The organism is Shinella sp. JR1-6 (assembly GCF_004284735.1).
Classification (GTDB): domain Bacteria; phylum Pseudomonadota; class Alphaproteobacteria; order Rhizobiales; family Rhizobiaceae; genus Shinella.
The window spans coordinates 342,710-397,870 of sequence record NZ_SHMI01000006.1; the positions used below are offsets into that span (position 1 = coordinate 342,710).

Genomic DNA, 55,161 nt, shown 5'->3' on the forward strand with positions numbered 1-55,161 from the left:
GGTCGCTCGACGCTGAAGCGCGTCTATGTGCTGATCGACAGCCGCCACGGTATCAAGAAGAACGACGAGGAGGTTTTCGCCCTGCTCGACAAGGCGGCCGTCTCCTACCAGATCGTGCTGACCAAGACCGACAAGATCAAGGATGCCGGCGTGCCGCGCCTCGTTGAAGAAACGCTGCAGAAGATCGCCAAGCGTCCGGCCGCCTATCCGGAGGTGCTGGCCACCTCCTCGGAAAAGGGTCGAGGGCTGGACGAATTGCGCAGCGCCATCATCACGGCGATCACGCGATAAAAGAGCCGCCGGCAGAACCGGCGGCCCAGGGCTGACGAAGGCTGATCCGAGCCGAAAGAACGCGGGCCCGGATTTTCGAGGTCAGGCCTTCGGCAGCAGAACCTTGTCGATGACGTGGATGACGCCGTTCGACTGCTTGACGTCGGCGATGGTCACGGACGCCGTGCCGCCTGTCTCATCCGTCAACGTGATCTTGTCGCCGTCCATCTTGGCGGAAAGCATGCAACCGCCGACGGTCTTCACGGGGTGATTGCCGCCATCATCGGCGATCATCTTGCCGATTGCTTCCGACAGCGCATTTGCCGCCACCACATGGCAGGTCAACACCTTGACCAGCTGATCCTTGTTTTCCGGCTTCAGCAGCGTGTCGACCGTACCGGCCGGCAACGCCGCGAAGGCCTCGTTGGTCGGCGCGAAGACGGTGAAGGGGCCGGCACCCGACAGGGTCTCGACGAGCCCGGCGGCTTTCACGGCAGCCACCAGCGTCGTATGGTCCTTCGAATTGACGGCGTTTTCGACGATGGTCTTGTTGTCGTACATCGGCGCGCCGCCAACCATCGGGTTTTCCGCGCGAGCCGCAAAGGCACCAAGCGCGAAAACCGTGACGAGGGCAGCGGTGCGAAGCGTGAAACGGGTCATGGATAGGGTCCTTTTTTCCGGCCCCGCGGCATGCGGGTCCTCCCGGTTGTGATGCCCGAGGGGCGATCACTGGGAGCAACGGGCGCCTTGAAAAAAGAGTTTCAGGACAGGCGAACTTTCTTACAAACCATTGTCCGGAAAACGAAAAAGCCGCGAAACGCGCGGCCCTCTTCGTTTTCTTCGTTCCATCAATCGAAGCGGGCTGCACCTGATGCGATGACCGGACCAGTCACGCTACCGCTCATCGATCCGCCAAAGGGCTCGACGCTGACAGCAAGGACCGAACCCTGCACGATGCGGCTACGCATGACCGCCGGCACAGCCAGCTCACCTTCGCCGGTTTGCGGCAGGACGCCAAGCGAGACCGGCGATTTTCCGTCCTCGACGAGCCAAAGCTCCAGCGATTTTTCCTTTTCCTTTCCGGCTGCGACGGGCGTGACGCGCAACGCACCGTTCGCCTCGTCGTAGCGCGCAACGAGATTGATCGCAGCTCCCTCGCCGGCAAGATCAGCGACCAGCCGGCCGCCGCTCTGCGGGCGGGGCGCCAGAAGCGTGCTCATCGAGAAGGCAAGCCCGGCAGCAACGGCAAGCGAGGCGAGTGCAAGCGAACGCCAGAGGGCCAGCGAATTCCAGAAGCCGCCGGAGACCTTGCCGGAAAAGGCGGCGTCCGGCGGTGAGGTGCCAAGGATGCGCTGCTCGATGGCGGAGAAGGTGCGGGGCGGTGGTTGCAGCACCTCGTAATCGTCATTGAAGGTGGAGAGGTTTTCTTCCCAACGGTTCACCATGGCGGCGAACTGGCGATCCTCGGCAAGCCGCTCCTCCACCTTGCGGCGGTCTTCGGCGGAAAGCACCCCGAGCACGTATTCGCCCGCGATCACCTCGTCGCGGCGGGGGTCTCTCATGTCTTTGTCGGGCGCCGTCATCGGCTCATGCACTCTCTCAGTTTCAGAAGGCTTCGGCGAAGCCAGGTTCTCATCGTGTTCAGTGGCACATTGTGGATTTCGGCAAGCTCTTCATAGCTCAGACCCTCTATATAGGCACGCCGGACGGCCGATGCCCGTCCGGGCTCCAGCTCCTCCATGCATGTATCGATCCGACGGCCCTCCGACTGCAACACGACGGCCTCCTCCGGCGTCATGAGCGGGTCGGCAATATCATAGGCCTCATCGATGTCCGTTGCCACCGGTCTTCGCGCACGAATGACGTCAATGGCGTGGTTGCGTGCGATCGCGGCGAGCCAGGCCATCGGGTGCACATTGCCGGCCACGTAGCGATCGGCACGCTGCCAGATCTTGACATAGACCTCCTGCAACGCCTCCTCCGCTTCGCTCCTGTCGCGCAGGATACGGAGGCAGATGGCAAAAAGTTTCGGGGCACTCGCCTCGTAGAGCACGGCGAAGGCCTTGCGGTCCTTCAGTGAAACGCGGCCGATGAGGTAGGAGATGTCATTGCCGGTCACGCGCCGCTCCCTGCCTGTCGCGCCGCAACCCTAGTCTTTTTCCCCGACCATACGCAATCTCGTATCCAAATCATTCCATCGTCACGAAACATGCGTTAAACAGGCGCCCACCCGTTCCCAAGAGGCCGCCATGTCCCTATCCGAAAGCGAAACCCAAGCCCGCCTTCTCGCGCAAGCCCTGCCCTTCATGCAGCGCTACGAGAACAAGACCATCGTGGTGAAATATGGCGGCCACGCCATGGGCAATGCGGAACTGGGCAAGGCTTTCGCCAGCGACATCGCACTGCTCAAGCAGTCGGGCGTCAACCCGATCGTCGTGCATGGCGGCGGCCCGCAGATCGGCGCGATGCTGAGCAAGATGGGCATCGAATCGAAATTCGAAGGGGGCCTGCGCGTCACCGACCAGAAGACGGTCGAGATCGTCGAGATGGTGCTCGCCGGCTCGATCAACAAGGAGATCGTCGCGCTGATCAACCAGACCGGCGAATGGGCGATCGGCCTTTGCGGCAAGGACGGCAACATGGTCTTCGCCGAAAAGGCCAAGAAGACCGTCATCGATCCGGACAGCAATATCGAGCGCATTCTCGATCTCGGCTTTGTCGGCGAGGTGGTGGAGGTCGATCGCACCCTGATCGACCTGCTTGCGAAATCCGAGATGATCCCGGTCATCGCTCCCGTCGCGCCAGGCCGCGACGGCCATACCTACAACATCAATGCCGACACCTTCGCCGGCGCCATCGCGGGCGCACTGAACGCGACGCGCCTGCTCTTCCTGACGGACGTACCCGGCGTGCTCGACAAGAACGGCCAGCTCATCAAGGAACTTTCCGTGGCCGAAGCCCGCGCCCTCATCAAGGACGGCACGATTTCCGGCGGCATGATCCCGAAGGTAGAAACCTGTATCGACGCCATCAAGGCCGGCGTGCAGGGCGTCGTCATTCTGAACGGCAAGACCGCCCATTCCGTGCTGCTCGAAATCTTCACCGAGCATGGCGCCGGCACGCTCCTCGTGCCCTGATCCGGCTTCGGCGCTGCTTCAGCCGTAGGCGAGCAGCGCCAGCACCCCGACGACGATGAGCGCGCAACCGGCGATTTCCAGACGGTTGATGCGCTCCTTGAAGATGAAGACGGTGGAGGCGAAGGTGAACAGCATCTCCACCTGCGCGAGCGCCTTCACGACGGCAGCCTGCTGCAACGTCATCGCCATGAACCAGCCGAACGAGGCGGTGGCGCCGACAAACCCGACGAGAAGCGCCGGGCGCCACGCGGCCGCGATGCGCGGCAGTTCGTTCCTTTCACGCAGCAGGATCCAGCCGAGCATCAGCACGGTCTGCAACACGATCACAAAGACCAGCGTATAGCTTGCCTGCATCATGTAGTCCGGCACCGGCAGTGTCGGTGCAAGCGCCAGCGAGGCGGAGCGGTAGGCGACGGCGGAGATGCCGAAGAACGTGCCCGACAACAGACCGATCGCAGCCGTCCGCGAAAAGACCGACGTCACGAGCGTGCGCAGCGACACCACGCTGCGGGCCACCGAGATGATCATCACGCCGGCAACGGAGATGGCGATGGCGACGAGTGTTCCGGCCGAAGCCCGCTCGCCGAGGAAGACCAGCGCGAAGACGGCCGCTTGCGCCGGCTCCGTGCGCGAATAGGCCGTTCCGACCGCGAAATTGCGGAACGAGAAGAGGTGGACGAGGAGGAAGGTCGCTGCGATCTGGCCGATCCCGCCGAGAACGGCCCAGAGGAAGAAGGCCGCCCCCGGCACCGGCAGCGGCCTTGCCAGCACCACGGCGAGGATGCCCATGTAGAGGAGCGCAAAGGGCACGCCGAAGCCGAAGCGCACAAAGGTCGCACCCGTCGTCCCCATTCTGCCTTTGAGATGTTTCTGCATGGCGGAACGGACGTTCTGGAGGAAGGCCGCCGCGACTGTGATGAGAACCCAGATTTCCATATCCTGCCGCTAACACGCGGGCCTTGCCGAATCCATCACCGGATCCGAACGGCATGGAAAATTCCATTTCCCTCGGCGCGGGCCCATGCCATAAGACGCCCATGAGCGATCTTCCGAACAAAGCCGATTTCAGCCATGTGCGTGACTGGGTCTTCGACCTCGACAACACGCTGTACCCGCATCATGTCGATCTCTTCGCCCAGATCGACAAGAACATGACGGCTTACGTCTCGGCCCTGCTCGGCCTGTCGCGCGAGGACGCGCGCACCCTGCAGAAGCAGTATTATTTCGATCATGGCACGACGCTGAAAGGCCTGATGATCCATCACGCCATCGATCCGGCGGACTTCCTCGAAAAGGCGCATGCGATCAATTACGACGTGCTGTCGCCCGACCTGCCGCTCGGCGAGGCGATCCAGGCGCTGCCGGGCCGCAAGTTCATCTTCACGAACGGCAGCGTCAAGCATGCCGAGATGGCGGCAAGGGCCCTCGGTATCTTCCACCATTTCGACGACGTCTTCGATATCGTGGCTGCGGAGTACGTGCCGAAGCCGGCGGGCGCGACCTACGACAAGTTCATGGCGCTGCACCGGGTCGACACGAAACAGGCCGTGATGTTCGAGGATCTGCCGCGCAATCTCATCGTGCCGAAGACGCTCGGCATGAAGACCGTTCTGCTGACCCCGCGCGACGAGAATCATGAATTCGTCGATGCCTGGGAGAAGCGGACGGACGGCGACAAGCATATCGACTATGCGACTTCAAACCTGACGGCCTTCCTCAACGCGCTGCTCTAGGCAAGAGCCCGACATATTACCGACACGGAAAAAACCCTTTTCCGTCAAAAGCTTGAATTACCAATTTGTAACTGGTGCCGGCCGGCATTCCCCCTATCCTGCCTCCCCAAGGGACGCTGATGGATGGAAAGGAATGACCATGACCAAAAAGGAACTTCTTCTCGGCGCCGTCGCTGCCGGCCTTCTTCTTTCGGGCGTCGCCGCCCCCGCATTTGCCGCCAAGGGCGAGGGCCGGCACGGACCGCGTCATGCCGCGATGGTCGAGCGTCTCGACACCAACAAGGACGGCAAGGTCTCGCTCGACGAGTTCAAGGCCAACATCTCCGCCACTTTCAAGACCTTCGATGCCGACGGCAACGGCCAAGTGACGAAGGACGAGATCAAGACCCGCCACGACGCGTTCCGCGAGGCCCGCAAGGTCGTGCGCGATGCGGCCGATGCCGACAAGGACAAGGCCCGCGAGGCGCTGCGGGCTGCCGGTCCCTTCATGCTGCCCGGTGCCGGCCGCATGTTCGACCGCGCCGACACCGACAAGAACGGCACGCTCTCCGAAGCCGAGGTGCTCGCCTCTGCCGAGACGATCTTCGAACGCCGCGACAGCAACAAGGACGGCGCGATCGACACGGCGGATGCGCGCCCCCACAAGGGTAAAGGCTGGGGCAAGGGCCACCACGGCAAGGGCGGCGAGGAGCGTGCCGAGCGCATGCTGAAGCGCCTCGATGCCAACAGCGACGGCAAGGTCTCGCAGGACGAATTGCTACAGCGCGCCGCAGAAACCTTCCAGCGTTTCGACGCCGACAAGAACGGCGAGGTGACGAAGGCCGAGGTCGATGCCAAGCGCGAAGCCTTTCGTGATGCCCGCAAGGCCTACCGCGCCGTGAAGGCGACCGATGGGGAGGCCAAGGAAGCCGCGCTCAAGGCGCTGAGCGAAGCCCGGTTCGACCGCATGGGCGGCCGCATGTTCGAACGTGCCGATGCCGACAAGAACGGCGCGCTGACCAAGACGGAGATGGAAACCGCCGCAGCGGCGATGTTCAAGCAGCGCGACCGCAACGGCGACGGCTTCATCACCGCCGACGAGATGGGCAAGCGCCACAAGTAATCAGCCCGTCGGATACAAAACGCCCCGGTCGATGCCGGGGCGTTTCCGTCGGTGAAGCCACTCCCTCGCCTCGATACGGGGCGGGAAAGACAGAGGAGCAGCCTCGCGGCGTGTCAGCCTTGAGCGGCAACCGCCTGCTCGGCTTCCAGATTCTCGTAAAACTTCACGATGATGTCCCAGGCCTCGTCGGCCGTCTCGACGAACTGCATCAGCTCCACATCACCCGGCGCGATCGTGCCAAAGGCCGCGAGCGCTTCGAAATCGATGATCTTGTGCCAGAACGCCTTGCCGAACAGGATGAGCGGCACCAGCGCCATGCGGCCCGTCTGCATCAGCGTCACCGTCTCGAACAGTTCGTCCAGCGTGCCGAAGCCGCCCGGAAACACCGTCACGGCCTTGGCGCGCAGCAGGAAGTGCATCTTGCGGATCGCGAAATAGTGGAAGTTGAAGCTGAGCTCCGGCGTGACATAGGGGTTCGGCGCCTGCTCGTGCGGCAGCACGATGTTGAGGCCGATCGACGGCGCGCCGATATCGGCCGCCCCGCGATTGCCCGCCTCCATGACGCCAGGCCCACCACCGGTGACGACGACATACTCCTTGAAGTCGAGCTCGGCCGATTTTTCCGAGCACATGCGCGCGAACTTGCGCGCCTCCTCGTAATAGACCGAAGCGGCTTCGAGGTTGATACGCTGGGTCTCGTTGCGCGCTGCCCAGGCCTCCTGGCCGGGCGCGGGAATGCGCGCGCCGCCGAACATCACGACCGTCGACTTGATGCCGCGTTCGGCAAGCATCATCTCGACCTTCAGGAGTTCCAGCTGGAGGCGGACCGGGCGTAGCTCCTCGCGGCAGAGGAAATCGTCATCCACATAGGCAAGCCGATAGGCCGGATGGGCCGACTGCGGCGTCTGCGGCACCACCGCAGCGCGGTGCTTGTCCTGCGCGCTGTCGGCCAACGGATCCCACACGCCATCCTTGCGACGCAGATTCTTCTTCTTCAGTCTTGCCATGTCACTTTCCTGCTTGCTGGCCTGCTTTCCGGCCCCACGGGATTACCATTGCGCCCGTGCGACAGTATCTGCCGGAAAGGGGCTTCATCTTTTCCGGCACTTGCTCTAGAGCATTTTGCAGATCGATGAAATCAACCTTCCGGCATCCCGACAATCGAAAATAAGCCTCGAAGTTTAAGGAATTCCGATGAGCCTGTCCGACCTCGCCACCCTTTCCGCCACCATCGAGCGCGCCTTCGAGGAACGCGACGGCATAAACACCGGCACGCGCGGTGAAGTGCGCGATGCCGTGGAGACGTCCCTCAACCTTCTCGACGCCGGCAAGGTGCGCGTTGCCCAGCGCGGCGAGGATGGCACCTGGACCGTCAACCAGTGGCTCAAGAAGGCCGTTCTGCTCTCCTTCCGCCTCAACCCGATGGAGATCGTCAAGGGTGGCCCGGGCGATTCGTCCTGGTGGGACAAGGTGCCCTCCAAGTTCGACGGCTGGAGCGTCAACGAATTCGAGAAGGCCGGCTTCCGTGCCGTGCCGAACTGCGTGGTGCGCCGCTCGGCCTATATCGCGCCGAACGCCATCCTGATGCCTTCCTTCGTCAATCTCGGCGCCTATGTCGGCGAGGGCACGATGGTCGATACCTGGGCGACGGTGGGCTCCTGCGCACAGATCGGCAAGCACGTGCACCTCTCGGGCGGCGTCGGCATCGGCGGCGTTCTGGAGCCGATGCAGGCCGGCCCGACGATCATCGAGGACAATTGCTTCATCGGCGCCCGTTCGGAAGTCGTCGAGGGCTGCATCGTGCGCGAGGGCTCCGTGCTCGGCATGGGCGTCTTCATCGGCAAGTCGACCAAGATCGTCGACCGCGCGACGGGCGAAGTGACCTATGGCGAGGTGCCGCCCTATTCCGTCGTCGTCGCCGGTTCCATGCCGTCAGACAAGACCATGCCGAACGGCCTGCCCGCGCCAAGCCTCTACTGCGCCGTCATCGTCAAGCGTGTCGATGCGCAGACCCGCTCGAAGACCGGCATCAACGAACTGCTCCGGGACTAAGTCATGGCGGTCGTGGAAGAGCAGAGGCCGAGCCTCGCCTGGCTCTTCTTCGGCTGGTCCGGCCGGGTCAGCCGGGTGCCCTTCGCGCTCGGCTGGGCGTTCTGGCTCATGCTGCTTTCGGCGGCGCTCGCCCGCATCATCATCGTGCCGAAGGAGGATCCCTCCTTCCTCCTCTGGTCCTTCGTCTTCGTCGGCATGGCGCTCGTCTCCACGGTCTCCTCCGTTCTCCTGACGGTCAAGCGGCTGCACGACATGAACCTGCCGCTGCCGCTGATCATCTGCCTGTTCATCCCGGCCATCTCCTTCTTCGCGCTCTTCGCCTTCATGGTCTGGCCGGGAACGAACGGGCCGAACGACTATGGCAGCCTGCCCAATCGGCCGAAAGACTGACAGGCCCTCTTCTGGCGCGCGTGACAGCGCACGGGCGATCGGCTAAATCTCGATTCTCACTCCTCCCTTTCGTGCCGTGACCGCATGTCCATGACCCCCGCCGATCCGATCGCCAATCTCGCAACGCTCATCCGCTGCCCCTCCGTCACCCCTGCCGAAGGCGGAGCGCTGTCGGCGCTCGCCGCCATGCTGGAGCCGCTCGGCTTCACGGTGGAGCGCATGACGGCGCGCGAGCCCGGCATGCCCGACATCGAGAACCTCTATGCCCGCATCGGCACCGAGGAACCGCACCTGATGTTCGCCGGCCACACGGATGTCGTACCCGTCGGCAACGCGGCGGCCTGGACGCATGCGCCCTTCGGCGCCGAGATCGCCGACGGCGAGATGTTCGGCCGCGGTGCGGTAGACATGAAGGGCGGCATCGCCTGCTTCGTCGCCGCCGTCGCGCGCCAGATCGCAAAGAACGGCCCGCCGAAGGGTTCGCTCTCCTTCCTCATCACCGGTGACGAGGAAGGCCCGGCCGTCAACGGCACGATCAAGCTGCTGCAATGGGCCGCGGAGCGTGGCGAACGCTGGGATGCCTGCCTCGTCGGCGAGCCGACGAATCCGGACCAGCTCGGCGACATGATCAAGATCGGCCGGCGTGGCTCCGTCTCCGGCACGATCACGGTGCATGGCGTGCAGGGCCATGCCGCCTATCCGCATCTTGCCGACAACGCCGTGCGCGGCGTGATCGCGCTCACCGACGCCCTGATGCACCCGCCCTTCGACGCCGGCACGGAGAACTTCCAGCCGTCGAACCTCGAGGTGACGACGATCGACGTCGGCAACCCCGCGACCAATGTCGTACCGGCACAGGCGATCGCCCGCTTCAACATCCGCTTCAACGACAGCTGGACGGCCGAGACCGTGATGGCCGAGATCGTGCGCCGGCTTGATGCCGCAGCGCGCGACGAAAGGCTGCGGCCGGGCCGCCCGCCACTCCGCTACGACATCGCCTGGGCCGAACGCCCGAGCCACGTCTTCCTTACCCGCAACGACCGGCTGGTCGCCTCGCTGTCGGGTGCCGTGGAGACCGTGGTCGGCCGTGCGCCGAAACTGTCGACGACGGGGGGCACCTCCGATGCCCGCTTCATCAAGGACTATTGCCCGGTCGTGGAGTTCGGCCTCGTCGGACAGACCATGCACATGGTCGACGAGCGCGTGGCCGTCGCCGATCTCGAGACACTGACCGTGATCTACGAGACCTTCATCCAGCGCTGGTTCGGCGATGCCCAGGCTTGACGAGGTCCTGTATTATCTCACCGGCGTCTTCCTGCTCGTGCGGCAGAAGCAGGAAGGCTTCGGCTGGCTGGACCTGACGGTGCGCGGGCTTGCCCGTTCCTTCTGGGCCTTCGCCTGGTGCCTTCCCGCCTTTGCCGTCATCTGGGCGTCCTGGCGGCTCTATTTTCTCGGCAGCATGCCGGCGGGAACACCTGCCGGCCTCCCCTTCTTCGTCAAGCTCCTGGTGATCGACGTGGCGGGCTGGCTGCTGCCCCTGGTGCTGCTTCTGGCGCTTGCGCGCCCGCTCGGCTACGGCAGGCATCTGGCAACCGTCGTGACGGCGGGCAACTGGATCGCCGTGCCCTTCGCCTATGCGGCGGCGATCCCCTTCGCGCTGACGCTGGTTCTGCCGGGGAGCGCGCCCTTTGCCGGCCTGCTGCTCTATGCGGTCTTCGGCGCCAGCGTCGTGCTGCAATTCCGCCTCGTCTGGATGTGTGTCGGCAAGCAGACGCTGCTCGCCTCCGCCATCACGGCGATCTACGTGCTGCCGCCGATGATTGCCGGGCAGCAATTGCAACAGGCTCTCGGCACGCTGCCGGGCTGACCGGCATTCCTGCGTCCGGAAACGGTTAGTAGTCGACAGCCATGAAGTAGAGCCCGTCCGGCGGCGCAACGGGGCCGCAGGCCTTGCGGTCACGCGCCTCAAGCGCGCTGCGCACATCCTCCGGCGTCCACTTGCCCTCCCCCGCCAGCTTCAGCGTGCCGGCGAAGGAGCGGATCTGGTTGTGCAGAAAGCTCTGCGCCGAAACGCGCATCTCGATCAGGTCGCCGCTGCGCGTCACGTCCAGCCGGTCGATGGTGCGCACCGGGCTGTTCGCCTGGCATTGGGCAGCCCGGAAGGTCGTGAAATCATGCCTGCCGACCAGCATCTGCCCGGCGGCATGCATCATCTGGTGGTCGAGCGTCCTGGTCACAAACCAGGCCCGGTTCGCCTCCAGCGCCAACGGCGCCGGGCGTGAGATGATGCGGTAGAGATAGTGCCGCTTCACCGCCGAGAAGCGGGCGTCGAAATCATCGGGCACCTCAGCGGCATCGAGGATCACGACCCGCTCGCGGGCCATGCCGAGATGGGCGTTGAGCGCGTTGCGCAGCGTGTGGTCCTTCCATACCCGTGAAAGATCCGCATGGGCCACCTGCCCCATGGCATGCACGCCGGAATCCGTGCGCCCCGCGCCGCGGATCGAGACGGCCTCGCCCGTCAGCGACAGGATGGCCGCCTCGATGGCCCCCTGCACGGAGTGCCCGTTGTCCTGCCTCTGCCAGCCGACATAGGGCGTGCCGTCATACTCGATGCGGAGGCGGTAGCGCGGCATCAGCCGATGACCTGGCCGGCCGCGACCGGCGTGCCGCGAAGGAAATCCGCTGCGTCGAGCGGCTTGCCGCCCGCCTTCTGCAGGCGCACGAGCCGCACGGCTTCGCCATCACCGCAGGCGACCGTGAGCCGGTCGTCGAGAACCGTGCCGGCAGCCTTCGCCGTGGTTTCACTCGCCCGCGCACTCGCCAGCACCTTCACCCGCTCCGACTTGCCGCCGACCGGCAGCTCGAACCAGGCGCCGGGTAAGGGCGAGAGACCGCGGATATGGTTGTGCACATCGCCGGCCGGGCGGGAAAAATCGATGCGGGTCTCGGTCTTGTCGATCTTGGCGGCGTAGAGCACGCCCGTCTCGGCTTGCGGGGTCAACGGCAGGTCGCCGGCCTCCAGCTTTGCCATGGCCTCCGTCATCAGGGCGCCACCTGCCTGCATCAGGGCGTCATGCAGCTCGCCGGCCGTCATGCCGTCGCCGATCGCCACCCGGCGGGTGAGCGCGACCGGGCCGGTATCAAGCCCCTTTTCCATCTGCATGACCATCATGCCGGTTTCCGCATCACCCGCCATGATCGCCCGCTGGATGGGTGCCGCGCCGCGCCAGCGGGGCAGCAGCGAGGCATGGCCGTTGTAGCAGCCGAGCCGGGTACCGGTCAGGATCGCCTCCGGCAGCAGGAGACCATAGGCGACGACGACGGCGACGTCCGCCTTCAGCGCGTGAAAGGCCGCGCGATCGGCCTCCTCGCGGAAATTGAGCGGCGTGAAGACCGGAAGCCCAAGCTTTTCCGCCGCCTGGTGCACCGGCGACTTCACCAGTTCGAGGCCACGGCGGCCGGCCGGGCGGGGCGGCTGCGAATAGACGGCGACGATCTCGTGGCCGGCTTTCACCAACGCCTCCAGCGTCGGCACGGAGAAATCCGGCGTGCCCATGAAGATGATGCGAAGGGCCATCGGTCAGCCTCCATGAAAGCAATACCGGCAAAGGCGCGAAGCGTTTTGCCTCGGCATTGCGGGAAAACGGAAACCTGGGCGGTTGTCGCCTCAGAGCGCCTTGCTGCCACGCAGCTTCGCCGCCTTGGTGAATTTGCGGATCACCATCTCGCGCTTCAGCTTCGAAATATGGTCGATGAACAGCACGCCGTTGAGGTGATCGATCTCGTGCTGAAGACAGGTCGCCAGCAGCCCGTCGGCCTCCGTCAGCTGCTCCTTGCCGTCCCGGTCGAGGTGCTTGACGGTGATGACGGCAGGACGCTCGACCTCGGCATAATAGTCCGGGATCGACAGGCAACCCTCCTCGTAGACCGAGCGGGTATCCGAAGCGGAGACGACTTCCGGATTGATGAAGACGAGTGGCTTCTTGTCCTCGCCCTCCTTCGAGACGTCGAGCACCAGCATGCGGCGCGCCACACCGATCTGGATGGCGGCAAGGCCGATGCCCGGCGCATCGTACATGGTTTCCAGCATGTCGTCGGCGAGCTTCTTCACCTCGCTGTCGATGGTCTCGATGGGCTTCGAAACCTGGCGGAGGATCGGATCGGGAAGGATAATCAGCGGCTTGATGGTCATGCGCCTCCTTAGCGCGGTTTTTTGACGCTTTCAATCGGCTTCGACTGCCGCCGGCGCTGCAGTGCGCGCACCTCTGTTCACGTTATGATCTGGTTTCCGCCGCAATCCGTGTTATGGTCGCGGCATGATCGATCCGACCTTTGACATGTTGCTTGCCTCCTTCCTCACTCGACTTGGCGGCCCCGGCCCGGCACTCATGCTGCTCGCAGCCGCGCTGATCGCCGTTTTCGGCCTCCTTTCGGCCCGCCGCAGCCAGGCGCGCCAGCGCGAGGCTGCGGGCATAGCGGAGTTGCGCTTTGCCGAACTCCTGAAGGCGCAGACGGAAATGCAGGGACGCGTCGCCGCCATGGCCGAGGTCTTCGGCTCCAAGCAGTCGGAAACAAACCAGGCGATCAATGCCAGGCTCGACGGCCTGACGCAGCGGCTCGGCCAGTCGATCTCAGAACAGACCCGCTCGACGCACGAAAACCTGCGCCGCCTGCAGGAACGGCTTGCCGTCATCGACAATGCGCAGAGCAACATCCAGTCACTGGCGAAAGACGTGGTCGGCCTCCAGGCGATCCTGTCGAACAAGCAGACGCGCGGCGCCTTCGGCCAGTCGCGCATGGAGACGATCATCGCCGATGCCATGCCATCGGGCGCCTACCAGTTCCAGGCGCAGCTTTCCAACGGCGTCAGACCGGATTGCACGATCCGCATGCCGAACGGCCAGCCGCCCCTCGTCATCGATGCGAAATTTCCGCTCGAGGCATGGAATGCCCTGTCGGACGGACGCTCTCCCGAGGCCGCCAAGCTCGCCGCGCAACAATTCCGCCGCGACATGGAGACCCATATCCGCGATATCGCCGAAAAGTACCTGCTGGCCGGCGAGACGCAGGACACCGCCTTCCTCTTCGTGCCCTCGGAATCGATCTTCGCCAGCATCCACGAGAATTTCGAGGCTATCGTGCAGCGGGCACACCGGGCACGCATCGTCATCGTCTCGCCATCGCTGCTGATGCTCTCCGTGCAGGTATTGCAGGCGCTTCTGAAGGATCAGCGCATGCGCGAGCAGGCCCATGTCATCCAGGGCGAGGTCGCCAGGCTGATGGACGATTTGACGCGGCTCGACGACCGGGTGCGCAAGCTTTCCGGTCATTTCACCGCAGCCCAGAAGGATGTCGACCTCATCCTGACCTCGACAGAGAAGCTCACGCGGCGCGGCGCGCGCATCGGGGACATGGATTTCGAGGCAACCGCACCGCTTTCTCCACCGGCGGAGGCGGCTGTCGAGACCCGAACGGGACAGCTTCGCCTGAGGGTGGTTGACGAAGACTGACCGCCTCGGGCAGTGTCCGGCGGAAACCATAAGGGGCACCTCTCATGATCACCGTCTTCGGCTCCATCAACATGGACCTCATCGCCACGCCAGAACGCCTGCCGAAGCCGGGCGAGACGGTGATGGGCAGCAGCTTCACCACCGCCGCTGGCGGCAAGGGCGCCAACCAGGCGCTCGCCGCCCGTCGCGCCGGCGCGATCGTACGCATGGCCGGCGCCGTGGGCGACGACCGGCTCGGCAGCCAGGCGCTGGCCCTGCTCGCCGACGCCGCCGTGGACCTCAACGGCGTACGCTCCGCCGCCGAGGCGACCGGGACGGCCCATATCCTTGTGGACGACGAGGGTGAGAACGTCATCGTCGTCGTACCGGGCGCCAACGGCACCGTCAGCGAGGAGGACGCCAAGCGCACCGTCGGCGGCATGACGCGTGGCGACTATCTGATGCTGCAGTTCGAAATTCCCAATGCCGCCATCGAAGCCGCGCTCGTCAGCGCCAAGCAGAAGGGCGCCATCTCGGTCGTCAACATCGCGCCGTTCAGCGCCGATGCCCGCCGCCTCGGCGCGATGGCCGATATCCTCGTCGCCAATGAAACGGAATTCGACCTCTTCGTCGGCAAGGGCGAGCTCTCCGACGAGGCGCGCGAGACGACGATGCGCGCACTGCATGCCGACAGCGGCCAGACGATCATCGTAACGCTTGGCGCCGATGGCGTCGTCGCGATCCGCAAGAACGAGATCTTCCGCGCCGCCGGCCTCAAGATCGAGCCTGTCGATACGGTGGGGGCGGGCGATACGTTCTGCGGCTATCTTGCCGCCTCGCTCGATGCCGGCCTCGGCTTCAAGGAGGCGCTGCGCCGTGCAGCCGTCGCCGGATCGCTCGCCTGCCTGAAGCCCGGCGCCCAGCCCTCCATCCCCTTCGCTCCCGCCGTCGACGCCGAAATCTGACGTCGATGCGGCGGCTCCGCCCGCCGGATTTCGCAATTGGCACATCGGGCGTCGCATTGGCTGCGGCGCCTGAAAAATCAGCTGGTTGCGCCGAGAAGTGGTGGCGATATTTGGCTATTTATTAATATTTTATAGGTTACTGAAGTCCTCAGGCGCGGCCCTTCCGGTCGGCTGCCGTCGGCGCTGGTCGCGCGCCCCGACCTCCATGATGGAGACCCCCTGCAAACGAATGTGCTCCTCCGCGGTGCCGCCGCGGACGTCTCTCATCGTGAGGATTTTATGTTCAAGTTCCAGGCCAAGTCGCTCGCGACGAAGCTCATCGCGGTTACCGGCGGCACGATCGCCCTGGTGATGCTCGCCTCCAATACCGTACTCATCGGCCAGACGCAGAGCCGCGTCGCCGATCTCGTCTATTCCGAAGCCGACACCGAGGCGAAGGCGATCGCCGCCGACATCGCGACCGATATCGGCCAGCTGGCCAGCGCCGCGCGCTCCATGGCGGGCGTGATCGAGCAGGGCCAGGCCGGCGGGCATTTCGACCGCAAGGAAGTGGTCGACCTCATCAAGGCGAATGCGGAAAAGAACAGTTTCGCGCTCGGCAGCTGGTTTGCGGAAGAGCCGAACGCCTTCGACGGCAAATCGCGCGAGACGGCCGAACAGCTGGAAACCGGCACGTTCAAGGACGGCTCGTTCAACCCTTACTGGACGAAGCGCAAGGACGGCTCCATCGCGCTTTCCACCTTTGAATCCGACTACAAGGCCGAGTGGTATTCGCTGGCTGCCGGCAGCGGCAAGGGTGCGATGAGCCAGCCCTACAAGGAAAGCTCGACCGGCGAAGGCTTCACCATGGCCTCCATCGCCTTTCCGGTCGCTCCGGGCGGCAAGCTGATCGGCGTCACCGGCGTCGATGTCTCGCTGAAGACGCTCAACGAAAAACTCAGCCAGCTGAAGCCCTTCGGTGAGGGCCGCGTCATGCTGCTGTCGCAGACCGGCAAGTGGATCGTTGCGCCGAACGCCGACCTCCTGATGACGGATTATGACGGCCAGGGTGCCGAGATTGTCAAGGAAGCCCTTGCCACAGGCAAGACCGGCCGCATCGAGAACCTCTCCTTCGACGAGCTGGCCGCCTTCGACCGTGTCGTCTACCCCTTTGCGCTGCCGGACATCAACACGACCTGGATCGTGCTGGTCGACGTGCCGCGCGCGGCAATCGCCGCACCGATCAACGACCAGACCCGCATGATGATCCTCGGTGGCCTGATCGTTCTCGGCGCCGTGCTTGCCGGCCTCTACACCGCCATTCGCGTCTTCGTACAGAAGCCGCTTGCCGGCCTCGTTTCCGGCGTGGCAACGCTCAGCAGCGGCGTCTATACCCAGCCGATCGCCGGCCAGGAGCGCTCGGACGAAACCGGCTCGGTCGCCAAGGCTCTGGAAGGGTTCCGCCACCAGCTTGCAGACACCAAGCGCCTGGAAGCCGAAGCCGACAACCAGCGCCAGCTGACCGAGACCGAGCGCAACAGATCGGAAGCCGAGCGCGCCGAATCGAGTGCCCTCCAGCGCGACATCGTCGCCCGCCTCGGCGACGGCCTTGCCCAGCTTTCCTCCGGCAACCTGACCTTCCGCCTCTCCGGTGATTTCCCGGGCGAATACGGCAAGCTCAAGAACGATTTCAACTCGGCGATCGCCAGCCTCGAGGAAACGATCCAGACGGTCAATGCCTCGGTCGGGAACATCGGCGGTGGCACCGGCGAGATTTCCAAGGGCGCGGCCGATCTCTCGCACCGCACCGAACAGCAGGCGGCAAGCCTGGAAGAGACGGCGGCCGCCCTCGACCAGATCACCTCGCAGGTCAACTCCAGCGCGGATAATGCCCGCGTCGCTGCCAAATCGGTGGAAACGGCGAGCAACGACGCCAGCAAGTCCGGCGAAGTGGTGCAGAAGGCGATCGACGCCATGCGCGGCATCGAGCACTCCTCGCACGAGATCTCCAACATCATCGGGGTCATCGACGACATCGCCTTCCAGACAAACCTTCTGGCACTCAATGCCGGCGTGGAAGCGGCGCGCGCGGGCGAAGCCGGCAAGGGCTTTGCCGTCGTCGCCCAGGAAGTACGCGAGCTCGCCCAGCGCTCGGCCAACGCCGCCAAGGAGATCAAGACGCTGATCAACACCTCCGAGGTGCAGGTCCGCGAGGGCGTCGATCTCGTCGGTAAGGCCGGCAGCGCGCTGGAAAACATTGCCGACCAGGTCATCCAGATCAACAGCCTCATCCGCCAGATCTCCTCGTCCGCCTCCGAACAGGCCGTCGGCCTCAAGGAGATCAACGCGGCCGTCAACCAGATGGACCAGGTGACCCAGCAGAACGCCGCGATGGTCGAGGAGACCACCGCCGCCTCCATGGCGCTCAACGACGAGGCCCAGACGCTGAAGTCGCTCGTCGCCCGCTTCCGCGCCGGCGCGGCCACCATGGCCGCCCAGCCGGTACAGCAGGCAACCCGCCGCGACGTCCAGCCGCAACGCACCGCCTATCAGGCGCCGCGCACGACGGCCCGCGCCATGCCGCAGGTCGCCGGCAACACGGCGCTTGCTCAGGACGATTGGGAAGAGTTCTGAGGCGGACCGAATAACGAAAAAAGGGCCGGCGGAGACGCCGGCCTTTTTGTTTATGGGACTTACTTCCGCTCCGTCGGCTGCGCCTGGAGCCGGCCGCGAGAGCGCGATCGGCTGGCGCTCGCAAGGCGTTGCGTGGCCTCCTTCAGCTCCAGTTCGGAAAAGAGGTCCCGATATTCAGGCCGCAGCATCATCGCCTCCATGGAGAGCTCCGGCTTGCCCGCGTCGAGCAGCCGCTCCAGCCCGGTCGTGCCGGGTTTGAACACGAGTTCCTTCGCGGCCCCCACGCCGCCATTGAGCAGCACGAAGCGGCGCAGCAGGACCGGGCGGAAGCCAAGCGTCGCGAAGCGATCGTAGAGCGCCATCATCTCCTTGTGGAAACGGCCTTCGGCACCCGGTTCGGCGCTGCGGGGGCCACGCATCAGAGACGGCCGACGCGCTCGGCGAGGAGAGCGAAGAAACCGTCGGCATCGACATCCTTCATCACCCGCGCATTGTGCTTTCGGTCGGTAACCTGCCACCAGTCGACGACGGTCATGCCAACGGTGAGCGGCGAAGCGGTCTCGATCTCCACGTTGCAGTTACGGCCGAAGAACAATTCCGGCTTCAGGAGATAGGCGATGACGGTCGGATCATGCAGCGGGCCGCCGTCGGAGCCGTATTTTTCGACGTCGAAACGCTCGAAGAAATCCAGCATCTCGACCAGGGCCTTGGCGGGGCGGCTGCCGATCGCACGAAGCCCGGCGACGCGGCTCTTCAGCGTCAGAACCTTGTGCGTGACGTCGAGCGGCATCATAACGATCGGAATGCCGGACTTGAAGACGGCAGCGGCTGCTTCCGGATCGACATAGATGTTGAATTCGGCGGCCGGCGTGATGTTGCCGCCCTCGAAGAAGCCGCCGCCCATCATGACCAGTTCGCGCACACGGCCGGCGATGTCGGGCGCCTTTTCCAGCGCCGTCGCGATGTTCGTCAGCGGACCGAGCGTGCAGAGCGTCACCGTGCCCGCCGGTTCGTGCTGGAGTGTCTCGATGATGAAGTCCACGGCGTGCTGGGCCTCCAGCGGCATCCGAGGCTCGTGCAGCTCCGGGCCATCGAGGCCGGTCTTGCCATGGACATGCTCGGCGGTGATCAGCGGACGGGCGATCGGCTTGTCTGCGCCGGCATAGACCTTCACATCGGTGCGGGAGCAGAATTCCAGGATGATGCGGGCGTTGCAGGACGTGCGCGCCAGCGGCACGTTGCCGGCGACGGTGGTGATACCGAGGATATCGAGTTCTGGGCTGCCGAGCGCCAGCATGATTGCGGCGGCATCGTCCTGGCCGGGATCCGTGTCGATGATAATTTTCCGTGGCTCAGACATGCCGTCTCCGTTTCCTCACTGGTTCTGTTCTTGGCCCGCGCTGCGCAGGCGAAGCGGCGACTATATTTGCGAAATCGCCGTTCGCAAGCGTCTTGCGCCCTGCATCGGCAATCCCCATATTGCAACCATCGGGATGCCGAGGCCGGGTCCCGCCACAAAGTCGCTTGAAAGCCAAGGACTAGACGCATGTCACGCATGACCCCTTTCACGAGCCCGCTACTCCTGGGCTTCGACGCCATGGAAAAGACCCTTGAGCGCATCGCCAAGGGCAATGATGGCTACCCCCCGTACAATATCGAGCGGCTTCAGCCGAACGGCGAGACGGGCGCACCGGAACGGCTGCGCATCACCCTTGCCGTCGCAGGTTTTTCCGACGAGGAGCTCGATGTGACGACGGAGGAAAACCAGCTCGTCATTCGCGGCCGCCAGGTCGACAGCAGCGAGCGGGATTATCTCTACCGCGGCATTGCGGCCCGTCAGTTCCAACGCACCTTCGTGCTTGCCGACGGCATGCGCGTTTCGGGAGCGGAGCTGAAGAACGGCCTGCTCTCGGTTGACCTCATCCGGCCCGAGCCTGTGCGAATGGTAAAGAAAATTAACATTTCCGTATCAGACTAGATCATGAGCCGTTCCTGCGGGAACACCCGCCGGAACGTTTCAAGCGTAACCTGATCGCCTGACGTACCGATGGGCCATGGTGGCCATGGACGTCCGGTGGCCGGCCCTGCCGGCATTGCCATGGAGGCAAAGATGGGACTGAAGAGCGTAACCCCCACCGTTTCAAAGGCAGACCTCGCACATCTTGGCGCCGGTGAAGTCGGCTACATCAGGAAGATGAAGGCCGATGAAGTCTCGCGCGTCTTCCCGGAAGCGCCGGAAATCGACCCGAGCCTGGATCTCTGGGCCCTGTTCGGCGCCGATGGCACGCCGATCCTCCTGACGGACAACCGCTCGAGCACCTTCTACAAGGCGGCCGAGGACGACCTGCGCACCGTCAGCCTGCACTGATGTCCCGAAAACCTTCCGTCAGAGACGGCGGAAGGTGAGATAGGCCGACTTTCGGCCCTCGCGCTTGGCCTTGGCCTCGTAGCGCGTGCCCGGCCAGCCGGCAAACGGCGTCAGCCAGTCGACCGCGTTTTCGGCGGTCCACACGAAAGCGGGATGAGAACCGCAGTGCATAAGCGTCCAGTTGACATAGGTGTCGATGTCGGACGCGAAGCAGAAGAGCCCGCCGGGCTTCAGCACCCGGGCAAAGCGGTGGAGATTGACCTTCGAGACAAAGCGTCTCTTCCAGTGCTTCTTTTTCGGCCACGGATCCGGATAGAGCAGATCGATCTGATCGATCGAAGCTGCCGGAAGCCAGTCCAGCAACTCCGTCGCATCGTCATCATAAAGCCGGATGTTCTTCGCGCCCGTCTCCTCGATGCTGCCGATCAGCTTCGCCATCGAATTGACGAAGGGCTCGACGCCGATGAAGGCGGTATCGGGCGTTTCCTGCGCGCGGTGGATGAGATGTTCCCCGCCGCCGAATCCGATTTCGAGGCGCATCCGGTTCGGAGAGAAATCGTAAAGCGTGGTGATATCCGCCGGTGCCGGGGTCGAAAGGTCGACCTTCAGCACCGGCAGCACGGTTTCAAGATGCTGCGCCTGCCGCTCCCGCAGCGGTTTTCCCTTGCGACGACCGAAGAAGGCTTCGCTCGCGCGGCTGCGGCGCTCTGCATCCGTCATGTCGGCCTCAGTTCTTCAGGGCTTCCTTGAGAGCCTTGACGAGGTCGAGGCGCTCCCAGGCGAACGAACCGTCACGGCCGGCCTTGCGGCCGAAATGGCCATAGGCGGCCGTCTTGGCGTAGATCGGCTTGTTGAGGTCGAGGTGGCGGCGAATGCCCGACGGGGAAAGGTCCATGACCTTGCGGATCGCCTCCTCGACAGCATCTTCGCTGACCTTGCCGGTGCCGTGCAGGTCGACATAAACCGAGAGCGGCTGTGCGACGCCGATGGCGTAGGAGAGCTGGATCGTGCAGCGGTCGGCAAGGCCGGCCGCAACAACGTTCTTGGCGAGGTAGCGCGCGGCATAGGCGGCAGAGCGGTCGACCTTGGTGGTGTCCTTGCCGGAGAAGGCGCCGCCGCCATGCGGGGCTGCACCGCCATAGGTGTCGACGATGATCTTGCGGCCGGTGAGGCCGGCGTCGCCGTCCGGTCCGCCGATGACGAACTTGCCGGTCGGGTTGATGTACCAGGAGCAATCGTCGGCGATCTCGATATCGTGCAGCGCCTCGCGGATATAGGGCTCAACGACCTCACGGACCTTCTTGGAATCCCAGCTGTCATCCAGATGCTGCGTGGAAAGCACGATCGAGGCGACATCGGCGGGCTTGCCGTCGACATAGCGCACGGTCACCTGGCTCTTGGCGTCCGGGCCGAGCTTGCCCGCATCGCCCTCGCCCTTCTTGCGCGCGTCGGCGAGAAGCTGGAGGATGCGGTGCGAGTAATAGAGCGGCGCCGGCATCAACTCCGAGGTTTCGCGGCAGGCGTAGCCGAACATGATGCCCTGGTCGCCGGCACCCTCGTCGCCCTGCTTGTCGGCGGCATTGTCGACGCCCTGGGCGATATCTGCGGACTGTGAGTGCAGGAGCACGTCGATCTTCGCTGTCTTCCAGTGGAAGCCATCCTGCTCGTAGCCGATATCGCGGATCGCCTTGCGGGCGGCGGACTTGAACTTGGAGGGGTTGATGACGTCGTTGCCGTCCTTGTCCTTCTTCAGAAGGCTTGGCGGCAGGCGCACTTCACCAGCAATGACGACGCGGTTGGTCGTCGCAAGCGTTTCGCAGGCAATACGGACCGACCAAGGATCGACCTTCGACTTCACGGCTTCGCGGTAGACCAGATCGACGATTTCGTCGGAGATGCGGTCGCACACCTTGTCCGGGTGGCCCTCGGCGACGGACTCGCTGGTGAAGAGATAACTGCTGCGCATGCGGGAATTCCCCTCAAAGAAAATGGACTTCGACGTTGTTATTCAGTTCGCAGGGGAAAGACAAGCACAGAAGGACATAAGAATATGTTTATGTCCCGGCATTCCAGGTGTTGCCGCACGCCTGTCACGCCCACGTGGCAGGCTCCCGTACAAACGAAAAGCGGCCCCGAAGGACCGCCTTTTCTTTGCCAATCTCACCGGGAGGTCACTCGAGTTCGGCCTCGGCAGCGAGCGCCTTCACGAGGTCCACGAGCTTGCGGCGCACCTTGGGGTCGCCGATCTTGACGAAGGCCCGGTTGAGCTGGAGACCCTCGGAGGACGACAGGAAGTCGACCACATAGTTTGAACTCGATGCTTCGGCAAAGCCCGTCTGGGCATCCGCCTGCTCGCCCGGCGCATCCTCGAAGAAGAAGGAGACGGGCACGTTGAGAATGCTCGAAATGTTCTGCAGACGGCTGGCGCCGACGCGGTTCGTGCCCTTCTCGTATTTCTGGATCTGCTGGAAGGTGATGCCGAGGCTTTCGCCGAGCTTCTCCTGACTCATGCCGAGCATGGTCCTGCGAAGCCGGATCCGGCTGCCGACGTGAATATCAATCGGATTCGGCTTCTTTTTGTTTTCCATCATCAATGTGTCCTAACGCGCGGAAATGGCCCCACCCTGCCGACGGCCCTCAGGAGACTTAACGTCACGTTGTATGCGCAAACCCTGAAGGTCGCCACAATACAAGAAAACCGCCGACGGCGTGCACTATGCTATTTTAGGGGTTTTCGGTCAATTCGTCCTGTTTCCAAAACCAATGCGAGAAATGCCTGCTGCCACGAATAGAACGGCAAGCACAATCAGAAACGACCAATTCCGCCACTTTGCCAACTCACCGGACGCAAACCTTCCCGGAACGGTTGCATCAACAAAGCCCGGAACGTCATGAGCAAGACCCGCAACCACCCTGCCCTTGGCATCCACCACGGCAGAAATGCCGTTGTTGGCGGCGCGAATCAGCGGGAGACCGCGCTCGACAGCGCGCAGCTGCGCCTGCTGGAAATGCTGGTAGGGGCCGGGCGTCCTTCCGAACCAGGCATCGTTGGTGACGTTCAGAAGAGCAGCGGCCGTATCGGCCGACCCGGTAATCTCCGAGGGGAAAATCGCCTCGTAGCAGATCAGCGGATAAAACCCCTTGCCGAGCGCGCTCAGCAGCTGCGGCTCGCGGGCGGCAGAAAAGCCGCCCGGCATTGCGACGGCGTCGACGCCGAGACCTTCGAACATCTCCGCAAAGGGCATGTATTCGCCGAAGGGTACGAGATGCACCTTGTCGGCTGCGCCGGTTATCTGTCCCTTGCCGTCAATGGAATAGATGGAATTGTAGTAGCGCGGAGCCTTGCCGGAGCCGGCGCTTTCGGTGCGCACGGCACCGGCGATCAGCATCTGGTCATCCTCCAACACGGCTGCGATACGCACCAGCGCGTCGGGATTGTCCGTCAGGATGAAGGGAATGGACGTCTCCGGCCAGACGATGATGTCAGGTCGCTTGCCACCCTCCGCCGGCTTGGCGGCACTCAGGGCGAGATGCCGCTCGAAGATTTCCGCGCGCGCGCTGTCGTCGAGCTTCATCGCCTGGTCGATGACCGGCTGGACGAGGCGGATGACGGCCGTCTCGTCTTCGGGCCCCGGCACGAGGTAAAGGGCATAATAGCCATAACCGAGCTGAGCAGCGAACAGCAGACCGGCGAGCGATAGGCCGATCCCGCGGCCGCGCCGCGTACCGATCAGTGCCGGCGCAGCGAAGACGAAGACGGCAAGCGCGTTCATGCCGGCTATGCCGACGACGCCCGCCGACTGCATGAGCAACGGCACGGGCATCGCTCCATAGCCGACGGCATTCCAGGGGAACCCGGTGAACAGCGTGCCGCGCAACCATTCCGCAATGCCGAAAGCGAAGCCGAGCGCCGCGATGCGCCCCATGCCGTCCGACCAGAGGAGGCGGGCGAGCGCCGCCGCAAAGCCGTAATAGAGAGCAAGGAAGGCCGGCAGACCAAATACGGCGAGCGGCAACGCCCAGGCGAAGGCGTCCGCCTCGACGAGCAGCGCGTTGCCGAGCCACCAGAGCCCGCCAACGAAATAACCGAAACCGAAGAGCCAGCCGATACGGAAGGCGGGCGCGAGGCGCCGCAGCAAGCCTGCCTCCGGCGCGGCGCTCGCACCGTCGAGCAACCAGACGAGCAAGGTGAAGGAGACGAACAGCGCCGCAAAGAAGCCGAAGGGTGGCAGTGCCAGCACCCCGATCAAGCCCGCAAGAAATGCCAAAAGCGCCCGTCTTGTCCCAGACAGGAGCATGACCCTGCCCGCAAGCCGCTCCATGCTGTCCCCTTTTTATGTCCCCGAATCAGCCGCGCCAGTTTCCCAAAAAACCAGCGCCTTGTCCCGCGTCACGGCGGCACAAGGCGCAGATCGTTTTTCGAAGGTGCCGCCCGACTATTCGGCGTTCGCCCCATCGTTCTGCTGTTCCGGCAATTTTTTCCGCTCGCCGGCAAGGGACAGTCCCTCACCCTCGGGCTTGCGCTCGCGGCGGCGAACGGAGCCGGCGCGCTTGCGGGTGACACGCACCCGTTTGACGCGACGCGGGTCGGCGTCGAGGATATGGAATTCGAAACCGGGCACCGCCTGCACCACCTCGCCGCGCACCGGAATGCGACCAAGCGAAGCGAAGATCAGGCCGCCGAGCGTATCGGCGTCTTCCAGTTGTTCGCGGATGTCGAAGTCCGGGCCGATCGCCTCGGCCAGTTCCTCGAGTTCGACACGGGCATCGGCGATGAAGACGTCGTCGCTCACGCGCTGGATCATGGCTTCGTCGTCGTCGTGCTCATCCTCGATATCGCCGACGACCATCTCGACGATGTCTTCCAGCGAGGCAAGGCCGTCCGTGCCGCCGTACTCGTCGATGACGAGAGCCATCTGCGTGCGGTCGGCCTGCATGCGCGCCATGAGGTCGGCGGCAAGCATGGAAGGCGGCACGAAAAGAACCTGACGGATGATACCGGCTTCGGCGACGGTCTTCGACAGATCGACGCGGCCAAGGTCGAATTCGGCCTTTGGCGTGCGGGCCGGCTTCTCGCCACTGGCGGGTGCGGCCTTTGCACCGGTACGCCGCTTGTTGCGAGCCTGCTTGGTGACATAGGCGAGCAGGTCGCGGATATGGACCATGCCTCGCGGATCATCGAGGCTTTCGTTGTAGACCGGCATGCGCGAACGGCCGGAATCCTCGAAGATCACCATCAGTTCGGCAATCGTGATGTCCTGATCGACGGCCTCGATATCGGCCCGCGGCACCATGACATCCTCGACCCGCACCTCGCGGAAACGAAGAATGTTGTGCAGCATCGCCCGCTCTTCGGGCAGGAAGGTCGGCTCGCCGCCGCTCTCTTCCGTCATCAGGGCCTCGGCAAGGTCCTTGCGCAGACTGGAGGCACCTGTCATGCGCCAAAGCCGTGCTGCACGGGACCAGAAGGATGTCCGGCCCCCGCTTTCCGGCTTCGGCGCGCTGCTACTACTGCCCGCCTCGTCCTGACTTGAGGCGTCCGCCTCGCTCTTTTCCGTCGCTACGGACTGGTTTCTAAAGTCGCTCATTGGTCCAAACTATTCATCGGGGTCATCCCCGTAGGGGTCAGATAGGCCAAGCTCGGCAAGAATGCGAGTCTCCAGCCCCTCCATTTTTTCCGCTTCTTCATCGTCCATATGATCATAGCCGAAGAGATGCAGAAATCCATGCACCATCAGATGCGTGAGATGATCGTCGAAGGACTTGCCGAGATCGGCCGCCTCGCGGGTCAGGGTTTCCTCGGCGAAGATGATGTCGCCGAGCATCGGGCCCGGCACTTTTCCAGGCGTCAGCGGAAAGGCCGGGAAGGACAGGACATTGGTCGGCTTGTCCTGGCTGCGCCATTCCGCATTGATGCCGCGGATGGCTTCGTCGTTGGTGAAAACGAGCGAGACTTCCGGTGCGCCGGTCTTCGGGAAGGGTTGTTTTTCCTCCCGCCGAAGGAATTTTGCGGCCGCACCAAGGACCCGCCCGCTGATGTCGAGCAAGCGTTCTTCGGAGGGCCATGCGCCCTCTTCGATGGAAATCTGGATGTCGAGTTCGCTCATGAGGATCGAGGACCGCCTCAGCGGTCCAGCTGCTCGCTTTCGTCCTGCACTGCCGTCTGGGCTTCATAGGCCCGCACGATGCGGGCGACCATCGGGTGGCGGACCACGTCGACATCCTTGAAGCGCACGACCGACACGCCCTCGACGCCCTTGAGGATCTGCAGGGCTTCGACGAGGCCGGATTTGACGCCGCGCGGCAGGTCGACTTGGCTTGGATCACCCGTGACGATCATGCGGCCGTTTTCGCCGAGACGCGTCAGGAACATCTTCATCTGCATCGAAGTCGTGTTCTGCGCCTCGTCGAGGATGACAGCGGCATTGGCGAGCGTACGGCCTCGCATGAAGGCGAGCGGCGCGATTTCGATGACGCCGGCCGTGATGGCGCGTTCGACCTTGTCGCCCGGCATCATGTCATAGAGCGCGTCATAGAGCGGGCGCAGATAGGGATCGACCTTCTCCTTCATGTCGCCCGGCAGGAAGCCTAGGCGCTCGCCGGCCTCGACGGCCGGACGCGACAGGATGATGCGGTCGACCGCGCCACGCTCCAGAAGCTGGGCGGCATAGGCGACGGCGAGATAGGTCTTGCCCGTGCCAGCCGGGCCGACACCGAAGACGAGCTCGGAGCGCTCCAGCGCGCGGATATAGGTATCCTGCGTCGGCGTGCGGGCGGCGATGGTCTTCTTGCGGGTGGAGATCTGCGACATGGTGAGTTTGGCCTTGCGCTCCATTGTCGGCAGCGAAAGCTGGTCGTCCGCGGCGATCGCCATGCGGATCGCGCCTTCCACGTCGGAAAGCTCGATCGAGCCGCCCTTCTGGAGACGATCATAGAGATAATCCAGCGCCCGGCGGGCCTGGTTTGTGGCCACCACGTCGCCGGAGATGGAAACGGAATTGCCGCGCGCCCGCGCATCGATGTTGAGGCGCTGCTCCAGGAGCTTCAGGTTCTGGTCGAACTGACCGAAGAGCTCGCTCGCGTATCGATTGTTCTCGAAGGTCAGCACGAACTGGTTGGCGTCGGTCTGGCTTTTCGACTGGCGCGGCGATGACGTCGTCAATTCGTGTCCGTTCAAGCGGTCAGGCTCCTTGCGATCCGCCCGTCAACCGATCGCTTCCGCGAAAAGGCTGTTGGGCCCGGTATCGGTGATTCGTACCCGGATAATGTCACCGATTTCCGACAGTTTTGCATCAACATTCACAGGCTGCAGCCAGGGCGAGCGGCCGACGAGCTGGCCGGGCATGCGGCCGGGCTTCTCCAGGAGCAGGTCGATCTCCTTGCCGACACAGCCGCGGGCGAATTCGCGCTGCTGTTGAAACAGCAAAGCCTGCAATCTTTCAAGGCGTTCCGACTTAACGTCTTCCGCGACATGGCCATCCATGTCGGCGCCGGGCGTACCGGGGCGGATGGAATACTTGAACGAAAATGCCTGTGCATAACCGACCGCCTCGATGAGGCGCATCGTGTCCTCGAAGTCCTGATCGGTCTCGCCGGGGAAGCCGACGATGAAGTCGCCGGAAATCGCCAGCTCCGGCTGGACGGCGCGAATGCGCTCGATAAGGGCGATATACTCGGCCGCAGTGTGGCGCCGGTTCATCGCCTTCAGGATGCGGTCGGAGCCGGACTGGACGGGCAGATGCAGGTAAGGCATCAGCGCCGGCAGGTCGCGGTGGGCCTCGATCAGACGATCGTCCATGTCACGCGGATGGCTGGTCGTATACCGCAGGCGCGCAAGGCCCTTGATCTCGGCCAGCCGGTAAAGCAGGTCGCCAAGGCCCCATTCGCCACCATCCGGGCCGAGGCCGTGCCAGGCATTGACGTTCTGGCCGAGCAGCGTGATCTCCCGCACGCCCCCTTCGACGAGACGCTCGGCCTCCGAGACGATCTGTGAAACCGGACGGGAGACTTCCGAACCACGCGTATAGGGCACCACGCAGAAGGTACAGAACTTGTCGCAGCCTTCCTGTACCGTCAGAAAGGCGGTGACGCCACGGGCGCGGGTCCTTGCCTTTTCCGGCGCAGGAAGGTGCTCGAACTTGTCCTCGATGGCATAGTCCGTCTCGACGACGCGTTCGCCACCCTTGGCGCGGCGCAGCGCCTCCGGCAGGCGATGGTAGGTCTGCGGTCCGATCACCAGGTCCACCGCCGGCGCGCGGCGCAGGATTTCCTTGCCTTCGGCCTGGGCGACGCAGCCGGTGACGCCAATCACCATTTCGCGGCCGTCCTTGGCGCGCACCTTCTTCATCTCGCGCAGGCGCCCGAGTTCGGAATAGACCTTTTCCGCCGCCTTCTCGCGGATGTGACAGGTGTTGAGAAGGACGAGGTCGGCCTCTTCCAGCACGTCCGTCGCCTGGTAGCCGTCCTTTGACAGCGCATCCGTCATGCGGTCGCTGTCATAGACGTTCATCTGACAGCCATAGGTCTTCACGAAGACCTTGCGGGTGTTCGGGCGCACGCTCGGCGTGGCGCTGGCTTCGGGCGGGAGGACGGATTGTTCGCTCATGGCCGCTTCCATAGTGGAAAAGCCCCGGAAAATGAAGCCCCGTTGCGCCCGCCGGTCTACCGCCCGCGCAGGCGCGCGCCCAGCATGGCGCGAATGCGCGCCTCGACCGTGCGACTCACCTCTTTGCGATTGCTGCTGCGGGAATAGTCAACCCGCTCGCCGAAATCGACATCCACATCCACCGCCCCTTCCCGCGCAATGCCGAGGAGATGCGGCAGAAGCTCGATATCGCCCGGCCAGGCGGCAAGCGGGCGGTGGAAGCGGCCCATGGCCATGCCGTGCACGCCGGTATAGGCGATCGAGACCGGCTGGATGAACACGACACCCTCAGGCGCATGAGGCACGGCGGACGCGGCAGCGCCGAAGAGCGACGTCTTGATCTCCAGCAGGCGGTTGCCGTCCGACGTGGTTCCTTCCGGGAAAAGCACGACGATCTCGCCATCCGCCATGCGCCGCGCGATCTCGTCCACCTGGTCGCCGGTCTTCTGGCGTTGCTCGCGCTCGACGAAGATCGTCGCCTGGAGACGGGCGAGAATGCCGAAGACCGGCCAGCCGCGCACCTCGGATTTGGCGATGTAGACGACGTCGGCCACCGAGCCGAGCACCATGATGTCCTTCCAGGAGACATGGTTGGAGGCAAGCAGCAAGGGCCGCTTCGTTTCCAGCGTGCCATGCACCCGCACCCTGAGGCCGAGCCCCCAGCAAGCGACGCGATGCCAGAGGCGCGGCACGCGACGGCGGATCTTCAGATTGAAGCGCAGGCCGACAAGCTGGATGGGCAGCAGGATGACTGTCGCCGCGACGAGAACAAGAAAAGCGAAGGCAAGACGCAGCCAGACGATCAAGGGATCACCGGCCGAGGGTCAAGGGAAACGGGATCCGCCTCACTCGCCCTCCTTGAGCGGAATGCCGTAGAGCTCGAGGCGGTGATCGACCAGCTTGAAGCCGTGTTCGCGGGCGATGCGCTCCTGCAAGGCTTCGATCTCCGGCGAGTGGAACTCGATGACTTCGCCGCTCTTCAGGTCGATGAGATGGTCGTGATGCTCGTCCGGCACGGTCTCATAGCGCGAACGCCCGTCGCGAAAGTCGTGGCGCTCAATAATGCCGGCGTCCTCGAAGAGCTTGACCGTGCGATAGACGGTGGAGATGGAAATGCGCGCATCGACCGCCGACGAACGGCGATAAAGCTCTTCCACATCCGGGTGATCGGCCGAAGCCTCGAGCACGCGCGCGATCACGCGGCGCTGCTCGGTCATGCGCATGCCGCGCTCGACACAAAGCTCTTCCAGCGATTTCTCGACATCCGACATGCGATCCTGCCCTCTTTCGTTCGGCCCCCCGATAGGGGACTAGCGAAGATCGCGCCGCAAGACAAGCGCCGTGGATCTGTGACCATCGGCAGCGACATAATAGGCCTTGCGCTCGCCAACCTTGGCAAAGCCGAGCTTGGCATAGAGCCCGCGGGCCGCGACATTGCCTTCGTCGACCTCTAGAAAAATGTCTTCGGCACCGCGCATCTTCGCCTCGCGCAGGGCCGCCTGCATCAGCCGCCAGCCAAGGCCCGCACGGGAAAACCGCCCGTCGACGCCGATCGTCAGGATCTCAGCCTCCCCAGCCGCGGCACGGGCCAGCACGAAGCCGCCGGCCATGCGGCCGAGCGCACCTTCCTTCAGCGCCAGGAAACCATAGACCGGCTCCTGCAGCAGCAGCGAGTGGAATTCGCCGTCGTTCCAAGGCTGGGGAAAACGTGCGCGATGCAGCGCTGCAGCAATGCTTGCATCAGCGGTTTCTAGGGGAAAGATGTCAAAGGCCGGCTTGCGGGTGAAGTAATCGCTCAAGGACATGCCGTCATGCCCTCTTGATCGCGAAACCCGCCTGCGGCTTGGCATCGGGACCGCGCAGATAGAGCGGCTTCGGAGGGTGATCCACAGGGTCAAGGCCGGCACCGAGACGGGCGACGGTGGCGATGGCGACGCTGTCGCTGCCCGGCTGCGCACCGTCACGCAGAAGCGAGGACGCCGAGCCGGCGATCACACCGTCATGGCCTGCCGCAAGCGTGCGCGCCTCTTCGAGAGCGGCGATTGTCGGTGCTGACAGCGCGGTACCATCGGCGGCAAAACGCTGCCAGTAGACCTCGCCCCGTTTGGCATCCATCGCAATAAGCAGTGGAGAGGTGGCCCGATGGTCGGCCGCAAGCGCCGACAGGGTGGAAACACCGACGGCGGGGACGCCGAGCGCCAGCGCAAGGCCGCGCGCCGCCGCTACGCCGACACGGATGCCGGTAAAGGAGCCGGGGCCGATGGCGACCGCGATCCGACCAATATCCTTGAAGGTGAGGCCGGCGGCATCAAACGCCGCGTCGACGAATTCCATCAGCCGCTCGGCGTGGCCGCGGCCGATATCGGCGCCAGCGGCGCCGAGGATCCGGTCTTCATCAGGGTCATAGAGCGCCGCATGGCAACCCGTACCCGCCGTGTCGATCGCAAGGACGATCATGGCGGGCACCGGCGCGTTGCGGGGCAGGCCTTACATGACGGCTTCAACTTCCTGCACTTCCGGTACGAAATGACGAAGAAGGTTCTGCACGCCGTGCTTCAGCGTCGCCGTCGAGGACGGGCAACCCGAGCAGGCCCCCTTCATGTTGAGATAGACGACGCCGTCACGGAACCCCTTGAAGGTGATGTCGCCGCCGTCCTGGGCCACGGCCGGGCGCACGCGGCTGTCGAGCAGCTCCTTGATGGTGGCGACGATCGTTTCGTCGCCGTCGTCGAAGAATTCGTCCTCGTCGCCTTCATTGCCGCCGAGCGCGCCGCTTGCCATGACCGGCTGGCCGGACATGAAGTGTTCCATGATATTACCGAGGATCGCCGGCTTCATGTGCTGCCAGTCGGCGTTGTCCTTGGTGACGGTGATGAAGTCATAGCCGAGGAACACGCTCTTGACGCCGGGAACGGCAAACAGGCGGGCGGCCAGCGGCGAGGCCGCGCGTGCTTCCGTCTCGTCGCGGAATTCGGCGGTGCCGGTTTCCAGCACCACCTTGCCCGGCAGGAATTTCAGGGTCGCCGGGTTCGGCGTCGCTTCGGTCTGGATGAACATCTTTCTCTCCGTGCGGCCGGGCGCTCGCCGATCGGCCAGAATATTTAGAATTATTCAAAAGAAGATAGGCGTTTCCGTACCGCTCTTCAAGGCTGGAGATCAGCTCAGCGCGTCCAGTTCCTCGTCCGAAAGCGAATCCGGAATGACCGTCACCGGAATCGGGAAGGCCTGGCCGCGGCTGGCGAGCGAGGAGACCAGCGGCCCCGGCCCTTCCTTGGCGGAGCCGGCGGCGAGCACGAGGATGGCGACATCCCTGTCTTCCTCGATCAGCCCGTTGATCTGCTCGCTGGCAACACCTTCCCGGATCACTGTTTCCGACTCGATGCCGACCGATTCGCGCAGGGCCTGTGCCGCCTTGGCCAGCACGGATTCGGCCTCTTCGCGCGCTTCGGCCCGCATGATCTCCTCGACGCCCAGCCATTGCTGGAAATCACCGTTGGCGATGACATAGAGCAGAACGACGCCGCCGTTGGAGTTCTTCGCCCGCATTCCCGCATAGTGGACGGCGCGCTGGCATTCCGGCGTGTCGTCGATGACCGCCAGGAATTTCCGGCGGTGGCCTTCAAGGCGGGAAAGTCGTCGAGAAACCATACGGCCCCCTTCTCTCAAGGACGTTTCGAGGCGACCTTACTGCACAAAACCGATGATGTCGCGAACTTCCTTCATAGTTTTTTCGGCCCGCGCCCGCGCTCTTTCGCCACCGTCACGCAGGATGCCGTCGATATGGCTGGTATCGTCCATCAGGCGGCGCATTTCGTCCGTGATGGGCGAGAGAACATTGACCGCGAGGTCGATAAGCGCCGGCTTGAAGACAGAAAACTGCTGGCCGCCGAACTCGGTGAGAATCTCCGCCTTGGACTTGTCGGAGAGCGCGGCATAGATGCCGACGAGGTTCTCCGCTTCCGGGCGGCCCTTCAGTCCCTCGGCTTCACTCGGCAAGGCATCCGGATCCGTCTTGGCCTTGCGGATCTTCTTGGAGATCGTGTCGGCATCATCGGTGAGGTTGATGCGCGAGAGATCGGATGCATCCGACTTCGACATCTTCTTGGTGCCGTCGCGCAGGCTCATGACGCGCGGTGCCGGGCCGCCGATCAGCGGCTCGACCATCGGGAAATAGGCATGCACGGGCTCCTCGCCGACGACGATATCGACACCGGTACCGGCCTTGCGGATATGGCTGCCGAAATCGATGTTGAACTTCTGCGCGATGTCGCGGGTCAGCTCCAGGTGCTGCTTCTGATCGTCGCCGACCGGCACATGGGTGGCACGGTAGACGAGGATGTCGGCGGCCATCAGACTTGGATAGGCGAGCAGCCCGAGCGAGACCTGTTCGGCATTCTTGCCACCCGTCTTGTCCTTGAACTGGGTCATGCGCTCCATCCAGCCGATGCGCGCCACGCAATTGAAGATCCAGGCCAGCTCGGCGTGCTGTGGCACGGCCGACTGGTTGAAGACGATGTGCTTCTTCGGGTCGATGCCGGAGGCGATGAAGGCCGCGGCAATCGAGCGGATCTGGCCGCGCATATCCTCATGCACGAGCTGCGCGGTGATCGCGTGCAGGTCGACCACGCAATAGATGCAGTCGTTGTCTTCCTGCAGGGCGACGAACTTGCGGATCGCGCCAAGATAGTTGCCGAGATGGAGGTTTCCTGTCGGCTGCACGCCGGAGAAGACGAGGGGCTTGAATGCGCTCATGGCGATATCCTTCAGGCGGGTGGAAGGCCTGGTTCCGTTGGTGAAGCAATTCCGGGAAACGGCAAAGCGGCTTTCCGGCCGGAACTGCGTAAAAAATACGCGCCGCTTATGCACGGCAGAGCGACCGCGATCAAGACCGCCCCTGCGCGGCCGGGGAAACGGCCCATCAGAGGCTCCTCATAAATGACACTTTCCGGGCCTTCTCTCCCCGCGGGGATCAGGGACACAGGTTTTGACAAGCCGCGTTTCGACGCAAAGGCGCAAACCGGAGTGTGCCATGCGAAAAAGCTGTTCGACCCTGCTTGCCTGCATGATGGCGCTGACTTCGCTCTTCGCGAGCGAAGCCACGGCAAGTGGCAAGCACAAACATGCCGCAAGAACCGAGAGGGGCGCGGCGAAGATCTACACCGTCCAGACGCCGCGCGTGCGGCACCGATGTTTCCCCGGCAAGCTGCGGGGCATCCTGTCCCACATCGCCCGGCAGGTCGGTCGAAGACCGCTCGTCACGTCCGGCCATCGCTCTGCCGGACGCAGGGGATCGCTGCATCGCAAATGCCTCGCCGCCGATATCCGCGTGCCGGGCGTATCGGTGAAGCGGATCGTCGCGGCCGCAAGATCCGCGCCGGCCATCGGCGGCATCGGCACCTACTGCAACGGGATCGTGCATGTCGATGTCGGGCCGAGACGCAGCTGGCACTATTGCCGCGGGTTGGCACGCCTTGCCAGGCGTGCCCGGTTCGCAACACGCTGAGGCGTCTATTCCGCGCTTTCCTCGCTCTGCGTGGCCTTGGCCTTGCGCTTGAGATTGCGCCGGATCATGCCGAGGTCCGCGCCGCCGATGAGGAAGGCAACGGAGAAATAGACCACCATGGCAAGGGCGATCAGCAGGCCGAGCGCCATCAGCTGCTCGTAGAGCGGTGCGGCGGATGAAAGGCGATCAGCGAAATAAAGAGAAGCGTAGTCGAGCACCACGGCCATGACGATGGTCGCGGCAAGCAGGCGCGCGACGCGCCAGAGCAGCGCCTTTTCCAGCGGCCAGTGGCCGCGCCGCACCAGCGTGACGAAGAGAAGCACCGCCGTCAGCCAGCCGGAGACCGCCTCGGCCGTGGCGATGCCGCGCTCGTAGAACAGCGGAAAGAGCGACACTGCCAGGATGCAGTTGACGACCACCGACAGCAGCGTGATGCGCATCGGCGTCTTGGTATCCTCGCGGGCGAAGAAGCCGGGATTGAGCGCCTTGATCATCACGAAACCCGGCAGGCCGAGCCCGTAGATGGCGAGCGTTCCCGCCACGATGGAGGTGGTTTCCGGGCTGAAGGCACCGCGCTCGTAGAGCACGCGCACGATCTCGTCGGAGATGACCCAGATGGCGCCGGCGGCCGGCAGCGTCAGGAAGAGCACGAATTCCAGCGAACGGTTCTGCAGGTTGCCCGCTTCCCGCTCCTGCCCCCCTTTCAGCGCGCGGGCCAGTTCCGGCAGCAGCACGACGCCGACGGCAATGCCGACGACGCCGAGCGGAAGCTGGTAGACGCGGTCGGCATATTGCAAGGCGGCGATGGCACCGTCCTTGGTGGAGGCGATCATCTGGCCGATCAGCTGGTTGATCTGGGTGATGCCGCCCGTCACGGCCGCCGGGAAGGCAAGCCAGAGCAAGCGCTTGACGTTCGGCGTCATGCGCGGCCGGCGAAAGCCGATCTTCATGCCGGCATGGCGCACGCCCGCATAGAGTACGGCCATCTGCAGGAGACCGGCAGCCAGCACGCCCCAGGAGAGATACCAGGCCGTTTCCAGCGGCGAGGCGCCCTGCCAGAGCCCATAGCCAAGCGCGCCAATCAGCACCACGTTGAGGAAGACCGGCGCGACGGCGGCGGCGAAATAGTGATGCAGCGAATTCAGCATGCCCGACAGCATCGCCGTCAGCGACATGCACATGAGATAGGGGAACATGACGACGGCGAGCTTCACCGTCACGTCAAACTTTTCCGCGTCCCCCACGAAGCCCGGCGCGATGATCCAGGCAACGATGAGCGGCATCAGCAGCTCCATCGCAATGGTCAGCATCAGGAGAATGGAGAAGAGGACACCGAAGACCTCCTCGGAAAAACGCTTCGCGCCGTCGATGCCGCCGGCCTCGATCTCCTTGGCGAAGAGCGGCACGAAGGCGGCGTTGAAGGCGCCTTCGGCGAAGAGGCGCCGGAAGAGGTTCGGGAAGCGGAAGGCGGCATAGAAGGCGTCGGCCATCGGCCCGGTGCCGAGCGCGGCCGCCATCAGGGTTTCGCGCGCAAAGCCGAGCACGCGGCTGCCCAGCGTCGCGCCGCCCACGGTCGCGAATTTCTTCACCAGACTCATTGTTCCGTCCTGATCCTCTTCGGCGTGGCGGCAACGGGTGCGATCATGCCGGGCGGCATGCGGTCCCGCAGCTCGTCCGCCTCGTCCGCCATGACGGCCTTCAGCCGCGCGGCGATGTTGGCCTGCCGGTTGTCGTTGGTGACCTTCTGGCCGACGAGGTCGGTGACGTAGAAGGTGTCGATGACCTTCTCGCCGAAGGTGGTGATATGGGCCGAGGCGATGTCGAGCGAGAGGTCCGACAGCACCGCCGTCACCTCGGACAGGAGGCCGGGACGGTCAAGGCACTCGATCTCGATAACCGTGAACTTGTTCGACAGCGTGTTGGAGATCGTCACCGCCGGAGAGACGGTGAAGGTCCGGTTGCGCTTGCGGCTCTTCGTGCGGGTGGCGATCACCTCGGGCAGGCGCTTGCGGCCGGAGAGCACGTCCTCGATCATCCGGCCGATCGTGCCGGCCCGGCGCATCTCGTCGGCATCGTTCGGGAACTCGCGGTTGACGAGGATCGTGTCGAGCGCCCGGCCATCGGAGGTGGTGAAGATCTGCGCATCGACGATGTTGGCACCCGCCGCCGCGCAGGCTCCGGCGATCACCGTCAGGAGGCGCGGATGGTCGGGCGAGAGCACGGTAATTTCCGTGATGGCGTGGAAGGAGTGGGTGCGCACCGTCGTCGCCAGTGGCTGCTCGGCCTTGTCCGCCTCGCGGATGAAGGCGGCATGGCGCACCTGATCTTCAAGCGAGACCGTCAGCAGGTAGGGATCGTAGTGCAGGCGCGTATAGGTCTTGCGGTCCTTCTGGCTCCAGTCGGCCGGAAGCGCGCCGGAGAGGATTTCGCGCGCGGCATGGGCGCGTTCCTTGCGCGACAACTCGGAAAAGCCGCCGGAGATCAGGAGTTCGGTCTCGTAATAGAGCGTGCGCAGCAGCTGGCCCTTCCAGCCGTTCCACACGCCCGGGCCGACGGCGCGGATGTCGCAGACCGTCAGCACGAGCAGCATCTTCAGCCGTTCCAGCGATTGCACCTTCTCGGCGAAGTCGACGATGGTCTTGCGGTCGTTGAGGTCGCGGGTCTGCGCGACCATCGACATGGTCAGGTGCTCTTCGATCAGCCAGACGACGAGTTCCGTCTGCTTCGGCGAGAGCCCGAAGCGCGGGCAGAGCTTGCGCGCGACCTTGGCGCCCGCCTCGGAATGGTCCTCCGGCCGGCCCTTGGCGATGTCGTGCAGCAGCACGGCGACATAGAGCGAGATGCGGTCCTCGATGCTGGGCATCAGCTGGTAGCTCAGCGGATGGGCATCCTTCTCGCGCCCCTGGTCGATATCCGCCAGTACGCCGACGGCACGGATCAGGTGCTCGTCGACCGTGTAGTGATGATACATGTTGAACTGCATCATCGCGACGATCTTGCCGAAATCCGGAATGAACCGGCCGAGCACGCCCGCCTCGTTCATGCGGCGCAGGATGAGCGCAGGATCGCGCGGCGAGGTGAGGATAGACAGGAAGAGGCGGTTGGCCTCCTCGTTCTCCCGCAGCGCCGCATTGACGAGTTTCAGCGAGCGCGTGACCTGCTTCAGCGCATCGGGGTGGAACTCCAGCCCGTTGATGTCGGCGATGTGGAAGAGCCGGATCAGGTTGACGGGATCGCGCTTGAAAACGTCAGGGTCGGCGATGGTGATGCGCCCGCGATCCTCAAGGAAATCCAGCGTGCCGGCGATCTTGCGCGTGCGGCGGGTGAAACGGCTGATGACGGCGGTGATGCCGGGTGCTTCCTTGGCCTGCTGGTCCTCCAGCGTGGCGCAGAAGATGCGCGTCAGGTCGCCGACGTCCTTCGCAACCAGAAAATAGTGTTTCATGAAGCGCTCGACCGCCGAAAGGCCGGGATGCGGCTGGTAGCCGAGGCATTCGGCAATTTCGCGCTGGATATCGAAGGAAAGCCGCTCCTCCGCCTTTCCCGTCAGGAAATGCATGTGGCAGCGAACCGCCCAAAGAAAGTCGTCGGCCTTCTGGAAGAGCTTGTATTCCTGGCGCGAGAGGACACCGAGCTTCACCAGCTCGGCGGGGTCGCGGATATGATAGAAATACTTGGCGATCCAGAACAGCGTGTGCAGGTCGCGCAGCCCGCCCTTGCCTTCCTTGACGTTCGGTTCGACGAGGTAGCGCGTATCGCCGGCCTTGCGATGGCGCTCGTCGCGCTCTGCAAGCTTGGCGGCGATGAATTCCGGGCCGGTGCCCCGCACGATCTCGCGGTCGAAACGAACGGCGAGATCTTCGAACAGGGCCACCGAGCCGCAGATGTAGCGCGCCTCGAGGATCGCTGTTCGGATCGTCATGTCACCCTTGGAAAGCTGGATGCATTCCTCCAGGTTGCGCGTCGCATGACCGACCTTGAAACCGAGATCCCAAAGGATGTAGAGCATGAACTCGATGGCGGGCTCGCTCCAGGCGGCCGGTTTTGCAGGCAACAAAAAGAGCAGGTCGATGTCCGAGCCCGGCGCCAGTGTGCCACGGCCGTAGCCGCCGACGGCCGTCACCGTGATACGCGCGGCGGGCGATGCCTGGCCGGCGCTGAAGACGTGGTTGAGCGCAAAATCGTGCAGGACGGCGATCAGCTGGTCCTGCAGCCAGGAAATGCGTGCGGCGCATTGCAGGCCGCTGCCATCGGCAAAGAGCAGTTCGCGCGCCCGTTCGCGACCGGCAGTGTTCACCTTCTTGAACTCGGCGAGCAACTCGCGGCGCATGCGGTCGCGGTAGTCGGCATTGGTGCTGGCGATGAATTCGCATCTGGCGCGCAGCGCGGGCACGTCGATCAGTCCGGAATCGGCCGGCGCCAGGAGCTTCTTTTCCATCGGATGCCGGCCTGCGTCCCGCTTTTCGTCGATCGCCCGTTCGGTTCGCATGCGCTATAGACCCTTTCCGCAGGCGAGGACAATGACCTCAGGCGCTAGCGATTGCCAAGTTCTTTCTTCAGCGCATAGAGGGCATCGAGCGCCTCGCGCGGCGTCATGTCGTCCGGGTTGAGATCCTTCACCAGCGTCTCCACCTTCGACGGGCCGGAGCTGCGCTGGATCTCCTCGCGGCGCACCGCGACCTGGAACAGCGGCAGATCGTCGATGAGCTGGCTTGCCGGATTCTTGCGGTCCGCGTCCTCCAGCTTGGCCAGCACATCCTTGGCGCGCGAGACCACCGATGGCGGCAGGCCTGCAAGGCGTGCCACCTGGATGCCGTAGGAGCGGTCCGCAGCGCCCGGGCCGACCTCGTGCAGGAAGATCACGTCGCCGTCCCATTCCTTGACGCGCATTGTGGCGTTGGAAAGACGGCCGAGCTTTTCCGACAGCACCGTCAGCTCGTGGAAATGCGTGGCGAAGAGGCCACGGCAGCGATTGGCTTCATGCAGGTGCTCGACGGCGGCCCAGGCGATCGAAAGACCGTCGAAGGTCGCCGTGCCGCGGCCGATCTCATCAAGGATGACAAGCGAGCGGTCAGTCGCCTGGTTGAGGATTGCCGCCGTCTCGACCATTTCCACCATGAAGGTAGAGCGGCCGCGGGCAAGGTCGTCCGACGCGCCGACGCGCGAGAAGAGCCGGTCGACGACGCCGATATGGGCGCTTTCGGCCGGCACATAGGCCCCCATCTGGGCAAGGATGGCGATGAGCGCGTTCTGGCGCAGGAAGGTCGACTTACCGCCCATGTTCGGGCCGGTGAGCAGCCAGATCGCGCCGTGGCCCTTGCCATCAGAGGGCGAGAGATCACAGGAATTGGCGACGAAGGCGGCGGCCTGCTGGCGGCGCAACGCCTGCTCGACGACCGGGTGCCGCCCGCCGACGATGGCGAACATCGTGGAGCGATCCACGATGGGCCGGCAATAGGCCTGCTCCTCGGCGAGTGCCGCAAGCCCGGCAGAGACATCGACGACGGCGAGCGCCCGCGCGGCCGCCTTGATGGCCTCGGCTTCCGCCACCACCGCATCGACGAGGTCGTTGAACGCAGCAAGCTCGATGGCAAGCGCCCGGTCGGCGGCGTTGGCGATCTTCGTTTCCAGCTCGGACAGCACCGTCGTGGTGAAACGCATGGCGCCCGCCATGGTCTGGCGGTGGATGAAGCGCGCTTTCGCCTCGTCGCCGTCGGTCAGCGCCGAGGCATTGCCGGCGGAGACCTCGATGAAGTAGCCGAGCACGTTGTTGTGCTTGATCTTCAGCGACTTGACGCCCGTTTCCTCGGCATATTGCAGCTGCAGCCCGGCAATGACGCGGCGCGACTGGTCGCGCAGTGCCCGCATCTCGTCGAGTTCGCCATCCGCCCCCTCGCGAATGAAGCCGCCGTCGCGCTTGAGGAGCGGCAGCTCGTCCGCGAGCATCACCGCCAGCCTGTGTGAGAGGTCGAGCGGCAGGGCGCCGACAGCGTGCGCTGCCTCGGCGAGCTCGCCGTCCAGCTGCTCGACCGCCATCAACCGGGCGACGTCGCCGGAGATCGAAAGGCCCTGCAGGATCGCGCCGAGATCGCGCGGCCCGCCCCGGCCGAGCGCAATGCGCGACAGGGCGCGCGGCATGTCGGGCAGCCGCTTCAGCACCGCGCGCAGATCCTCCGAGAAGGAGGGCCTGTCGCCAAGTGCCCCAATCGAATCGAGCCGCGCGTTGATCGTGTCCGGATCGGTCAGCGGCGACATCAACCGCTCGGCGAGAAGGCGCGCACCGCCACTTGTCGCCGTGCGGTCGATCGCTTTCAGGAGCGTGCCGGAACGCTCGCCGGACAGGGTGCGCACCAGTTCGAGATTGGCGCGCGTCGCCGGATCGATGAAGAGCGTGGAGGCGGAGCTTTCCCGCTCCGGCCGGCCGAGCGGCGGGCGCTCGGCGATCTGCGTCTTTTCCACATAGGCGACGGCCGCCGACGCCGCGGCGAGTTCCGCGCGAGAGAAGGTCCCGAAACCGTCGAGCGTAGAGACGCCGAAATAGCGGGCGATGCGGCCTTCTGCCGTCGCGCTGTCGAAGAGCACGGCCGGCTGCGGCACGGCCACGCGGCCGAGCACGTCGAGTGCCGGGCGGAATTCCGGATCGTAGAACACGGTGTCCGGCACGATCAGTTCGCGCGGCTCGATGCGCAGGATATCGGCAAGAAGCTGGCTCTGGCTGGTTTCCGAAAGCCGGAAAATGCCGGTCGAAATATCGATCCAGGCAAGAGCCATCGAGGGCTCAGCCCCACCGCGAATGCGGGCGACGGCCATCAGATAATTGGCGTCGGAAGGCGAGAGCAGCTTCTCCTCGGTCAGCGTGCCCGGCGTGACGAGGCGCACGACATCGCGCCGCACGACGGATTTCGAACCGCGCTTCTTCGCCTCCGCCGGGTCTTCGACCTGCTCGCACACGGCGACACGGAAGCCGAGCGAAATCAGTCTCTGCAGATAGTCGTCCGCGGCGTGGACGGGCACGCCGCACATGGGGATATCGAGCCCCATATGCTGGCCGCGCTTCGTCAGTGTGATACCGAGCGCGCGGGCGGCGTCCACGGCGTCCTGGAAGAACAGCTCGTAGAAATCACCCATGCGGTAGAACAGCATGCTGTCCGGGTTGGCCGCCTTGATTTCGATATACTGCTCCATCATCGGCGTTGCCGATGCGCGGCTTTCGTCAGTGGCAAGGTCTGCCGTCGACAGGATATCGTTCGGACGCACGATCTGATCGTTCACGGAGAGTCAGTTCTTCCTAAAAAAGAGGTGTCACCCTAGCCACGGGGCGCTATAGAAAACAACACCTGCGAGGAGTTATGGGCCTATCGCCCACAGGAGTGTGAAGGGGGAAGCATGCCGGGAACCGACAAATCCGACCGCCAGAGGGCAACAGTCACCGACACGGAGGCACTGGATTTCCACTCGTCCGGGCGCCCCGGAAAGCTTGAGATCACGCCGACCAAGCCGATGGCGACACAGCGCGACCTTTCGCTGGCCTATTCGCCGGGCGTCGCGGTACCGGTGAAGGCCATCGCTGCGGATCCGGCGACCGCCTACGACTATACGACACGCGGCAACATGGTCGCCGTCATCTCCAACGGCACCGCCATCCTCGGCCTCGGCAATCTCGGCGCTCTCGCCTCCAAGCCGGTCATGGAAGGCAAGTCAGTGCTCTTCAAGCGCTTTGCCGATGTCGATTCCATCGACCTCGAGGTCGATACCGAAAATGTCGACGAGTTCATCAACTGCGTGCGCTACCTCGGCCCCTCCTTCGGCGGTATCAACCTCGAGGACATCAAGGCACCCGACTGCTTCATCATCGAGCAGCGCCTGCGCGAACTGATGGACATCCCGGTCTTCCACGACGACCAGCACGGCACCGCCATCATCGCCGCCGCCGGCCTCATCAACGCGCTGGCGCTGACCGGCCGCGACTTCAAGACGACGAAGCTCGTCTGCAACGGCGCGGGCGCAGCCGCCATCGCCTGTATCGAACTCATCAAGGCAATGGGCTTTTCGCCCGAAAACGTCATTCTCTGCGACACCAAGGGCGTCATCTACCAGGGCCGCGAAGACGGCATGAACCAGTGGAAGTCCGCCCACGCCGTCAAGACCGACCGCCGTACGCTCACCGAAGCCATGGAAGGCGCCGACGTTGTCTTCGGCCTTTCGGCCAAGGGCGCGCTTTCGGAGGAGATGATCCGCGCCATGGCGCCGCGGCCGATCATCTTTGCTATGGCCAATCCCGACCCGGAAATCACCCCGGAAGAGGTTGCCCGCATCCGCGACGACGCGATCGTGGCGACCGGCCGCTCGGACTACCCGAACCAGGTCAACAACGTCCTCGGCTTCCCCTACATCTTCCGCGGCGCGCTCGACGTGCGCGCCTCCACGATCAACGACGCGATGAAGATCGCTGCGGCCGAGGCGCTTGCCCATCTCGCCAAGGAAGACGTGCCGGATGACGTCGCCGCCGCCTATCAGGGCGTGCGCCCGCGTTTCGGCGCGCAGTACATTATTCCCGTGCCCTTCGACCCGCGCCTCATCTCGGCGATCCCCGTCGCCGTCGCCAAGGCCGCGATGGAAACCGGCGTCGCGCGCAAGAACATTCCCGACCTCGACGCCTACGCTCGTGACCTCAGGGCACGCCGCGACCCGATCGCCTCGACGCTCCAGCAGATCTATGCCCGCGTGCGCCGCCAGCCGAAGCGTGTCGTCTTTGCGGAGGGTGAGGAAGAGCAGATGATGCGCGCCGCCGTGTCCTATGCCAACCAGCAGCTCGGCACCGCCATCCTGCTCGGCCGCGAGGAACACATCCGCGAGACGGCGGAACGTGCCGGCATCGATCTCGACCGGCCCGGCATCGAGCTGGTCAATGCCCGCATCTCCAAGCGCAACAACGTCTATATCGACTATCTCTATGCCCGCCTGCAGCGCAAGGGCTTCCTCTATCGCGACGCCCAGCGCCTGATCCACAACGACCGCAACCATTTCGCGGCCTGCATGGTGGCGCTCGGCGATGCGGACGGCATGGTGACGGGCCTCACCCGCAACTATTCCACCGCGCTGGAAGACGTGCGCCGCTGCATCGACGCCAAGCCCGGCCACCGGGTCATCGGTGCGTCGCTCGCGCTCTGCCGCGGCCGTGCCGTGCTGGTCGCCGACACCGCGGTGCACGACATGCCCTCTTCGGAGGAGCTGGCCGACATCGCGGAGGAAGCGGCCGGTCTCGCCCGCCGCCTCGGCTACGAGCCGCGCGTCGCCATGCTTGCCTACTCCACCTTCGGCCACCCCTCTGGCGAGCGCTCGGAACGGGTGCGTGAAGCGGTGAAGATCCTCGACCGCCGCCGCGTCGATTTCGAGTATGACGGCGAGATGGCCGCCGATGTGGCGCTAAACCCGCGCATCATGGAGCAGTATCCGTTCTGCCGCCTCTCCGCCCCGGGCAACGTGCTCGTCATGCCGGCGTTCCACTCGGCATCGATCTCGACGAAGATGCTGCAGGAACTCGGCGGCTCGACGGTGATCGGCCCGTTGCTCGTCGGTCTCGACAAGTCGGTGCAGATCGTCTCGATGGGCGCAAAGGACAGCGACATCGTCAACATGGCGGCGCTGGCGGCCTATAATTCCGGTGTCTGACACGCCGGAGCGTTCCCGCACGCCGCTGCGGGAACGCCTTGCCTTCGCCCCTGCCGCGAACGCAAAAAAGCCGCCCGTCCCGGAGGTCGGGAACGGGCGACAAATCAGACTATGCTGACCTTCAATGAAACTGTTTAGCTGGCGAAACGCCCGGCATCCGCGCCGTAGTAATTGAGGTAGCGGCCCGAGATCTTGCCGATCGGCAGCACGATCAGAACGTCCGTCGTGTTGAAGCCGTGATCGACGACGGCACCGCTGCCGACAGTCGCGCCAAGGCGCAGATAGCCCTTGATGAGCGGCGGCAATGCCGACAGCGCCTTGCGCGTGTCGATACCTTCCGACGGCATCAGGTCCATGGTGCGGAAGAGTTCCGGCCGGGCCGAAACGGTCCATTCGTCCTTCGCCAGCACGTTGTGGTGCAGGAAGGATAGCGCCAGCGCATGCTCCTCCGGCACGATGCCGTGGAAGGAGGCGCAGCCGAACATCACATCGATGCCGTGCTTCAGCGAATAGGCCCAGTTGCCCTGCCAGAGCAGTTCCACCGTACGTTTGGTGCGGTAGGCCGGCAGCACGCAGGACCGGCCAAGCTCCATGAAGCGCTTTTCCGGATGACGCGCGATCAGCGCGTCGACGTCGAATTCCGACTGGGAATAGAAACCGCCGGAGACCGCGGCGACGTCCTGGCGCAGCAGGCGGTAGGTGCCGACGATCTGTTCTTCCGCATCGCCCTCGATCGAGGTGTCGAGCACGAGGAGATGGTCGCAGACCATGTCCCAGGCGTCGATATCGCGCTTGCGGCGAACGGCGTCCGGCGAAAGCTTCGCCTGCATCTCCTCGGCGAAAACGCGGTAGCGCACGGCCTGGGCTGCGTCGATTTCCGTGACCGAACGGGCGATGCGTGTTTCGAGATTGCCGATGCGGCCGAGCACATCCGTACCCGAGCGGCCCGCGGCCGGGGCCGTCTTCTGGAGAATCTCTGCCGGTGCGATGGTCTGGGCGAGGTCGAGCGTCATGGCAGTGTACCCGTCAAACGAAACTTCGCGGTTTTAACCACGATTCTGCAACAAGATAATGACGCAAGGCCTGCTTGGATAGCGAAAAGCCGTAAGCCGGCGAAGATCAGGCGGATGCGCGCCGGGCGAGGCGGGCGATTTCCGCAATCAACTGAACGGGATCGGCGGGCTTGGCCAGCACGGCATCGGCGCCTGTCGCCAGAAGCTCCTCGTGCAGCCCCGTCCGGCTGTCCGCCGTCAGCACGACAACCGGCAGGCGGGCATTGCCGTAATCGCACCGCACGATGCGGGTGATCATCTCCTTGCCCTCGCCGCCGGGCATGCCGAGATCGGTGAGGATGAGATCGGCGGCAAAGGGTCCTGCATCCGTCGCCCCCGCAAGCGCGGAGACAAGGGCCGGATAGTCCGGCACATGGCGTACGATATGGCCGGCCCGCTCGAGCACCGAGCGCACCAGCATGGCATTGACCGGATCGTCTTCGGCGAGAAGGATGCGCGCACCCGTCGGGGCTGCCTCTACCGGCTCGGCGGCGGAGGGCGGCAGATCCTTCAGGATCGGGCGATTGTCGTTGATCGCATCGCGCACCTCGATGCCCTTCATGCGGCCGCGCAGCACCTCGACCAGCGAGCGTTCGCGCAGAGGTCGGATGAGCCAGGAATCGTAGCCTTCGCCATTGCCGATCGCGCGGCCGCTGCGCTCCTCCGGATTGACGAGATAGATCCGGCGCGCACGGCTGTCGCGGAACATCGCAATGTCGGCAAGCTCCCGGCGAAACACGCCGGCAAGGCGGTTGTCGACGATGATGTCGGTCAGCTCGACCCGCTTGCCGGCAAGGCCTTGGGCAAGGTCGAGCGCCTCGTCGAGACCTGTCGCCAGATGGCAAGTGCCGCCGAGCGCAGCGATGGTACGCACCAGCGCCCTGGAGGCCGGGCCGGCGGGCGCCAGAAGGAAGACCACGCTGCCCTTCAGAACGCCCTTGCGCGCACCGCCCGCACCCGCGACCTTGTGCGGACGATCGACCGGCATGCGGATGGTGAAGGTACTGCCCTTGCCGGGCGTGCTTTCAAGCGTCAGCGCACCACCGGCCTCACTGAGGATGCGGGCAGAAATGGCAAGGCCAAGGCCGGTGCCGCCGCTGCGCTGGGCGGCACTTCCGGTCTGCTCGAACTCATGGAAGATACGTGCCTGTTCCTCGGCATTCATGCCGGGCCCGCTGTCAGTGACGCGGATGATAACGGCGCCGCGATCGAGCGTGGTTTCCAGAAGGACACCACCCGTGTGGGTGAATTTCACCGCATTGCCGACGACGTTGTAGAGCACCTGGCGCAGGCGCGGCGCATCATAGAGGAGAAGGCCCGGCACGTCGGGCGAAACGTAGGAGCCGATCTCGATACCCTTTTCGTGGGCACGATGGGAGAGCATTTCCACGACGCTTTCCAGCATCGGCCGGACCGGCTCTTCCGAGGGGCGCAGCTGGAAGCGGCCAGCCTCGATGGTGGAAAAGTCGAGAAGATCATCGACGAGCTGGACGAGCGCGTGGCCGGACTGGCGCATGCCGGCAAGGTAGTTCTTCTGCTCGGCCGTCAGCCGTGTCTGGCCGATGAGATGCGACATGCCGAGGATGCCCGACAACGGCGTGCGGATCTCATGGCTGACGGTGGCGAGCAGGCGGGACTTTGCCGCGCTCGCCTCCTCGGCGCGCTGGCGGGCGCGCTCGCGCTCACCCTCGGCACGGCGCTCTTCGGTGACATCACGGGCAATGGAATGCACGACGAGATCGCCGGATACGGGATCGCGCACCGTGACATCGTGCCAGGAATAGATGCGTTTGCCCGCCGGGCCCTCGACATCGACGTCGTAGCGATGGGCGATGGCCTGTGAGCGGAAGGTGAGGCCGAGCCCCTCGCAGGTTCGCCCGACGACCTCGCTTGCACCCGTCAGGTCGCTGAGAACGGCATTGGCGCTGAGAATGCGGCCATCGAGCGCGCGCATGACGACGATGTCGCCGAGCACGTCATGGATGGCGGAGAGGATTTCAGAGGTCTCGCTACGCTCCCAGGAGCGGTCATGTGTCGTCTCGATGCCGGATGCCGGTCGATGCGCGCGCAAGAGGAAGACCCCACCGGCAATACCGGCCAGGCCGAGCACGACAGCGGCGATGTAGAACCCGGCGGCAATGCCGGTGGCCAGCACGAACGCACCGAACAGCAGGCCGACGCCGGCGACCATGCTGCGGACCATCGCATGGCTTTCCGGCTCGGACTTGGGGGCGGGCACCGTCGCCGCAACGGCTTGCGGATCGGCCGCCGCATCCGTCTGTGTGCGTGTACGGCCGGAAGGGCGCGGCGCTTCGACAAATTCGGCCTTGAGCCGGTCTTGTAGCTTCACAGGTTCGCTCATGACCGTCCGCATAACACGCGGACCGTTCAAATCGGCTTCAGCAAGTCGTTCGAATTTTAACGATCGCGCCGGCGCAGCAGGAGGAGTTCATCGAGGATGACCAGTGCAGCGCCGATGGTGATGAACGTGTCGGCGAGGTTGAACACCGCGAAGGACCAGGTTTCCGTATAGAAAAGCACGTAGTCGATGACGTAGCCGAAGATGACCTTGTCGATGATGTTGCCGAAGGCGCCTGCGATGATGAAGGCATAACCGGCATGGGCGACGCCCCGCGCCTTCGGCGTCTGGCGCCAGAGCCACACGACGAAGCCGACGACGAAGAGCCGCAGCGCGATGATGAACCAGGTCTCCATGCCCGAGAGCATCGAGAAGGCGACGCCGTAGTTGTAGGTGCGGTAGAGCGCCAGCATCGGCATCACATGCACCGCTTCCTGGAAGGGAAGCCACATCTCGACGGCGAACTTCACCACCTGGTCGACGGCGAGCGCCAGGAGGATGACGACGACGACAGGTATCGGCCGGGACATCAGCGGAATGCGTTCGCTCATGCGCGGGCTTCCAGCGTCAGCAGGTGACGGCGGGCTTCGAAGAGCATGATGCCGGTGGCGATGGCAAGATTGAGCGAATCGGCGCGGCCAGCCTGCGGGATGCGGGCAAGCGCATCCGCTGCCCGGGCCAGCTCGTCCGGCAGGCCGGATTGCTCGTTGCCCATCAGGAGAACGACGGGTTTCTTCCTGTAATCGATGGTGCGGTAATCGACGGCGCCGGCAAGGTGGGTCGCGACGACCTCGACACCCGCCGCCTTCTTCCAGGCGAGGAAGTCGGCAACGTTCGTCTTGACCAGCGGCACGGCGAAGACCGAGCCCATCGTAGCGCGCACGGTCTCCATCGAGAACGGATCGGTCGCCTCGCCGACGAGGATGACGCCGCTTGCGCCCGCCGCATCTGCCGTGCGGATGATCGTTCCAAGATTGCCGGGATCGCGCACCCGGTCGAGCGCGACATAGGTTTCGCCGGTCTGCGGCTTCAGGTCCCGGAGAGGCGTCCAGCGCTGGGTGAAGATGCCGACGACCATCTGCGGATTGTCTCGTCTGGTGATCGAGGCCAACACCTTCTCGCTGACTTCCAGCACCAGTCCGCCGCGCGCCACCGTCTTCGTCGCGCACTGCACGACCTGGGGCTTTTCCTTGACGTTCTTGGCATAGACCAGCGTCCGGATCTCGAAGCCGAGCTCCAGCGCGTCGATGACCAGCTTCAGGCCTTCCGCCATGAAACTTTTCGTCTCGTCGCGGTCCTTCTTGTTGGCGAGCGCCTTGATGTCCTTGACGATCGGGTTCGAAAGGCTCGTCACCTCCTTCACCTGGCCGACACGGCGCGTGGGAGAATGATCGTGGCTCATGCGCTGACCCATCGGCTGAAGAGGGAGGTGGAGAGCGCACGTCCGGCATCCCTGCCGTCAGGGCCGCTCTCGCGTATGACGAGCTCGCCCGATTCCACTGTGCCGCCGGCACCGCGCATGGTCTCGCGCATCAGTTCGTGGATGGAGTAGAAGCTCGCGCGGATCGAATAGGCCGTCAGCACGAGACCGATCGCCTTGGGCGACAGGATTTCCCGGCAGACGTCCAGCATCAGCGGCAGATGGTCGAAGAGGTGCCAGACCTCGCCGTTCGGGCCGCGGCCGAATTTCGGCGGATCGGTCAGGATGATGTCGTATTTGCTGCCGCGGCGCTCCTCGCGCTGGATGAACTTCATCGCATCCTCGCAGATCCAGCGGATCGGCAGCTTTTCCATGCGGCCGAGCGTCTGATTCTCGCGCGCCCAGCCGATCGCCTTCTTGGAGGCATCGACATGGGTGACTTCCGCACCGGCGCTGGCGGCGACCAGCGAGGCGACGCCGGTATAGCCGAAGAGGTTGAGCACCTTGACGGGCCGGCCGGCCGTTTCGACCTTCTCCTTCATCCAGCTCCAGTGGGCGAGCTGTTCCGGGAAGACGCCGACATGGCGGAAGGCGGTGAAGCGGCCGTGGAAATCGACGCCGAGCAAGTGCATCGGCCAGGTCTCGCCGAGCGCGGCCTTGGGGAATTTCCAGCGCCCCATGCCGTCCTCGTCCGTATCGCCGGTGAAAAGCGCGTCCGCCTTGTCCCAGATGCCCGGGAGGCTGCATTGCCAGAGCGCCTGCGCTTCCGGCCGCACGATGCGGTAAGGGCCGTATTGTTCGAGCTTTTCGCCGGCGCCGCTGTCGATCAGGCGATACTGGTCGGAGCCCGCGGTTTCCAGGATGACCGGCACGCGCTCGGCCGGCTTTTCGCCCTCGCGGCGCATCAACGGGCGTGCCGGCGCCTCGGGAGCCGAGCGCGGCTCCCTCTTCGGCGGGGCGGAGGCCTTTGCGGCCGGGACCTTCTCGACGCGCGCCCTGGCGGGCGCGGCGGGGCCGCTCTTCGGCCGGCGGTGTCTGTCCTTCACGATCGATCGTCCGTCGTCGGTTGAATTTCTTGCCGGCAATGCCGGAAAACAAGCGGTCCCCATACCATCCCTCCCCCACTTGGCAAAGCGCTTTCCGATTGCGATAGTTTTGCTTCAATGAAGGAGGATCGATCATGGACATGTCCGGCGAAGAACGCATTGCTGCCCCGCGCGAGGCCGTCTGGGCGGCACTCAACGATCCGGATGTACTGAGGGCCTGTATCCCGGGCTGTCAGTCGCTCACCATGAAATCACCGAACGAGCTGGAAGCCACCGTGAAGATCAAGATCGGCCCCGTCTCTGCCAGCTTCAGCGGCGAAGTGACGCTGTCGAACCTCAACCCGCCCGAGAGCTACACGATCTCCGGCGAAGGCAAGGGCGGCATTGCGGGTTTTGCCAAGGGCGGCGCGGATGTGCGGCTCACCGAGGACGGCGACGGCACGATTCTCGCCTATGACGTCAAGGCACAGATCGGCGGCAAGCTCGCGCAGCTCGGCTCACGTCTCATCGATTCGACGTCGAAGAAGCTCGCGACGCAATTCTTTGCCGATCTCGGCACAAAGCTGAACGGGGGCGCGGCCTGACGCGGGAAGCGCCTACTTCCCGGAAACCGGCAGCATTGCCTGCGAGGCGATGGCCTCGGCGCGCGTCTTGTGCTTTTCCGCCTCGCCGTGCCACTTGACGGCTTCGCTCGCCTCGATGCGGGCACGCTTGCGGTATTTGCCCTGGGTGAACCAGGTGGCGAGCGAGCCGATCACCAGGCCGAAGATCACCGCGAGGAAGAGATAGACGAAGAACGGCGCGGTGACGGAGAGCACGCTGTCTTCCGGCCGGAACGGATTGAGCGCCAGCGTCACCGATTGCCGGTTCGCCACCGACAGCACGATCAGCACGATGCCGATCGGGATGAGCACGAGGATGTTGACTACTCTCTTGATCATGGCGTCACCTTTCTGGCGCAAGGCGCCGGTCGGGCGCCCGCGCTTTAGTCGTCCTGGTCGGCCTGGCCGGGGTTCAGCCGCTCGCGCAGCTCCTTGCCGGTCTTGAAGAAGGGAACCCACTTCTCCTCGACGAAGACCGCATCGCCCGTGCGCGGGTTGCGCCCCGAGCGAGAAGGGCGGTTCTTGACGGAGAAGGCGCCGAAGCCGCGCAGCTCCACCCGGTTTCCGCCGGCGAGCGCATCGGTGATCTCATCGAGCACCGCGTTGACGATGTTCTCGACGTCGCGGTGGTAAAGGTGGGGATTGCGCGCGGCGACAATCTGAACCAGTTCCGACTTGATCACAGTATCCCCCTCAAAAATTCTTGTTTTTCAATCGCGATCAACCTGCCAAACCGAGACCAGACCGTCAAGAAACAACTTTTCGCCGGTCAGCTTTTCGATCGTCGGTTGAAAGTCGAGCGGCAGGCCGAGAATGGAGCGAGCAAAGTCGCGCAGACTGGCGCCCATGAAGGAGAAGCCCGAGCGGTTCGTCGATCGATAATCCACGAAGGGAAGATCGGCCGATACCTTGCGCTCTTCGAGATAGGCGCGAATCTCTTCAGGACCGCCGAGCTGGTCGACGAGCTTGGCGGCAAGCGCCTGGCGACCCGTGAAGATGCTGCCGTCGGCAAGGCGCAGCACCTCGGCGCGCGGCAATTTGCGGCGCTCGACGACGAGGTCGACGAACCAGTCGTAGCTGTCCATCACCATGGCGCGGATCATCGTCTTGGCCTCCTCGCTGGCCGGATGGAACGGCGAGGGTTCGGCCTTCAGAGGTGCGGATTTGATCTCCTCGAGCGAGACCCCGATCTTGTCCATCAGTTCCTTCATCTGCGGATACTGGAAGAGCACGCCGATCGAGCCGGTGATCGAGCTTTCGCCCGCGATGATCGTGTCGCCGGCCGTCGCGATCATGTAACCGGCGGAAGCAGCGAGCGTGCGCACGTCGGAGACGACGGGCTTCTTTTCCGCCACCTTGCGCAGCGCCTTGAAGATCACCTCGCCGCCATAGGTGGTGCCGCCGGGCGAGGAGATCGTCACGACCAGCGCCTTCGCCCGATCGTTGCGGGCGATGCGGTCGAGGCGTTCCAAGAGTTCGGCATCGTCCTGGATGATGCCGGTGATGCTGACGCGGGCGATATGGTCGCGTGCGCCGCTATCCGGCCAGCGCCAGGCGGCCGCGGCGAAGACGGCAAAAAGCGCTATCCCGATGGCGGCGATGCGCCAGAAGGTCAGCTTGCGGCGGAGCTGCCGGCGGTCGGCGATGGCGGAGTGATCCATTCCCTGTCCCTAATTCTGGTGGCCGCCCGGTTGCGGGGTGGCTTGCCGAAGGCCCTATCGATATGGCATTCCAGACGCAAATGGCAATTCGTCGCTGAACTTTCCTGGGCAGACATTGTTTGTTGAGGAATAATCGCCATATGGGGCCCGTTATCGACAGGACCCCTCGTTTCGCAGCGAAGGCCATATCGGCACTCTATCTTGCAGGCACAATGCTGGACACCGTGACAGAAGCACCGTCGGGTGCACAGGGCGTAGGCGCTTCCGCCGAGGCTTACCGCCTCGCGACGCGGCATTCTGCCCGCGTGCGCTTCCTGAAGGTCGCCCTGCCGGTCGCCGCCATCGTCATCGGCGTCATCTTCGTCATCGTCTCCATCGTGCGCACCTATGTTCCGTCCAACCTGCAGGTGGAAAGCGCCACCATCGAGGACGGCAAGATCGTGATGCGCAATCCGGCGATTTCCGGCCGCAACAAGGATGGCGTCAGCTACTCCATGAAAGCCGAGCGCGCACTTCAGGACATGAAGCAGCCGGACGTGCTGACGCTGGAAAACATCAAGGCGAAGGTGCCGGTCAACGAAAGCACGATTGCTGAAGTCGTCGCCGCCACCGGGGTCTACGACCGTGGCAAGAACCTGCTCGACATGATCGCCCCCTTCACCATCAGCCTCAGCACCGGCCTCGAAGCCGCCTTCCGCTCCGCCCATCTCGATATCGACGGCGGCAACATGTCGACGCAGGAGCCGGTTTCCATCCGCTCGCGCGAAGCATCCATTGTTGCGCAGTCGCTGAGAATGACGGATAAAGGCCGGATCGTCGTCTTCGAGGGCAAGGTCGTCGTCGACGTCGACCCCGCCGCCATCCGCAACCGAGAAAAGTAAGAGCGCCATGTTCGCCACTCTCTCCGCCCCGCTCCGGGCCGCCAGCATCTCCGTTCTTGCCGCAAGCCTCGCGCTGATCTCGGTTCCCGCGGGCGCCCAGCAGACGTCGAGCCGCATGAAGGGCATGCAGCTGTCGAACGACAAGCCGATCCAGATCCAGAGCGACAAGCTCGAGATCCGCGACCAGGAGAACAAGGCCGAGTTTTCCGGCAATGTGAAGGTCGTGCAGGGTACGACCACGCTGCAGGCGGGCAAGATGGTCGTCTACTACGCTGCCGGCGGTGGCGGTTCGGTGGCCAGCGGCGATGCGGACATCGAGAAGATCGACGTTTCGGAAAAGGTCTACCTGAAATCCGGCACGCAGGAAGCGACAGCCGACACCGGCACGTTCAACCTCGTCAACGAGACCCTGCTTCTCAAGGGCGAGAAGGTCGTTCTGTCGGAGGGCAAGAACGTCTTCGTCGGCTGCCAGCTGACCGTGACCATGCGCACGGGCGAGGCCAAGCTCGACGCCTGCGGCGGCCGTGTCATGATCCAGCTCGACCCCAAGTCCCGCAAGACCACGAACTGATATAGCGCCCGAACCGTGTCCTCCTCTTTGCTCTCCCGTCTGACGCGCCGCCCAAGGAAGGCTGCGCCGGAGCCCCAGCGCAGCGCCGATCTTTCGCGCTACGACGGGACCCTCATTGCCCGCGGGCTGACCAAGAGCTATCGCGACCGCTGTGTCGTCAACGGCGTGTCGCTCGTCGTGCGCCGCGGCGAGGCCGTCGGCCTGCTCGGCCCGAACGGTGCAGGCAAGACGACCTGTTTCTACATGATCACCGGTCTCGTGCCTGTCGATGTGGGCTCGATCGAGATCAACGGCAACGACGTCACGACCATGCCGATGTATCGGCGCGCGCGTCTCGGCGTCGGCTATCTGCCGCAGGAAGCCTCGATCTTTCGCGGGCTGACGGTGGAGGAGAACATCCGGGCGGTTCTGGAAGTGCACGACAAGGACAAGGCCCGGCGCGAGCAGAAGCTCGACAGCCTGCTTGCCGAATTCTCGATCTCGCACCTGCGCAAGTCGCCGGCCATCGCGCTGTCGGGCGGCGAGCGGCGACGTCTCGAAATTGCCCGGGCTCTTGCGACCGACCCGACCTTCATGCTGCTCGACGAACCCTTTGCCGGTGTCGATCCGATTTCCGTCGCCGACATCCAGGCGCTGGTGCGCCATCTCACCTCGCGCGGCATCGGCGTCCTCATCACCGACCACAATGTGCGCGAGACGCTGGGCCTCATCGACCGCGCCTATATCATCCATGCCGGCGAAGTGCTGACCCATGGCCGGGCGAACGATATCGTCGCCAATCCGGATGTGCGCCGCCTCTATCTTGGCGATAATTTCAGCCTCTGACGCAAACCCCATGCGTGATCGCTGCGATTTTCACCAAGTTCGCGGCTGGCGCTTGACCAAACCCATCAAAAAAGCAATTTTTGGGCCAGTTGGATTTCGCCTCCTGGATCCTGTCGGTCGGAGGCTGCTTTTCCGGGGAGTAGAGCGTCCGCATGGCACTCGCAGCCAGCCTTTTCCTGCGCCAGAACCAGTCGCTGGTGATGACCCCCCAGCTCATGCAGTCCATCCAGCTTCTGCAGATGACTCATGTCGAGCTCAACCAGTTTATCGCGCAGGAAGTCGAAAAGAATCCGCTCCTGGAGATCGCCTCCGGTGAGGAGGGCGCGCGGGAAAACGAACGCGGCAGCGAGGATTATGCCTTGCCGAGCGAAGATCGCGGCCATGCAGAAGGCAGCAGCGGCGAAGAAGGCTTCCAGCCGGATCTTTATGACAACGCGACCAGCGGCAGCGCCGGTAGCGCGCCCGAAACGCTTGACGGCGGCCTCGAAAACATCTTTCCCGACGATGCCGGCCCCCGCGCCGCCGACGCGCCGGAGCTCATCGGCCAGTGGAAATCCATGCCTGGCGGCGGCGAGGACAGCAAAGGTTACGACCTCGATGACTTCGTGGCGACCCGCAAGACGCTGCGCGATGTGCTGAACGAGCAGATTCCCTTCATCCTTCCCGATGCAGTCGATCGACTGGTCGCCCAGTATCTCGTCGACCAGCTCGACGAGGCCGGCTATCTCCAGGGCAGCACGGCCGAGACGGCGTTGCGCCTCGGCAAACCGGTGGCTGACGTCGATCGCGTGCTCTACCGCCTG

56 protein-coding genes (2 of these 56 only partly in view) are annotated in these 55,161 nt (G+C 64.3%); 20 read left to right on the forward strand and 36 right to left on the reverse strand.

All coding sequences use genetic code 11. The features are described 5' to 3' along the window. Positions 1–291, forward strand: partial view of a ribosome biogenesis GTP-binding protein YihA/YsxC gene (gene yihA, locus EXZ48_RS13930; RefSeq protein ID WP_023513934.1) — the 3' portion only. Its footprint begins 363 nt before the window's first position; 291 of the gene's 654 nt are visible here — the last part of the coding sequence; its start codon lies off the left edge, out of view; it ends in the stop codon at positions 289–291. An 81-nt stretch (positions 292–372) separates the two neighbouring features. On the opposite strand, the gene EXZ48_RS13935 is transcribed toward yihA, so the two are convergent. The 3 genes from EXZ48_RS13935 to EXZ48_RS13945 all read right to left on the reverse strand — a co-directional run bounded on the left by EXZ48_RS13935 (position 373) and on the right by EXZ48_RS13945 (position 2,389). Further along, the gene (locus tag EXZ48_RS13935; protein WP_023513933.1) at positions 373–930 is read right to left on the reverse strand and encodes a fasciclin domain-containing protein; all 558 of its coding nucleotides are present in this window, start codon (positions 928–930) and stop codon (positions 373–375) included. Between the two features lie 188 nt (positions 931–1,118). Beyond that, a complete protein-coding gene (locus tag EXZ48_RS13940) occupies positions 1,119–1,853 on the reverse strand; it encodes an anti-sigma factor domain-containing protein (RefSeq protein WP_050742624.1) in 735 nt (244 codons plus the stop codon). Further along, complete coding sequence (locus tag EXZ48_RS13945; protein WP_024270219.1) at positions 1,850–2,389, reverse strand: sigma-70 family RNA polymerase sigma factor; 540 nt, start codon at positions 2,387–2,389, stop codon at positions 1,850–1,852. The genes EXZ48_RS13940 and EXZ48_RS13945 overlap by 4 nt, the downstream gene beginning before the upstream one ends. A gap of 130 nt (positions 2,390–2,519) precedes the next feature. Here EXZ48_RS13945 and argB point away from each other — a divergent pair, with 130 nt between their 5' ends. Next, positions 2,520–3,407, forward strand: coding sequence for an acetylglutamate kinase (argB, locus tag EXZ48_RS13950; protein WP_023515234.1), 888 nt, complete (start codon positions 2,520–2,522; stop codon positions 3,405–3,407). Positions 3,408–3,425: 18 nt separating this feature from the next. Here argB and EXZ48_RS13955 read toward each other — a convergent pair whose 3' ends face one another. Further along, the gene (locus EXZ48_RS13955; RefSeq protein WP_023515235.1) at positions 3,426–4,343 is read right to left on the reverse strand and encodes a DMT family transporter; all 918 of its coding nucleotides are present in this window, start codon (positions 4,341–4,343) and stop codon (positions 3,426–3,428) included. 101 nt (positions 4,344–4,444) lie between these two features. Between EXZ48_RS13955 and EXZ48_RS13960 the strand changes: the two genes are divergently transcribed. Both EXZ48_RS13960 and EXZ48_RS13965 read left to right on the forward strand, forming a co-directional pair. Continuing rightward, the gene (locus EXZ48_RS13960; protein ID WP_037405961.1) at positions 4,445–5,140 is read left to right on the forward strand and encodes a pyrimidine 5'-nucleotidase; all 696 of its coding nucleotides are present in this window, start codon (positions 4,445–4,447) and stop codon (positions 5,138–5,140) included. A gap of 133 nt (positions 5,141–5,273) precedes the next feature. Further along, positions 5,274–6,242: an EF-hand domain-containing protein gene (locus tag EXZ48_RS13965; RefSeq protein WP_130516502.1), complete on the forward strand. Its 969-nt coding sequence runs from the start codon at positions 5,274–5,276 to the stop codon at positions 6,240–6,242. 113 nt (positions 6,243–6,355) lie between these two features. Here the strand turns inward: EXZ48_RS13965 and EXZ48_RS13970 are convergent, their stop codons facing one another. Next, on the reverse strand, positions 6,356–7,249 hold the full coding sequence (locus tag EXZ48_RS13970; protein ID WP_050742627.1) for an LOG family protein: 894 nt from the start codon (positions 7,247–7,249) through the stop codon (positions 6,356–6,358). A gap of 187 nt (positions 7,250–7,436) precedes the next feature. On the opposite strand from EXZ48_RS13970, the gene dapD reads away from it, so the two are divergent. The 4 genes from dapD (at position 7,437) to EXZ48_RS13990 (ending at position 10,551) form a co-directional block, all read left to right on the forward strand. Next, on the forward strand, positions 7,437–8,294 hold the full coding sequence (gene dapD / locus EXZ48_RS13975; protein ID WP_130516504.1) for a 2,3,4,5-tetrahydropyridine-2,6-dicarboxylate N-succinyltransferase: 858 nt from the start codon (positions 7,437–7,439) through the stop codon (positions 8,292–8,294). Between the two features lie 3 nt (positions 8,295–8,297). Continuing rightward, positions 8,298–8,684, forward strand: coding sequence for a DUF805 domain-containing protein (locus EXZ48_RS13980; protein WP_050742629.1), 387 nt, complete (start codon positions 8,298–8,300; stop codon positions 8,682–8,684). 90 nt (positions 8,685–8,774) lie between these two features. After that, positions 8,775–9,968: a succinyl-diaminopimelate desuccinylase gene (gene dapE / locus EXZ48_RS13985; RefSeq protein WP_130516601.1), complete on the forward strand. Its 1,194-nt coding sequence runs from the start codon at positions 8,775–8,777 to the stop codon at positions 9,966–9,968. Continuing rightward, positions 9,955–10,551: a hypothetical protein gene (locus tag EXZ48_RS13990; RefSeq protein WP_130516506.1), complete on the forward strand. Its 597-nt coding sequence runs from the start codon at positions 9,955–9,957 to the stop codon at positions 10,549–10,551. The genes dapE and EXZ48_RS13990 overlap by 14 nt, the downstream gene beginning before the upstream one ends. A 25-nt stretch (positions 10,552–10,576) precedes the next feature. Here EXZ48_RS13990 and truA read toward each other — a convergent pair whose 3' ends face one another. From truA to def, 3 genes are all read right to left on the reverse strand, one after another. Next, the gene (gene truA / locus EXZ48_RS13995; RefSeq protein WP_130516507.1) at positions 10,577–11,320 is read right to left on the reverse strand and encodes a tRNA pseudouridine(38-40) synthase TruA; all 744 of its coding nucleotides are present in this window, start codon (positions 11,318–11,320) and stop codon (positions 10,577–10,579) included. Further along, positions 11,320–12,264: a methionyl-tRNA formyltransferase gene (gene fmt / locus EXZ48_RS14000; protein WP_130516509.1), complete on the reverse strand. Its 945-nt coding sequence runs from the start codon at positions 12,262–12,264 to the stop codon at positions 11,320–11,322. Before fmt ends, truA begins: the two co-directional genes overlap by 1 nt. A 90-nt stretch (positions 12,265–12,354) precedes the next feature. Further along, complete coding sequence (gene def, locus EXZ48_RS14005; protein ID WP_023512912.1) at positions 12,355–12,879, reverse strand: peptide deformylase; 525 nt, start codon at positions 12,877–12,879, stop codon at positions 12,355–12,357. A 145-nt stretch (positions 12,880–13,024) separates the two neighbouring features. Here def and EXZ48_RS14010 point away from each other — a divergent pair, with 145 nt between their 5' ends. The 3 genes from EXZ48_RS14010 (at position 13,025) to EXZ48_RS14020 (ending at position 17,754) form a co-directional block, all read left to right on the forward strand. Next, positions 13,025–14,197 carry a DNA recombination protein RmuC gene (locus tag EXZ48_RS14010; protein WP_245462082.1) on the forward strand — a complete coding sequence of 391 codons (1,173 nt, stop codon included), beginning with the start codon at positions 13,025–13,027 and terminating at the stop codon, positions 14,195–14,197. A gap of 44 nt (positions 14,198–14,241) precedes the next feature. Next, positions 14,242–15,141 (forward strand): ribokinase, encoded by a 900-nt coding sequence (locus tag EXZ48_RS14015; RefSeq protein WP_050742632.1) that lies wholly within the window; start codon positions 14,242–14,244, stop codon positions 15,139–15,141. A 279-nt stretch (positions 15,142–15,420) separates the two neighbouring features. Further along, positions 15,421–17,754, forward strand: coding sequence for a methyl-accepting chemotaxis protein (locus EXZ48_RS14020; RefSeq protein WP_130516513.1), 2,334 nt, complete (start codon positions 15,421–15,423; stop codon positions 17,752–17,754). 59 nt (positions 17,755–17,813) lie between these two features. On the opposite strand, the gene EXZ48_RS14025 is transcribed toward EXZ48_RS14020, so the two are convergent. After that, a complete protein-coding gene (locus tag EXZ48_RS14025; RefSeq protein WP_130516515.1) occupies positions 17,814–18,173 on the reverse strand; it encodes a hypothetical protein in 360 nt (119 codons plus the stop codon). Further along, positions 18,173–19,114 (reverse strand): nucleoside hydrolase, encoded by a 942-nt coding sequence (locus EXZ48_RS14030; RefSeq protein ID WP_130516517.1) that lies wholly within the window; start codon positions 19,112–19,114, stop codon positions 18,173–18,175. Before EXZ48_RS14030 ends, EXZ48_RS14025 begins: the two co-directional genes overlap by 1 nt. Positions 19,115–19,300: 186 nt before the next feature. On the opposite strand from EXZ48_RS14030, the gene EXZ48_RS14035 reads away from it, so the two are divergent. Both EXZ48_RS14035 and EXZ48_RS14040 read left to right on the forward strand, forming a co-directional pair. After that, entirely contained in the window at positions 19,301–19,732 is a 432-nt protein-coding gene (locus EXZ48_RS14035; protein WP_024270221.1) for an Hsp20 family protein, read from the forward strand. Positions 19,733–19,864: 132 nt separating this feature from the next. Then, complete coding sequence (locus tag EXZ48_RS14040; RefSeq protein ID WP_024270222.1) at positions 19,865–20,122, forward strand: DUF1150 family protein; 258 nt, start codon at positions 19,865–19,867, stop codon at positions 20,120–20,122. Between the two features lie 18 nt (positions 20,123–20,140). Here the strand turns inward: EXZ48_RS14040 and trmB are convergent, their stop codons facing one another. The 15 genes from trmB to trpS all read right to left on the reverse strand — a co-directional run bounded on the left by trmB (position 20,141) and on the right by trpS (position 33,518). After that, positions 20,141–20,842, reverse strand: a complete 702-nt coding sequence (gene trmB / locus EXZ48_RS14045; protein WP_130516519.1) for a tRNA (guanosine(46)-N7)-methyltransferase TrmB — start codon at positions 20,840–20,842, stop codon at positions 20,141–20,143. A 7-nt stretch (positions 20,843–20,849) separates the two neighbouring features. Beyond that, a complete protein-coding gene (metK, locus tag EXZ48_RS14050; protein WP_023516952.1) occupies positions 20,850–22,088 on the reverse strand; it encodes a methionine adenosyltransferase in 1,239 nt (412 codons plus the stop codon). A gap of 205 nt (positions 22,089–22,293) precedes the next feature. Further along, the gene (locus EXZ48_RS14055) at positions 22,294–22,713 is read right to left on the reverse strand and encodes a helix-turn-helix domain-containing protein (RefSeq protein WP_024270224.1); all 420 of its coding nucleotides are present in this window, start codon (positions 22,711–22,713) and stop codon (positions 22,294–22,296) included. Positions 22,714–22,860: 147 nt separating this feature from the next. Then, positions 22,861–24,444, reverse strand: coding sequence for an apolipoprotein N-acyltransferase (lnt, locus tag EXZ48_RS14060; protein ID WP_130516521.1), 1,584 nt, complete (start codon positions 24,442–24,444; stop codon positions 22,861–22,863). Positions 24,445–24,558: 114 nt separating this feature from the next. Further along, the gene (locus EXZ48_RS14065) at positions 24,559–25,710 is read right to left on the reverse strand and encodes a hemolysin family protein (protein WP_050742637.1); all 1,152 of its coding nucleotides are present in this window, start codon (positions 25,708–25,710) and stop codon (positions 24,559–24,561) included. 9 nt (positions 25,711–25,719) lie between these two features. After that, positions 25,720–26,229, reverse strand: coding sequence for an rRNA maturation RNase YbeY (ybeY, locus tag EXZ48_RS14070; RefSeq protein ID WP_024270227.1), 510 nt, complete (start codon positions 26,227–26,229; stop codon positions 25,720–25,722). Between the two features lie 17 nt (positions 26,230–26,246). Continuing rightward, complete coding sequence (locus tag EXZ48_RS14075) at positions 26,247–27,299, reverse strand: PhoH family protein (RefSeq protein ID WP_023515888.1); 1,053 nt, start codon at positions 27,297–27,299, stop codon at positions 26,247–26,249. A 27-nt stretch (positions 27,300–27,326) separates the two neighbouring features. Next, complete coding sequence (gene miaB, locus EXZ48_RS14080; protein ID WP_130516523.1) at positions 27,327–28,727, reverse strand: tRNA (N6-isopentenyl adenosine(37)-C2)-methylthiotransferase MiaB; 1,401 nt, start codon at positions 28,725–28,727, stop codon at positions 27,327–27,329. 56 nt (positions 28,728–28,783) lie between these two features. Further along, entirely contained in the window at positions 28,784–29,515 is a 732-nt protein-coding gene (locus EXZ48_RS14085) for a lysophospholipid acyltransferase family protein (protein WP_371260031.1), read from the reverse strand. 96 nt (positions 29,516–29,611) lie between these two features. Beyond that, a complete protein-coding gene (locus EXZ48_RS14090) occupies positions 29,612–30,037 on the reverse strand; it encodes a Fur family transcriptional regulator (RefSeq protein ID WP_023515885.1) in 426 nt (141 codons plus the stop codon). A 39-nt stretch (positions 30,038–30,076) separates the two neighbouring features. Further along, entirely contained in the window at positions 30,077–30,571 is a 495-nt protein-coding gene (locus EXZ48_RS14095; RefSeq protein ID WP_023515884.1) for a GNAT family N-acetyltransferase, read from the reverse strand. Between the two features lie 4 nt (positions 30,572–30,575). After that, the gene (gene tsaB, locus EXZ48_RS14100) at positions 30,576–31,223 is read right to left on the reverse strand and encodes a tRNA (adenosine(37)-N6)-threonylcarbamoyltransferase complex dimerization subunit type 1 TsaB (RefSeq protein WP_130516525.1); all 648 of its coding nucleotides are present in this window, start codon (positions 31,221–31,223) and stop codon (positions 30,576–30,578) included. Between the two features lie 30 nt (positions 31,224–31,253). Next, complete coding sequence (locus EXZ48_RS14105; protein WP_023515882.1) at positions 31,254–31,823, reverse strand: NifU family protein; 570 nt, start codon at positions 31,821–31,823, stop codon at positions 31,254–31,256. 99 nt (positions 31,824–31,922) lie between these two features. Continuing rightward, positions 31,923–32,414 carry a universal stress protein gene (locus EXZ48_RS14110; RefSeq protein WP_050742641.1) on the reverse strand — a complete coding sequence of 164 codons (492 nt, stop codon included), beginning with the start codon at positions 32,412–32,414 and terminating at the stop codon, positions 31,923–31,925. 36 nt (positions 32,415–32,450) lie between these two features. Then, positions 32,451–33,518, reverse strand: a complete 1,068-nt coding sequence (trpS, locus tag EXZ48_RS14115) for a tryptophan--tRNA ligase (protein ID WP_050742815.1) — start codon at positions 33,516–33,518, stop codon at positions 32,451–32,453. 277 nt (positions 33,519–33,795) lie between these two features. Here trpS and EXZ48_RS14120 point away from each other — a divergent pair, with 277 nt between their 5' ends. Beyond that, positions 33,796–34,269 carry a DUF882 domain-containing protein gene (locus EXZ48_RS14120; RefSeq protein ID WP_130516527.1) on the forward strand — a complete coding sequence of 158 codons (474 nt, stop codon included), beginning with the start codon at positions 33,796–33,798 and terminating at the stop codon, positions 34,267–34,269. A 5-nt stretch (positions 34,270–34,274) separates the two neighbouring features. Here the strand turns inward: EXZ48_RS14120 and murJ are convergent, their stop codons facing one another. From murJ to mutS, 3 genes are all read right to left on the reverse strand, one after another. Then, positions 34,275–35,867, reverse strand: a complete 1,593-nt coding sequence (gene murJ / locus EXZ48_RS14125; RefSeq protein ID WP_130516529.1) for a murein biosynthesis integral membrane protein MurJ — start codon at positions 35,865–35,867, stop codon at positions 34,275–34,277. Then, a complete protein-coding gene (locus tag EXZ48_RS14130; protein ID WP_023513842.1) occupies positions 35,864–38,707 on the reverse strand; it encodes a [protein-PII] uridylyltransferase in 2,844 nt (947 codons plus the stop codon). The genes murJ and EXZ48_RS14130 overlap by 4 nt, the downstream gene beginning before the upstream one ends. Before the next feature lie 95 nt (positions 38,708–38,802). After that, on the reverse strand, positions 38,803–41,541 hold the full coding sequence (mutS, locus tag EXZ48_RS14135) for a DNA mismatch repair protein MutS (protein ID WP_245462052.1): 2,739 nt from the start codon (positions 41,539–41,541) through the stop codon (positions 38,803–38,805). A 114-nt stretch (positions 41,542–41,655) separates the two neighbouring features. On the opposite strand from mutS, the gene EXZ48_RS14140 reads away from it, so the two are divergent. After that, on the forward strand, positions 41,656–43,941 hold the full coding sequence (locus EXZ48_RS14140; RefSeq protein ID WP_130516532.1) for an NADP-dependent malic enzyme: 2,286 nt from the start codon (positions 41,656–41,658) through the stop codon (positions 43,939–43,941). A 134-nt stretch (positions 43,942–44,075) separates the two neighbouring features. On the opposite strand, the gene EXZ48_RS14145 is transcribed toward EXZ48_RS14140, so the two are convergent. From EXZ48_RS14145 to EXZ48_RS14165, 5 genes are all read right to left on the reverse strand, one after another. After that, positions 44,076–44,954: a GNAT family N-acetyltransferase gene (locus EXZ48_RS14145; RefSeq protein WP_050742645.1), complete on the reverse strand. Its 879-nt coding sequence runs from the start codon at positions 44,952–44,954 to the stop codon at positions 44,076–44,078. A gap of 106 nt (positions 44,955–45,060) precedes the next feature. Next, positions 45,061–47,355: an ATP-binding protein gene (locus EXZ48_RS14150; protein WP_130516534.1), complete on the reverse strand. Its 2,295-nt coding sequence runs from the start codon at positions 47,353–47,355 to the stop codon at positions 45,061–45,063. A 56-nt stretch (positions 47,356–47,411) separates the two neighbouring features. Next, positions 47,412–47,903: a signal peptidase II gene (lspA, locus tag EXZ48_RS14155; RefSeq protein ID WP_050742646.1), complete on the reverse strand. Its 492-nt coding sequence runs from the start codon at positions 47,901–47,903 to the stop codon at positions 47,412–47,414. Beyond that, positions 47,900–48,754 carry an RNA methyltransferase gene (locus tag EXZ48_RS14160; protein WP_050742817.1) on the reverse strand — a complete coding sequence of 285 codons (855 nt, stop codon included), beginning with the start codon at positions 48,752–48,754 and terminating at the stop codon, positions 47,900–47,902. Before EXZ48_RS14160 ends, lspA begins: the two co-directional genes overlap by 4 nt. Next, positions 48,751–49,818: a class I SAM-dependent rRNA methyltransferase gene (locus EXZ48_RS14165; protein ID WP_245462053.1), complete on the reverse strand. Its 1,068-nt coding sequence runs from the start codon at positions 49,816–49,818 to the stop codon at positions 48,751–48,753. Before EXZ48_RS14165 ends, EXZ48_RS14160 begins: the two co-directional genes overlap by 4 nt. A gap of 134 nt (positions 49,819–49,952) precedes the next feature. On the opposite strand from EXZ48_RS14165, the gene EXZ48_RS14170 reads away from it, so the two are divergent. Further along, positions 49,953–50,402: a carbon monoxide dehydrogenase subunit G gene (locus tag EXZ48_RS14170; protein ID WP_023513225.1), complete on the forward strand. Its 450-nt coding sequence runs from the start codon at positions 49,953–49,955 to the stop codon at positions 50,400–50,402. Between the two features lie 12 nt (positions 50,403–50,414). Here the strand turns inward: EXZ48_RS14170 and EXZ48_RS14175 are convergent, their stop codons facing one another. From EXZ48_RS14175 to sppA, 3 genes are read right to left on the reverse strand one after another with little or no spacing between them, the layout of a single operon-like run. Beyond that, positions 50,415–50,759, reverse strand: a complete 345-nt coding sequence (locus EXZ48_RS14175; protein ID WP_023513226.1) for a LapA family protein — start codon at positions 50,757–50,759, stop codon at positions 50,415–50,417. 44 nt (positions 50,760–50,803) lie between these two features. After that, positions 50,804–51,121, reverse strand: a complete 318-nt coding sequence (locus EXZ48_RS14180) for an integration host factor subunit beta (RefSeq protein WP_160858077.1) — start codon at positions 51,119–51,121, stop codon at positions 50,804–50,806. Between the two features lie 9 nt (positions 51,122–51,130). Next, complete coding sequence (gene sppA / locus EXZ48_RS14185) at positions 51,131–52,081, reverse strand: signal peptide peptidase SppA (protein WP_130516536.1); 951 nt, start codon at positions 52,079–52,081, stop codon at positions 51,131–51,133. Between the two features lie 212 nt (positions 52,082–52,293). On the opposite strand from sppA, the gene lptC reads away from it, so the two are divergent. From lptC to rpoN, 4 genes are all read left to right on the forward strand, one after another. Next, positions 52,294–52,962 (forward strand): LPS export ABC transporter periplasmic protein LptC, encoded by a 669-nt coding sequence (gene lptC, locus EXZ48_RS14190; RefSeq protein ID WP_130516538.1) that lies wholly within the window; start codon positions 52,294–52,296, stop codon positions 52,960–52,962. Between the two features lie 7 nt (positions 52,963–52,969). Further along, the gene (locus EXZ48_RS14195; RefSeq protein ID WP_023515898.1) at positions 52,970–53,533 is read left to right on the forward strand and encodes an LptA/OstA family protein; all 564 of its coding nucleotides are present in this window, start codon (positions 52,970–52,972) and stop codon (positions 53,531–53,533) included. 27 nt (positions 53,534–53,560) lie between these two features. After that, entirely contained in the window at positions 53,561–54,358 is a 798-nt protein-coding gene (lptB, locus tag EXZ48_RS14200) for an LPS export ABC transporter ATP-binding protein (RefSeq protein ID WP_371328612.1), read from the forward strand. Between the two features lie 200 nt (positions 54,359–54,558). Next, on the forward strand, positions 54,559–55,161 hold the 5' end (the start) of the coding sequence (gene rpoN, locus EXZ48_RS14205; RefSeq protein ID WP_371687658.1) for an RNA polymerase factor sigma-54. 915 nt of this gene lie beyond the right edge of the window; only the first 603 of its 1,518 coding nucleotides appear in the window; it begins with the start codon at positions 54,559–54,561; its stop codon lies off the right edge, out of view.

Bases quoted from the DNA above. Each gene is read 5' to 3' on its own strand.
- EXZ48_RS13935 (WP_023513933.1), bottom strand. From the start codon at position 930: ATGACCCGTTTCACGCTTCGCACCGCTGCCCTCGTCACGGTTTTCGCG.
- EXZ48_RS13940 (WP_050742624.1), bottom strand. From the start codon at position 1,853: ATGACGGCGCCCGACAAAGACATGAGAGACCCCCGCCGCGACGAGGTG.
- argB (WP_023515234.1), top strand. From the start codon at position 2,520: ATGTCCCTATCCGAAAGCGAAACCCAAGCCCGCCTTCTCGCGCAAGCC.
- EXZ48_RS13955 (WP_023515235.1), bottom strand. From the start codon at position 4,343: ATGGAAATCTGGGTTCTCATCACAGTCGCGGCGGCCTTCCTCCAGAAC.
- EXZ48_RS13960 (WP_037405961.1), top strand. From the start codon at position 4,445: ATGAGCGATCTTCCGAACAAAGCCGATTTCAGCCATGTGCGTGACTGG.
- EXZ48_RS13965 (WP_130516502.1), top strand. From the start codon at position 5,274: ATGACCATGACCAAAAAGGAACTTCTTCTCGGCGCCGTCGCTGCCGGC.
- EXZ48_RS13970 (WP_050742627.1), bottom strand. From the start codon at position 7,249: ATGGCAAGACTGAAGAAGAAGAATCTGCGTCGCAAGGATGGCGTGTGG.
- dapD (WP_130516504.1), top strand. From the start codon at position 7,437: ATGAGCCTGTCCGACCTCGCCACCCTTTCCGCCACCATCGAGCGCGCC.
- EXZ48_RS13980 (WP_050742629.1), top strand. From the start codon at position 8,298: ATGGCGGTCGTGGAAGAGCAGAGGCCGAGCCTCGCCTGGCTCTTCTTC.
- dapE (WP_130516601.1), top strand. From the start codon at position 8,775: ATGACCCCCGCCGATCCGATCGCCAATCTCGCAACGCTCATCCGCTGC.
- EXZ48_RS13990 (WP_130516506.1), top strand. From the start codon at position 9,955: ATGCCCAGGCTTGACGAGGTCCTGTATTATCTCACCGGCGTCTTCCTG.
- truA (WP_130516507.1), bottom strand. From the start codon at position 11,320: ATGCCGCGCTACCGCCTCCGCATCGAGTATGACGGCACGCCCTATGTC.
- fmt (WP_130516509.1), bottom strand. From the start codon at position 12,264: ATGGCCCTTCGCATCATCTTCATGGGCACGCCGGATTTCTCCGTGCCG.
- def (WP_023512912.1), bottom strand. From the start codon at position 12,879: ATGACCATCAAGCCGCTGATTATCCTTCCCGATCCGATCCTCCGCCAG.
- EXZ48_RS14010 (WP_245462082.1), top strand. From the start codon at position 13,025: ATGTTGCTTGCCTCCTTCCTCACTCGACTTGGCGGCCCCGGCCCGGCA.
- EXZ48_RS14015 (WP_050742632.1), top strand. From the start codon at position 14,242: ATGATCACCGTCTTCGGCTCCATCAACATGGACCTCATCGCCACGCCA.
- EXZ48_RS14020 (WP_130516513.1), top strand. From the start codon at position 15,421: ATGTTCAAGTTCCAGGCCAAGTCGCTCGCGACGAAGCTCATCGCGGTT.
- EXZ48_RS14025 (WP_130516515.1), bottom strand. From the start codon at position 18,173: ATGCGTGGCCCCCGCAGCGCCGAACCGGGTGCCGAAGGCCGTTTCCAC.
- EXZ48_RS14030 (WP_130516517.1), bottom strand. From the start codon at position 19,114: ATGTCTGAGCCACGGAAAATTATCATCGACACGGATCCCGGCCAGGAC.
- EXZ48_RS14035 (WP_024270221.1), top strand. From the start codon at position 19,301: ATGTCACGCATGACCCCTTTCACGAGCCCGCTACTCCTGGGCTTCGAC.
- EXZ48_RS14040 (WP_024270222.1), top strand. From the start codon at position 19,865: ATGGGACTGAAGAGCGTAACCCCCACCGTTTCAAAGGCAGACCTCGCA.
- trmB (WP_130516519.1), bottom strand. From the start codon at position 20,842: ATGACGGATGCAGAGCGCCGCAGCCGCGCGAGCGAAGCCTTCTTCGGT.
- metK (WP_023516952.1), bottom strand. From the start codon at position 22,088: ATGCGCAGCAGTTATCTCTTCACCAGCGAGTCCGTCGCCGAGGGCCAC.
- EXZ48_RS14055 (WP_024270224.1), bottom strand. From the start codon at position 22,713: ATGATGGAAAACAAAAAGAAGCCGAATCCGATTGATATTCACGTCGGC.
- lnt (WP_130516521.1), bottom strand. From the start codon at position 24,444: ATGGAGCGGCTTGCGGGCAGGGTCATGCTCCTGTCTGGGACAAGACGG.
- EXZ48_RS14065 (WP_050742637.1), bottom strand. From the start codon at position 25,710: ATGAGCGACTTTAGAAACCAGTCCGTAGCGACGGAAAAGAGCGAGGCG.
- ybeY (WP_024270227.1), bottom strand. From the start codon at position 26,229: ATGAGCGAACTCGACATCCAGATTTCCATCGAAGAGGGCGCATGGCCC.
- miaB (WP_130516523.1), bottom strand. From the start codon at position 28,727: ATGAGCGAACAATCCGTCCTCCCGCCCGAAGCCAGCGCCACGCCGAGC.
- EXZ48_RS14090 (WP_023515885.1), bottom strand. From the start codon at position 30,037: ATGTCGGATGTCGAGAAATCGCTGGAAGAGCTTTGTGTCGAGCGCGGC.
- EXZ48_RS14095 (WP_023515884.1), bottom strand. From the start codon at position 30,571: ATGTCCTTGAGCGATTACTTCACCCGCAAGCCGGCCTTTGACATCTTT.
- tsaB (WP_130516525.1), bottom strand. From the start codon at position 31,223: ATGATCGTCCTTGCGATCGACACGGCGGGTACGGGTTGCCATGCGGCG.
- EXZ48_RS14105 (WP_023515882.1), bottom strand. From the start codon at position 31,823: ATGTTCATCCAGACCGAAGCGACGCCGAACCCGGCGACCCTGAAATTC.
- EXZ48_RS14110 (WP_050742641.1), bottom strand. From the start codon at position 32,414: ATGGTTTCTCGACGACTTTCCCGCCTTGAAGGCCACCGCCGGAAATTC.
- trpS (WP_050742815.1), bottom strand. From the start codon at position 33,518: ATGAGCGCATTCAAGCCCCTCGTCTTCTCCGGCGTGCAGCCGACAGGA.
- EXZ48_RS14120 (WP_130516527.1), top strand. From the start codon at position 33,796: ATGCGAAAAAGCTGTTCGACCCTGCTTGCCTGCATGATGGCGCTGACT.
- murJ (WP_130516529.1), bottom strand. From the start codon at position 35,867: ATGAGTCTGGTGAAGAAATTCGCGACCGTGGGCGGCGCGACGCTGGGC.
- EXZ48_RS14130 (WP_023513842.1), bottom strand. From the start codon at position 38,707: ATGGAAAAGAAGCTCCTGGCGCCGGCCGATTCCGGACTGATCGACGTG.
- EXZ48_RS14140 (WP_130516532.1), top strand. From the start codon at position 41,656: ATGCCGGGAACCGACAAATCCGACCGCCAGAGGGCAACAGTCACCGAC.
- EXZ48_RS14145 (WP_050742645.1), bottom strand. From the start codon at position 44,954: ATGACGCTCGACCTCGCCCAGACCATCGCACCGGCAGAGATTCTCCAG.
- EXZ48_RS14150 (WP_130516534.1), bottom strand. From the start codon at position 47,355: ATGAGCGAACCTGTGAAGCTACAAGACCGGCTCAAGGCCGAATTTGTC.
- lspA (WP_050742646.1), bottom strand. From the start codon at position 47,903: ATGAGCGAACGCATTCCGCTGATGTCCCGGCCGATACCTGTCGTCGTC.
- EXZ48_RS14160 (WP_050742817.1), bottom strand. From the start codon at position 48,754: ATGAGCCACGATCATTCTCCCACGCGCCGTGTCGGCCAGGTGAAGGAG.
- EXZ48_RS14170 (WP_023513225.1), top strand. From the start codon at position 49,953: ATGGACATGTCCGGCGAAGAACGCATTGCTGCCCCGCGCGAGGCCGTC.
- EXZ48_RS14175 (WP_023513226.1), bottom strand. From the start codon at position 50,759: ATGATCAAGAGAGTAGTCAACATCCTCGTGCTCATCCCGATCGGCATC.
- sppA (WP_130516536.1), bottom strand. From the start codon at position 52,081: ATGGATCACTCCGCCATCGCCGACCGCCGGCAGCTCCGCCGCAAGCTG.
- lptC (WP_130516538.1), top strand. From the start codon at position 52,294: ATGCTGGACACCGTGACAGAAGCACCGTCGGGTGCACAGGGCGTAGGC.
- EXZ48_RS14195 (WP_023515898.1), top strand. From the start codon at position 52,970: ATGTTCGCCACTCTCTCCGCCCCGCTCCGGGCCGCCAGCATCTCCGTT.